General features: G+C 66.1%; 57 protein-coding genes and 1 riboswitch (2 of these 58 running past the window's edge). Of the genes, 27 read left to right on the top strand and 30 right to left on the bottom strand.

Features of this window, described 5'->3' with window-relative positions:
• The 4 genes from PSEMAI1_RS0120070 to PSEMAI1_RS0120055 all read right to left on the bottom strand — a co-directional run.
• Positions 1–1,021, bottom strand: partial view of a tripartite tricarboxylate transporter permease gene (locus PSEMAI1_RS0120070; RefSeq protein WP_024304589.1) — the 5' portion only. 485 nt of this gene lie to the left of the window's left edge; 1,021 of the gene's 1,506 nt are visible here — the first part of the coding sequence; its start codon is at positions 1,019–1,021; its stop codon lies beyond the left edge, outside the window.
• The gene (locus PSEMAI1_RS0120065; protein WP_024304588.1) at positions 1,022–1,531 is read right to left on the bottom strand and encodes a tripartite tricarboxylate transporter TctB family protein; all 510 of its coding nucleotides are present in this window, start codon (positions 1,529–1,531) and stop codon (positions 1,022–1,024) included.
• Positions 1,532–1,533: 2 nt separating this feature from the next.
• Positions 1,534–2,487, bottom strand: coding sequence for a tripartite tricarboxylate transporter substrate binding protein (locus PSEMAI1_RS0120060; RefSeq protein ID WP_024304587.1), 954 nt, complete (start codon positions 2,485–2,487; stop codon positions 1,534–1,536).
• 234 nt (positions 2,488–2,721) lie between these two features.
• Entirely contained in the window at positions 2,722–3,819 is a 1,098-nt protein-coding gene (locus PSEMAI1_RS0120055) for an ABC transporter substrate-binding protein (RefSeq protein ID WP_024304586.1), read from the bottom strand.
• A gap of 79 nt (positions 3,820–3,898) precedes the next feature.
• Here PSEMAI1_RS0120055 and PSEMAI1_RS0120050 point away from each other — a divergent pair, with 79 nt between their 5' ends.
• The gene (locus PSEMAI1_RS0120050; RefSeq protein WP_024304585.1) at positions 3,899–4,573 is read left to right on the top strand and encodes a response regulator; all 675 of its coding nucleotides are present in this window, start codon (positions 3,899–3,901) and stop codon (positions 4,571–4,573) included.
• Complete coding sequence (locus PSEMAI1_RS0120045; protein WP_024304584.1) at positions 4,563–6,005, top strand: sensor histidine kinase; 1,443 nt, start codon at positions 4,563–4,565, stop codon at positions 6,003–6,005. Before PSEMAI1_RS0120050 ends, PSEMAI1_RS0120045 begins: the two co-directional genes overlap by 11 nt.
• 110 nt (positions 6,006–6,115) lie before the next feature.
• Here the strand turns inward: PSEMAI1_RS0120045 and pyrI are convergent, their stop codons facing one another.
• The 3 genes from pyrI to PSEMAI1_RS0120025 all read right to left on the bottom strand — a co-directional run bounded on the left by pyrI (position 6,116) and on the right by PSEMAI1_RS0120025 (position 9,972).
• Entirely contained in the window at positions 6,116–6,574 is a 459-nt protein-coding gene (pyrI, locus tag PSEMAI1_RS0120040; protein WP_024304583.1) for an aspartate carbamoyltransferase regulatory subunit, read from the bottom strand.
• Positions 6,575–6,596: 22 nt separating this feature from the next.
• Positions 6,597–7,517 (bottom strand): aspartate carbamoyltransferase, encoded by a 921-nt coding sequence (gene pyrB / locus PSEMAI1_RS0120035; protein ID WP_024304582.1) that lies wholly within the window; start codon positions 7,515–7,517, stop codon positions 6,597–6,599.
• Between the two features lie 376 nt (positions 7,518–7,893).
• On the bottom strand, positions 7,894–9,972 hold the full coding sequence (locus PSEMAI1_RS0120025; RefSeq protein WP_024304581.1) for a methyl-accepting chemotaxis protein: 2,079 nt from the start codon (positions 9,970–9,972) through the stop codon (positions 7,894–7,896).
• A 241-nt stretch (positions 9,973–10,213) separates the two neighbouring features.
• Here PSEMAI1_RS0120025 and PSEMAI1_RS0120020 point away from each other — a divergent pair, with 241 nt between their 5' ends.
• The gene (locus PSEMAI1_RS0120020) at positions 10,214–11,428 is read left to right on the top strand and encodes an HD-GYP domain-containing protein (protein ID WP_024304580.1); all 1,215 of its coding nucleotides are present in this window, start codon (positions 10,214–10,216) and stop codon (positions 11,426–11,428) included.
• A gap of 15 nt (positions 11,429–11,443) precedes the next feature.
• Here PSEMAI1_RS0120020 and PSEMAI1_RS0120015 read toward each other — a convergent pair whose 3' ends face one another.
• The 10 genes from PSEMAI1_RS0120015 to PSEMAI1_RS0119975 form a co-directional block, all read right to left on the bottom strand.
• Positions 11,444–11,779 carry a nucleotide pyrophosphohydrolase gene (locus tag PSEMAI1_RS0120015; protein WP_024304579.1) on the bottom strand — a complete coding sequence of 112 codons (336 nt, stop codon included), beginning with the start codon at positions 11,777–11,779 and terminating at the stop codon, positions 11,444–11,446.
• 112 nt (positions 11,780–11,891) lie between these two features.
• Positions 11,892–12,503, bottom strand: a complete 612-nt coding sequence (gene gstA / locus PSEMAI1_RS0120010) for a glutathione transferase GstA (RefSeq protein ID WP_024304578.1) — start codon at positions 12,501–12,503, stop codon at positions 11,892–11,894.
• A gap of 107 nt (positions 12,504–12,610) precedes the next feature.
• Positions 12,611–12,973 carry an STAS/SEC14 domain-containing protein gene (locus tag PSEMAI1_RS0120005; RefSeq protein ID WP_024304577.1) on the bottom strand — a complete coding sequence of 121 codons (363 nt, stop codon included), beginning with the start codon at positions 12,971–12,973 and terminating at the stop codon, positions 12,611–12,613.
• A 104-nt stretch (positions 12,974–13,077) separates the two neighbouring features.
• A complete protein-coding gene (locus PSEMAI1_RS0120000) occupies positions 13,078–15,051 on the bottom strand; it encodes a U32 family peptidase (RefSeq protein ID WP_024304576.1) in 1,974 nt (657 codons plus the stop codon).
• Between the two features lie 168 nt (positions 15,052–15,219).
• Positions 15,220–15,534, bottom strand: a complete 315-nt coding sequence (locus PSEMAI1_RS0119995) for a hypothetical protein (protein WP_024304575.1) — start codon at positions 15,532–15,534, stop codon at positions 15,220–15,222.
• A gap of 168 nt (positions 15,535–15,702) precedes the next feature.
• Positions 15,703–15,933, bottom strand: a complete 231-nt coding sequence (locus PSEMAI1_RS0119990; protein WP_024304574.1) for a DUF2789 domain-containing protein — start codon at positions 15,931–15,933, stop codon at positions 15,703–15,705.
• A 111-nt stretch (positions 15,934–16,044) separates the two neighbouring features.
• Positions 16,045–16,476, bottom strand: a complete 432-nt coding sequence (locus PSEMAI1_RS20780; RefSeq protein WP_024304573.1) for a hypothetical protein — start codon at positions 16,474–16,476, stop codon at positions 16,045–16,047.
• A 52-nt stretch (positions 16,477–16,528) separates the two neighbouring features.
• Positions 16,529–17,002 (bottom strand): hypothetical protein, encoded by a 474-nt coding sequence (locus PSEMAI1_RS21935; RefSeq protein ID WP_156943173.1) that lies wholly within the window; start codon positions 17,000–17,002, stop codon positions 16,529–16,531.
• A 176-nt stretch (positions 17,003–17,178) separates the two neighbouring features.
• Complete coding sequence (locus PSEMAI1_RS0119980) at positions 17,179–17,514, bottom strand: hypothetical protein (RefSeq protein ID WP_198019646.1); 336 nt, start codon at positions 17,512–17,514, stop codon at positions 17,179–17,181.
• Between the two features lie 80 nt (positions 17,515–17,594).
• A complete protein-coding gene (locus tag PSEMAI1_RS0119975; RefSeq protein WP_024304571.1) occupies positions 17,595–17,930 on the bottom strand; it encodes a hypothetical protein in 336 nt (111 codons plus the stop codon).
• Positions 17,931–18,075: 145 nt separating this feature from the next.
• On the opposite strand from PSEMAI1_RS0119975, the gene PSEMAI1_RS0119970 reads away from it, so the two are divergent.
• From PSEMAI1_RS0119970 to PSEMAI1_RS0119960, 3 genes are all read left to right on the top strand, one after another.
• Positions 18,076–19,290 carry a winged helix-turn-helix domain-containing protein gene (locus tag PSEMAI1_RS0119970; RefSeq protein ID WP_024304570.1) on the top strand — a complete coding sequence of 405 codons (1,215 nt, stop codon included), beginning with the start codon at positions 18,076–18,078 and terminating at the stop codon, positions 19,288–19,290.
• A gap of 337 nt (positions 19,291–19,627) precedes the next feature.
• Positions 19,628–21,340 (top strand): 2-isopropylmalate synthase, encoded by a 1,713-nt coding sequence (gene leuA, locus PSEMAI1_RS0119965; protein WP_024304569.1) that lies wholly within the window; start codon positions 19,628–19,630, stop codon positions 21,338–21,340.
• Between the two features lie 15 nt (positions 21,341–21,355).
• A complete protein-coding gene (locus tag PSEMAI1_RS0119960) occupies positions 21,356–21,661 on the top strand; it encodes a hypothetical protein (protein ID WP_024304568.1) in 306 nt (101 codons plus the stop codon).
• Positions 21,662–21,736: 75 nt separating this feature from the next.
• On the opposite strand, the gene PSEMAI1_RS0119955 is transcribed toward PSEMAI1_RS0119960, so the two are convergent.
• The 5 genes from PSEMAI1_RS0119955 to thiC form a co-directional block, all read right to left on the bottom strand.
• Positions 21,737–22,477 (bottom strand): sporulation protein, encoded by a 741-nt coding sequence (locus tag PSEMAI1_RS0119955; RefSeq protein WP_024304567.1) that lies wholly within the window; start codon positions 22,475–22,477, stop codon positions 21,737–21,739.
• 279 nt (positions 22,478–22,756) lie between these two features.
• A complete protein-coding gene (locus PSEMAI1_RS0119950; RefSeq protein ID WP_024304566.1) occupies positions 22,757–23,209 on the bottom strand; it encodes a GNAT family N-acetyltransferase in 453 nt (150 codons plus the stop codon).
• Between the two features lie 192 nt (positions 23,210–23,401).
• Entirely contained in the window at positions 23,402–23,857 is a 456-nt protein-coding gene (locus PSEMAI1_RS0119945) for a MarR family transcriptional regulator (RefSeq protein ID WP_024304565.1), read from the bottom strand.
• Between the two features lie 25 nt (positions 23,858–23,882).
• Positions 23,883–24,446, bottom strand: coding sequence for a YIP1 family protein (locus PSEMAI1_RS0119940; protein WP_024304564.1), 564 nt, complete (start codon positions 24,444–24,446; stop codon positions 23,883–23,885).
• A 204-nt stretch (positions 24,447–24,650) separates the two neighbouring features.
• Positions 24,651–26,561 carry a phosphomethylpyrimidine synthase ThiC gene (gene thiC / locus PSEMAI1_RS0119935; RefSeq protein WP_024304563.1) on the bottom strand — a complete coding sequence of 637 codons (1,911 nt, stop codon included), beginning with the start codon at positions 26,559–26,561 and terminating at the stop codon, positions 24,651–24,653.
• A gap of 90 nt (positions 26,562–26,651) precedes the next feature.
• Positions 26,652–26,799: riboswitch (TPP riboswitch) on the bottom strand.
• A 65-nt stretch (positions 26,800–26,864) separates the two neighbouring features.
• Here thiC and PSEMAI1_RS0119930 point away from each other — a divergent pair.
• The 12 genes from PSEMAI1_RS0119930 (at position 26,865) to pqqD (ending at position 37,004) form a co-directional block, all read left to right on the top strand.
• Positions 26,865–27,524, top strand: coding sequence for a protein-L-isoaspartate O-methyltransferase (locus PSEMAI1_RS0119930; protein WP_024304562.1), 660 nt, complete (start codon positions 26,865–26,867; stop codon positions 27,522–27,524).
• On the top strand, positions 27,521–27,850 hold the full coding sequence (locus PSEMAI1_RS0119925) for a rhodanese-like domain-containing protein (RefSeq protein ID WP_369793202.1): 330 nt from the start codon (positions 27,521–27,523) through the stop codon (positions 27,848–27,850). Before PSEMAI1_RS0119930 ends, PSEMAI1_RS0119925 begins: the two co-directional genes overlap by 4 nt.
• Positions 27,851–28,047: 197 nt before the next feature.
• Positions 28,048–28,770, top strand: a complete 723-nt coding sequence (locus PSEMAI1_RS0119920) for a uracil-DNA glycosylase (protein WP_024304560.1) — start codon at positions 28,048–28,050, stop codon at positions 28,768–28,770.
• A 202-nt stretch (positions 28,771–28,972) separates the two neighbouring features.
• Positions 28,973–30,274, top strand: a complete 1,302-nt coding sequence (locus tag PSEMAI1_RS0119915) for a hemolysin family protein (RefSeq protein ID WP_029770860.1) — start codon at positions 28,973–28,975, stop codon at positions 30,272–30,274.
• A gap of 273 nt (positions 30,275–30,547) precedes the next feature.
• On the top strand, positions 30,548–31,765 hold the full coding sequence (locus PSEMAI1_RS0119910) for a cyclopropane-fatty-acyl-phospholipid synthase family protein (RefSeq protein WP_024304558.1): 1,218 nt from the start codon (positions 30,548–30,550) through the stop codon (positions 31,763–31,765).
• A 250-nt stretch (positions 31,766–32,015) separates the two neighbouring features.
• Positions 32,016–32,663, top strand: a complete 648-nt coding sequence (locus PSEMAI1_RS0119905) for a response regulator transcription factor (protein WP_024304557.1) — start codon at positions 32,016–32,018, stop codon at positions 32,661–32,663.
• Between the two features lie 195 nt (positions 32,664–32,858).
• Complete coding sequence (gene pqqE, locus PSEMAI1_RS0119900) at positions 32,859–34,004, top strand: pyrroloquinoline quinone biosynthesis protein PqqE (RefSeq protein ID WP_024304556.1); 1,146 nt, start codon at positions 32,859–32,861, stop codon at positions 34,002–34,004.
• A 105-nt stretch (positions 34,005–34,109) separates the two neighbouring features.
• A complete protein-coding gene (locus PSEMAI1_RS0119890) occupies positions 34,110–34,616 on the top strand; it encodes a urate hydroxylase PuuD (protein ID WP_024304555.1) in 507 nt (168 codons plus the stop codon).
• Positions 34,617–34,620: 4 nt separating this feature from the next.
• Entirely contained in the window at positions 34,621–35,706 is a 1,086-nt protein-coding gene (serC, locus tag PSEMAI1_RS0119885) for a 3-phosphoserine/phosphohydroxythreonine transaminase (protein WP_024304554.1), read from the top strand.
• Positions 35,703–36,467, top strand: coding sequence for a dihydroorotate dehydrogenase (locus PSEMAI1_RS0119880; RefSeq protein WP_024304553.1), 765 nt, complete (start codon positions 35,703–35,705; stop codon positions 36,465–36,467). Before serC ends, PSEMAI1_RS0119880 begins: the two co-directional genes overlap by 4 nt.
• Positions 36,468–36,574: 107 nt before the next feature.
• Complete coding sequence (pqqA, locus tag PSEMAI1_RS22545; protein ID WP_081455968.1) at positions 36,575–36,649, top strand: pyrroloquinoline quinone precursor peptide PqqA; 75 nt, start codon at positions 36,575–36,577, stop codon at positions 36,647–36,649.
• A gap of 70 nt (positions 36,650–36,719) precedes the next feature.
• The gene (gene pqqD, locus PSEMAI1_RS0119875; protein WP_024304552.1) at positions 36,720–37,004 is read left to right on the top strand and encodes a pyrroloquinoline quinone biosynthesis peptide chaperone PqqD; all 285 of its coding nucleotides are present in this window, start codon (positions 36,720–36,722) and stop codon (positions 37,002–37,004) included.
• A 96-nt stretch (positions 37,005–37,100) separates the two neighbouring features.
• Here pqqD and PSEMAI1_RS0119870 read toward each other — a convergent pair whose 3' ends face one another.
• From PSEMAI1_RS0119870 to PSEMAI1_RS0119845, 6 genes are all read right to left on the bottom strand, one after another.
• On the bottom strand, positions 37,101–37,613 hold the full coding sequence (locus tag PSEMAI1_RS0119870) for a hypothetical protein (protein WP_024304551.1): 513 nt from the start codon (positions 37,611–37,613) through the stop codon (positions 37,101–37,103).
• Between the two features lie 226 nt (positions 37,614–37,839).
• Positions 37,840–38,802 carry a polysaccharide deacetylase family protein gene (locus PSEMAI1_RS21025; protein ID WP_024304550.1) on the bottom strand — a complete coding sequence of 321 codons (963 nt, stop codon included), beginning with the start codon at positions 38,800–38,802 and terminating at the stop codon, positions 37,840–37,842.
• A gap of 200 nt (positions 38,803–39,002) precedes the next feature.
• Positions 39,003–39,473, bottom strand: coding sequence for a cupin domain-containing protein (locus PSEMAI1_RS0119860; RefSeq protein WP_024304549.1), 471 nt, complete (start codon positions 39,471–39,473; stop codon positions 39,003–39,005).
• Between the two features lie 129 nt (positions 39,474–39,602).
• Positions 39,603–40,157, bottom strand: coding sequence for a hypothetical protein (locus PSEMAI1_RS0119855; RefSeq protein ID WP_024304548.1), 555 nt, complete (start codon positions 40,155–40,157; stop codon positions 39,603–39,605).
• 390 nt (positions 40,158–40,547) lie between these two features.
• Positions 40,548–41,525: an NAD-dependent epimerase gene (locus PSEMAI1_RS0119850; protein ID WP_024304547.1), complete on the bottom strand. Its 978-nt coding sequence runs from the start codon at positions 41,523–41,525 to the stop codon at positions 40,548–40,550.
• A complete protein-coding gene (locus PSEMAI1_RS0119845; protein WP_232219959.1) occupies positions 41,522–42,268 on the bottom strand; it encodes a glycosyltransferase family 2 protein in 747 nt (248 codons plus the stop codon). Before PSEMAI1_RS0119845 ends, PSEMAI1_RS0119850 begins: the two co-directional genes overlap by 4 nt.
• A 508-nt stretch (positions 42,269–42,776) precedes the next feature.
• On the opposite strand from PSEMAI1_RS0119845, the gene waaC reads away from it, so the two are divergent.
• Together waaC and waaA are read left to right on the top strand one after the other, a co-directional pair.
• A complete protein-coding gene (waaC, locus tag PSEMAI1_RS0119840) occupies positions 42,777–43,739 on the top strand; it encodes a lipopolysaccharide heptosyltransferase I (RefSeq protein WP_024304545.1) in 963 nt (320 codons plus the stop codon).
• A complete protein-coding gene (gene waaA / locus PSEMAI1_RS0119835; protein WP_024304544.1) occupies positions 43,736–44,998 on the top strand; it encodes a lipid IV(A) 3-deoxy-D-manno-octulosonic acid transferase in 1,263 nt (420 codons plus the stop codon). The genes waaC and waaA overlap by 4 nt, the downstream gene beginning before the upstream one ends.
• Positions 44,999–45,132: 134 nt before the next feature.
• On the opposite strand, the gene thiE is transcribed toward waaA, so the two are convergent.
• Positions 45,133–45,750 (bottom strand): thiamine phosphate synthase, encoded by a 618-nt coding sequence (gene thiE, locus PSEMAI1_RS0119830; protein WP_024304543.1) that lies wholly within the window; start codon positions 45,748–45,750, stop codon positions 45,133–45,135.
• Positions 45,737–46,621: a bifunctional hydroxymethylpyrimidine kinase/phosphomethylpyrimidine kinase gene (gene thiD, locus PSEMAI1_RS0119825; RefSeq protein ID WP_024304542.1), complete on the bottom strand. Its 885-nt coding sequence runs from the start codon at positions 46,619–46,621 to the stop codon at positions 45,737–45,739. Before thiD ends, thiE begins: the two co-directional genes overlap by 14 nt.
• Positions 46,622–46,830: 209 nt before the next feature.
• On the opposite strand from thiD, the gene PSEMAI1_RS0119820 reads away from it, so the two are divergent.
• The 7 genes from PSEMAI1_RS0119820 to PSEMAI1_RS0119790 form a co-directional block, all read left to right on the top strand.
• Entirely contained in the window at positions 46,831–46,995 is a 165-nt protein-coding gene (locus PSEMAI1_RS0119820) for a rubredoxin (protein ID WP_024304541.1), read from the top strand.
• Between the two features lie 34 nt (positions 46,996–47,029).
• On the top strand, positions 47,030–47,839 hold the full coding sequence (locus tag PSEMAI1_RS0119815) for a M48 family metallopeptidase (protein ID WP_024304540.1): 810 nt from the start codon (positions 47,030–47,032) through the stop codon (positions 47,837–47,839).
• 13 nt (positions 47,840–47,852) lie between these two features.
• Entirely contained in the window at positions 47,853–48,218 is a 366-nt protein-coding gene (locus PSEMAI1_RS0119810) for an MmcQ/YjbR family DNA-binding protein (RefSeq protein ID WP_024304539.1), read from the top strand.
• 1 nt (position 48,219) lies between these two features.
• Positions 48,220–48,636: a CopD family protein gene (locus tag PSEMAI1_RS0119805; RefSeq protein WP_024304538.1), complete on the top strand. Its 417-nt coding sequence runs from the start codon at positions 48,220–48,222 to the stop codon at positions 48,634–48,636.
• Positions 48,637–48,843: 207 nt separating this feature from the next.
• Positions 48,844–49,314, top strand: a complete 471-nt coding sequence (locus tag PSEMAI1_RS0119800) for a CYTH domain-containing protein (RefSeq protein WP_024304537.1) — start codon at positions 48,844–48,846, stop codon at positions 49,312–49,314.
• Positions 49,315–49,412: 98 nt separating this feature from the next.
• Positions 49,413–50,690 carry a glutamate-1-semialdehyde 2,1-aminomutase gene (gene hemL, locus PSEMAI1_RS0119795; RefSeq protein ID WP_024304536.1) on the top strand — a complete coding sequence of 426 codons (1,278 nt, stop codon included), beginning with the start codon at positions 49,413–49,415 and terminating at the stop codon, positions 50,688–50,690.
• 83 nt (positions 50,691–50,773) lie between these two features.
• Positions 50,774–54,816: the 5' portion of an SNF2-related protein gene (locus tag PSEMAI1_RS0119790; protein ID WP_024304535.1), read on the top strand. 70 nt of this gene lie beyond the right edge of the window; only the first 4,043 of its 4,113 coding nucleotides appear in the window; the start codon lies at positions 50,774–50,776; its stop codon lies beyond the right edge, outside the window.

Genomic DNA, 54,816 nt, shown 5'->3' with positions numbered 1-54,816 from the left:
GGAACGCCGACAGCATGATCGCCGCGGTGGCCGAGGTCGGGATGCCCAGCGTCAACAGCGGCACCAGCGTGCCGGTCACGGCGGCGTTGTTGGCCGCTTCCGGGCCCGCCACGCCTTCGATCGCACCCTTGCCAAACTGCTTCTTGGTCTCGCCGTCGGCCAGCTTGCGCTCGGCCGAGTAGGACAGGAAGGTCGGCATCTCGGTGCCGCCGGCCGGCAGCGTGCCGAACGGGAAGCCGATGGCGGTACCGCGCAGCCACGGTTTCCACGAGCGTTTCCAGTCGTCCTTGGTCATCCAGAAGCGGCCCTTCATGCTTTCCAGCCCGATCTTGATCTTGTTCTCGTAGGTGGCGGTGTACAGCGTCTCGCCGATGGCGAACAGGCCCATCGCCACCACCACGATGTCGATACCGTCGATCAGCGGCAGCAGGCCGAAGGTGAAACGCGACTGGCCGGACTGGCTTTCGATGCCGATCAGACCCAGGCCCAGGCCCAGGAACAGGCTGGTAATGCCCTTGAGCGGCGAGTTGCCGAGCACCGCCGACACCGCGGCGAAGGTCATCAGCATCAGTGCGCAGGTTTCCACCGGGCCCAATTGCAGCGCAAAGTTGGCGATGACCGGCGCCAGCACCGTCAACAGCACGGTGGCGATGCTGCCGGCAACGAACGAACCGATGGCGGCGGTCGAGAGCGCCGGGCCGGCGCGACCGGCCTTGGCCATCTTGTTGCCTTCCAGCGCCGACACGATGGAGCCGGCTTCGCCCGGCGTGTTGAGCAGGATCGAGGTGGTCGAGCCGCCGAACATCGCGCCGTAGTACACCCCGGCCAGCATGATCAGCGCCCCGGTCGGGTCGACGCTTTGCGTCACCGGCAGCAACAGCGCCACGGTGACCGCCGGGCCGACCCCCGGCAGCACGCCGATGGCGGTGCCGAGTGTGCAGCCCAAGAGCGCCCACAGCAGGTTGGTCGGCGTCAGCGCGGTGGCAAAGCCCAGCGAAAACAGGGCGTTCAACGATTCCATTTACAGCACCCCCGCAATCAACGCCGGCAGGTTGAGGCCCAGCGTCTTGAACAGATGGAACAGCCCGAGGGCCAGCACGAAGGACAGACCCAGATCGAGCCACGGACGGCGGGTTTCCAGCCCGCGGCAGACGCCGAAGCACAGCAGCGTGCCCGCCAGCGTGAAGCCGACGATGCCGATCAGCGCCATGTGGCACAGCAGGCTGCCGCTGACGATGGCGAACATGCGCCAGTCGGCCTCGTGGTTCACGGCCTCCTCGGCTTCCAGTTCGTCACTGTCGCTCTCCCCCTCCTCGATGATGGTGTCCGGGCCGTTGCGGTGGCGGCGCTGCATCAGCAGCGCGCCCCCGGCGACGATCAGCCCGGTCACCACCAGCGACGGGAAGAAGCGCGGCCCGATGCCAGCGTAGCCGGCATCGACGGGAATATCGCTGATCTGCCAGGCCATGATCAGGCCGATCAGGATGATGCCGATGGCGAGCCACTGCTCGCCCGAGACGCGCCGGATCATGCTCAGTTACCCAGCTTCAGTTTCTTGACGATGGCGGCGGTGCGCTTCTGCTCGGCGTCGAGGAAGCTCTTGAAGCTGTCGCCGGTCTGCAGCATGTCCAGCCATTCGAACTTCTCGGCCTTGGCCTTCCAGGACGGGGCCTTGACGGCGGTTTCCACCATCTTGATCAGCGCGGCCTTCTGGGCGGCGTTGATGCCCGGCGCGCCGAACACACCGCGCCAGTTGTACACCACCACGTCCACGCCCTGCTCCTTCAGCGTCGGCACCGGGATGTCGGCCTGCTTCTTGTCGGCCGACAGCGCCAGCGCGCGCACCTTGCCGGCCTTGATCAGGTCGGCCAGTTCGCCATAGCCGCTGATGTAGGCGGCGATCTGGTTGCCGAGGATGGCGGCCTTGCCTTCACCGCCGCCGGCGAACGGGATGTAGTTGAGCTTGTCCGGATCGACGCCGACCTTCTCCGACATCAGCGCCGCCATGATGTGGTCGATGCCGCCGGCGGAGCCGCCGCCGATGCTGACCGCGCCCGGATTGGCCTTGTACGCGGCCATCAGGTCCTTCAGCGTCTTGTACGGGGACGAGGCCGACACCACCAGCACGTTGAATTCACCCATCAGGCGCGCCACCGGCGTCACCATGCCGAAATTGACCGGCGACTTGTTGGTTTCCAGCGCGCCGACGGTCACAGCACCGGCCACCAGCAGGGCATTGGGGTTGCCCTTTTCGTTGTTGACGAACTGCGCCATGCCGATGGCGCCGCCGGCGCCGGCCTTGTTCTCGACGACGACGCTCTTCACCTGGCCGGAGGCTTGCAGCGCCTCGCCCAGGGTGCGGGCCACGGTGTCGAAGCCGCCGCCCGGGTTGGCCGGAGCCATGATCTTGAATTGTTCCACTTCGGCCTGGGCGGCGAAGGGAGCCAGAGCCATCAGGCAGGTCACGAGCAAACGCGATAGTTTCATGGTGTTCTCTCCTGGGTAATGCATGTAGTTGGTAACGACAAAAAAACCGGGGTTTCGGCCAATCTGGGCCACGACCCCTCAGTTCAGCCCGATGGCCGGATAGCCGCCATAGGGCAAACCGTTGGCCGGCATATGCCACACCTTGTGATGGCGATGCCGGCGAAAATCTTCTTCTGCGGTGTCCGGGGCATCGGCGCAATGCCGACGTCCGGCCGCCTCCTCCTTATTCGATGTTCAGTCCCGGCTGTCCCGCCCGGCGATGTCGCGCCAGCGTTTCAGGAACAGGCTCTTCTTGGCGGTATCGAGGTACACCAGCAAACCGGTGCCCACCTTGATCGGCCTGAGCGCCGGCGACGCCGGGTCCAGCACCATCTGCCCCAGCCGGCGCGGCAGACCGTTGCGGATCGGCGGCAGCCGCGCGTCGGCCGCCAGCACCGTCTGTCCCTCGCGCGACAGCACGAAATCGGTCCACAACCGTGCCGCGTTGGGGTGCGGCGCGGCGCGGCTGATCAGCGTCAGCCTGGTGACCACCAGCGCGTAGTCCTCCGGCACCCGCCAGCCCAGCCGCTCGTTCCAGCGCGCCGTCTCCGCGGCGTAGGCGCCCAGCACGTTGTAGGCCAGCTGCGCCTCGCCCGACTGCAGGCGCTGGAGCATGGCGCGGCTGGTGCCCTCCAGGTACGGCGCATGGTCGAACAGCACGCGCGCCAGGTCCCAGAACTCCGGGTTGTGGTAGGCATCCTGCGACAGGAACAGGTAGCCGGCGCCGGAGCTTTCCACGTCGTAGGTGGCGATCTTCCAGCTACCCTGCCGCGCCGCCAGCTGCCGCCGCAGCTCGGCATGCGTGCGCGGCGCCTGCTTATCGTCCAGCACGCGCCGGTCCCAGGCGAACACCAGCGGCTCGAAGGTGGTGCCGTAGACCTCGTCGCGCCATTGCGCCCAGTCCGGCAAGGCCGCCCGCTCGACCGAAGGGTAAGGCTGGGCGTAGCCGTCGTTGACCAGCTTCACCTGCAGGTCCATCGCCGAACTCCACGCCACATCCGCCTGTCCCTGGCCCCGATCCGCTTCGCCGCGCAGCCGGTGGAACAGCTCGGCGCTGGTCAGCTCGTGATAGCGCACGTCCAGAAACGGGTAGCGCGATCGGAACCGCGCCAGCAAGGCCTTGACCGATTGCGCATCGGTGGTAGCGTAGATCTCCAGCCGCTTCTCCCGCCGGGCTTCTTCCACCAGCTTGGCATAGGCCGTGGGGTAGCCTGGCGGCAGGTCGACGGCCAGCGCCGGCCGGCACACCGCCATCAACGCCAGGAAAATGCTCAGGACGAACAGGCTACGCATCGCGGCATTACAGGTTAGACTGACATGGACGCATTCTAGGAGCGTCAACCTTTCAAATCGCTTTCAGGCAAAAAATTCCATGCGCTTGTTACTTGTCGAGGACAATCGCGAGCTGGCCGACTGGCTCAGCCGCGCCCTCTCCGCCTCCGGCCACGCCGTCGACGTGGCGCGCGATGGCGTGGAGGCGGACCAGTTGTTGTGCTCCGAGCCCTACGCACTGGTGATACTGGACATCGGCCTGCCGCGGCTGGACGGCTTCGAGGTGCTGCGCCGGCTACGACGGCGCGGCAACCGCGTGCCGGTGCTGGTGCTGACGGCACAGGCCGGGGTGGACGATCGCGTGCACGGGCTGGACCTCGGGGCCGACGACTACCTGGGCAAACCGTTCGAGCTGTCGGAGCTGGAAGCGCGCACGCGCGCCCTGCTGCGCCGCTCGCAGGGGCGCGACTCCGGCCCGCTGATCTGCGGCCCGCTGCAGTTCGACCCGGAAACGCGGCGCTTCGAACTCGGCGGCGCCATGCTGACGCTGACCCCGCGCGAGATGGCGGTGCTGGAAGTGCTGATGTACCGCCAGGGCAAGCCGGTCGGCAAGGAAACGCTGGCCGAGCAGGTGATGCGGCTGGACGAGGACCTGAGCGCCGACGCTATGGAAATCTACGTGCACCGGCTGCGCAAGAAGCTGGCCGGCAGCGGCGTGCGCATCGTCACGCTGCGCGGCCTGGGCTACCTGCTGGACGAGGAACATGCCGAGTAGGGACGGCGGCGAAGCCGCCCCAGCGGCCACCGCCGCGGCAGCGCCGGCACGCGCCGGCAAAGGCGCCAGCCTGCTGCGCCAGCTGCTGGCCTGGATCGTGCTGCCGCTGGTGCCGCTGGTCGGCATCAATGCCTGGCTCTCCAGCCAGCACGCGCGGGAATCGGCCAACCAGGCGTTCGACCGCACGCTGCAGGCGTCGGCGCGCAGCATCGCCGACCGCATCAGCGTGGAAAACGGCGAGCTGGCGGTGGACATCCCGGTGGCGGCGCTGGAGATGTTCGACCCGCACTTCCAGGACCGGGTGTTCTACCGCATCGGCTTCGTCGGCGGCACCACCGTCACCGGCAACGCCGACCTGCCACGGCCGCCGCGCGCCCCCGCCCCGCGTGAAACGCTGTTCTACGACACCCGCTACCAGGGCGAGGCGGTGCGCGCCGCCGCCTACGCCTTTCCGCTCTACTACGCCGGCGCCAACCGCCTGCTGCTGGTGCAGGTGGGGGAAACCACGCTGTCGCGCCAGGCGCTGGCCGGCCAGCTGCAACGCGAGACGGTGCAGCAGCAGATCCTGCTCACCGCCGTGGTGATGCTGTTCGCCAGCATCGGCGTGCGCCGCGTGCTGCGTCCGCTGGACCGGGTCGGCCAGACCCTGACCCAGCGCGCCGGCGATCCGACGCTGCAGCTCGACGAAAAGGCGGTGCAGCGCGAGCTCAAGCCACTGGTACGGGCGCTCAACGGCGCGCTCTCCCAGCTGGAACAGCAGCTGGCGATCCGCCAGCGCTTCATCGCCGACGCCGCCCACCAGTTGCGCACCCCGCTCACCCTGCTGAAAATGCAGGCCGAGATGACGCTGCGCCAGGACGACCCGGCGGCACGCCAGGCCGGCCTCACCGCGCTGGTGGCCGCCACCAACCAGACCATCCGGCTCGCCAACCAGCTGCTGACGCTGTCGCGCGCCGAGCCGGGGGTGGCCCAGCACGAGCCGCAGCGCGCGCTCGATCTGGCGGCGATGGCGCGCGACATCGCCATGGAGTTCGTCACCCCGGCGCTCGCCAAGGCGCTGGACATCGGCTACGAGGGCGCGGACAGCGCCATGATCGTCGGCCAGCCGGTGCTGCTGCGCGAGCTGCTGTCCAACCTGGTCGACAACGCGGTGCGCTACACCCCGGCCGGCGGCATGGTGACGGTGACGGTCAGCCAGGCGGCGCAGCGGGTGGAGCTGTCGGTGAGCGACAGCGGGCCGGGAATTCCCGCCGTGGAGCGGGAGCGGGTGTTCGAACGCTTCTACCGCGGTGAATCGGCTCGCGGCGACGGCTGCGGGCTGGGGCTGGCCATCGTCGAGGAGATCGCCCACCTGCACCGGGCGGACATCGCGCTGGAGGACGTCGCCGGCGGCGGGCTGCGGGTGCGGGTCGGCTTTCCGGTCCGCTCCTGACGGACGGAAAACAAAAAAAGCGCCGCGGATGATCCGCGGCGCTTTCTTGTTTGGTTGTTGCACTGTCGGTTGCAGCGCTTCCTTGTAGTTTCTCCACTCCTGAGTACGACTTAGCGCACTTCGGCTACGATATCCTTACTAAAGACTTTTTCGCAATACTTACATTTCATTTTGGTGTCGTTCTTCACGGTTCTGACGTAAAAAAAGCTCATAACCGGCTCTTTATGCGAAATGCAATTGGAGTTCGGGCAGGAGAAGATCCCTTCGATCGCTTCCGGCAGCTCCAGCTTGTGCTTCTTCACCACCTCGAAGTTGGAGATCACGTTGACCGTGGCCTTGGGTGCGAACAGCGCCAGTTCGTTGGCCTGCTCCTCGGTCAGCGCGATGTTCTCGACCTTGACCACATCCTTGCTGCCCATGTGGCGGCTCGACAGGTTGAGACCGACGGTAACGCGCTCGCCGGTTTCCACCAGCTGGAACAGGCGCAGGATCTTGAGGCCCTGACCGGCCGGGATGTGGTCGATCACGGTGCCCTCCTTGAGGGCTTCTACGTTGCGGGTGTATTGCATCTGACTGTCTCCTTGATCCGACTCACACCATCTCGTTCAGCACCAGCGCCAACAGCGCCTGGCGGGCGAACACGCCGTTCTTCGCCTGCTCGAAGTAGTAGGCATGCGGCGTGGCGTCCACCGCCACCTCGATCTCGTCCACGCGCGGCAGCGGGTGCATCACTTTCATGTTGGGGCGGGCGTGGTTCAGCATCTCGGCCTTGAGGATGTACTGCCCCTGGATCTTCTTGAACTCGGCCTCGTCGAAGCGCTCGCGCTGCACCCGCGTCATGTACAGGATGTCGACCTGCGGGATCACCTCTTCCAGCGATCCGGCCAGGGTGTAGGAGATGCCGCGCTCGTCCAACTCCTCGCAGATGTAGTCCGGCATCGCCAGCACTTCCGGCGCCACGAAGTAGAAATGGCAGTTGAACAGCGACAGCGCCTGCGTCAGCGAGTGCACGGTGCGGCCGTACTTGAGGTCGCCGACGAAGGCCAGCGACAGGTTTTCCAGCCGGCCCTGCGATTCCTTGATGGTGAACAGGTCGAGCAGCGTCTGCGACGGATGCTGGTTGGCGCCGTCGCCGCCGTTGATCACCGGCACCGCCGAGAACTCGCTGGCCAGGCGCGCCGCCCCCTCCTTGGGATGGCGCATCACCACCGCGTCGGTATAGGAGCTGATGATGCGGATGGTGTCGGCCAGCGTCTCGCCCTTCTTGGCCGAGGTGTTGGCGCCGTCGGAGAAGCCGATCACGGTGCCGCCCAGGCGCTGGATCGAGGTCTCGAACGACAGCCGGGTACGGGTGGACGGCTCGAAGAAGCAGCTGGCCACCACCTTGCCCGCGAGCAGGTCGTTCCGCGGCGCGGCCTTGAGGCGACCGGCGGTTTCCACCACCAGCTCGAGTTCCTCGCGCGTGAAATCGGGAATGGAGATGATGTGCTTCCGATACAGTGGATTGGCCATGGTGCGGGTTCCTCGCGGTGTGATTCCAGTTACAGAGCAAACCTGCCGGTTGCGGCTGACGGGCAGCTTTGCTCTGGAAGCGGCAAAACGGGTCTCTCACAGATAAAAAAAAGCTCCTGACGGCTCAGGAGCTGTTTTTCGGCAATGCGGTTCGTTCGCCTTCCCCGGCTTGCGCCAACACGTCTTCCCCGCCCTTCTGGGCGGCTGCGGCATCGCAGAGCAGGAAGCGCAGGCAGGACATCGGGGCCCTCCGAACAAAACCGCCGAATTATATGCCGAAACCGGCCGGCTGATAAGAACCCCTTCGTCGAACGGGTGACCCCGGCCGGGAGCACGGTCGCCGCCGGAGCGGCGCCGTGTCCGTTCCGGTGCCAGCTTAGAGTCGGAAATTGCCCACCAGTTTCTCGAGGCTGGCCGAAAGCTCGTGCAGCCGCTCGACCGCGGTCGAGACCTCCTGCACTACCTGGCGGTTGGACTGCGCCATGGCGCTGATCTGTTCGACGTTGCGCGCGATCTCGGCGCTGGCCGAGGACTGCTCGCGGGTGGCGGCGGCGATGTCGACGATGTTGCCGACCAGTTGCTGGCTGCAGTGGTAGACCTGCTGCATGCTGCCGTCGGCGGCCTCGGCGATGCTCACGCTGCTGACCGCGCGCTCGCGGCTGCCGTCCACCTCGCGCACCGCGTCGCGCGTCTCCTTGCCGATGGCCTCGACGATGCGGCCGATCTCCAGCGTCGCCTCGGCGGTGCGCCCGGCCAGGTTGCGCACCTCGTCCGCCACCACGGCGAAACCGCGCCCCTGTTCGCCGGCGCGCGCCGCCTCGATCGCGGCGTTGAGCGCCAGCAGATTGGTCTGGTCGGCGATGTCGCGGATCACCCGCACGATGCTGCTGACCTCCTCCGAGCGGGTGCCCAGCGCGCCCATGCGCTCGGCCAGCGCGTGCATGTCGCCGGTCATCGAGTGGATCTCGGCCGCCACGCGCTTGACCGTGGCCACGCTCTGGTCGGTGATGGCGCCGGTCTGACGCGCCAGTTCCTCGGCCTGGCCGGCCGAGTCGGCGATGTGCTGCACGCTGGTGCTGACCTGTTCCACCCCGGCGGCGGTGGCGCTGGCGGTGTCCGACTGCGCCGCCGAGGCCTGCTCCACCTGGGCGGCCGAGGCCGTCAGCCGCGCCGCCGCCTCGGCCACCGCGTGGCTCTGCTCGCGCACGCCGACGAACATGCCGTGCAGGCTGTCGATGAACCGGTTGAAGGCGGTGGCGGTGCGGCCAATCTCGTCGCGGTTGGCGATGGCGATGCGCACGGTCAGGTCGCCCTGGCCGGACGCCAGCTGTTCCATGGTGTCGGCCAGCTGGTTGAGCGGACGGGTCAGCGCGCCGACCACCAGCGCCAGGATGACGATGATGGCGACGAGCGCCACCACGCCGATCAGGATCGCGCTGTTGCGCAGCTTGACCGCCGGCTCGGTGATGGCGGTGCTGGGAATGCTGACGCCGAGCGACCAGTACTGGCCGGTATCGCCGATCTTGACCGGAAAGAAGAAGTGGGTGAAACCGTCGGCCTCGAACACGAAGTTCTCGCCCTGGCGGATCTGCAGCAGCTTCTCGCCCAGCGCCTCGTCCTTGCCGACAGGCTGGCCCACCTTGGCCGGATCGGGGTTGGCCACGTACATGCCGCCCTCCGACACCAGCCGCACGTAGCCGGTCTGGTACAGCCGGATGAAGCCGTAGCGCTGCTGCAGCGCGTCGAGCGCCAGGTCGGCGGCGGAGACGCCGAGGAACTTGCCGTCTTGATCCTTGATCATCGTCACCAGCGAGCTCTCCAGCACCTTCTTGCCCTGCACCTCGTAGAAGAACGGTTCGGTGATGGTGTCGCGGCCGCGCTGCTTGGGCACGTAGTAGTAATCGCCCCAGCCCGGTTTCTCATAATCCGGCTGGTAGCTCTGCGGGTTGTCCTTGTACTGCGGGAAGGCCTTCACCCGCTCGCTGTCCAACATCACGTCCATCTTGGCGTGGCCGGACGCGTCACGCGTCACGTAGGGGGTGTAGCGGCCAGTGGGGTCATGACGCGGCCAGTCGAGGCGATAGGCGTCGTCGCGGCCGTCCATGGCGTTGGGCTCCCACAGCATCCACAGCCCGATGTTCTGCGGCGAGTGGTCGAGCATCGTGACGATCATGGCATCGACCACCTTGCGCTCGGGCGGCGCCGTCTTTTTCAGCCCCATCACCGCCTCGGCCAAGTGATGCGGCAGGGCCATGTTCTGCCCCAGTTCGGCCTCGACCTGACGCGCGTAGCCCTGCGCCTGCTCCGACGCCAGCTGGTAACCCTGCTCCAAGGCGCTGTCGTAGCTGATCTTGGCGATCAGCCCCACCATCACGGCAAAGCCCAGCGCCACCGACAAGCCGCCGACCAGGGTGATCTTGCGACTCAGTTTTCCCCACGTTTCCCTTGTTCTCATGATGCGGATTTCCCCCCTGCTTGTTGTGACGAGCCTGTGACCAACTCTAGTGATTGTCGCTTATCTGTTTCGCATCGATTTTTTCAAAAACACGCAAAAAATACGCCTTATTCTCACTATTTCCTATCAAAACTATCGTACTGGAAAAAGCATTTCTGCCCCATGGTTCGGCGACGCCGATCGTATCGTCATGCCATAATCACTGTAGAATGGAAGCGACATCCCATTGTGGTTTTTTGCCATGATCAAGTGCATCGACATCTCCGACCTGAAACCGGGCATGTACATCCATGATCTGAACTGCGACTGGATGAGCCACCCCTTTCTGCGCAACCGATTCGTCATCACCAGCGAGGACGAAATCGACAAGATCCGGGATGCCGGCATTCATCAGCTCTACATCGATACCGACAAGGGGCTGGACGTCGCGCACGCACCGAGCGCCGGCGAAGTCGAACAGCAGATGGAACAGGAACTGCGCGCCCTGGCGGCACGCGAGACCCAGCCACCGCGCAAGGTGGAAGCGGCCGAGGAATTCGGTCAGGCACGCCACATCCATGCCGAGGCACACCAGATCATCCAGCACGTAATGCAGGACGTGCGCCTGGGGCGGCAGGTGGAACTGGAACGGGTGGAGCCGGTGGTGGAAAGGATGACCGCCTCCATCCTGCGCAACAACGATGCTCTGCTGGCGCTGTGCCGCATCAAGAACAAGGACAATTACACCTTCCTGCATTCGGTTAGCGTCGGCGCGTTGATGGTGAGCTTCTGTCATGCCATGAAGCGAGGCCAGAACACCCTCCTCCACGCCGGCATCGGCGGCATGCTGCACGACATCGGCAAGATGCGGATTCCCGACGCCATCCTCAACAAGCCGGCCAAACTGACTGAGACGGAATTTGCCGTGATGAAATGCCACGTGCAGGAAAGCGAAAAGATCCTGCGGCTGACACCGGGCGTCTCGGCCACCGCGATCGAGGTGGCGGCACAGCACCACGAGCGCCACGACGGCAGCGGCTACCCGCGCGGGCTGAAGGGCAGCGAGATTTCGGAACTGGGTCAGATGGCGGCCATCGTCGACGTCTACGACGCCCTCACCTCCGACCGCTGCTACCACCGCGGCATGACGCCGACCGATGCCTTGCGCAAGATCTACGAATGGTCGAAGTTCCACTTCAACCCGGCGCTGGTGCAGGCCTTCCTGCGCTGCACCGGCATCTACCCGGTCGGCACGCTGGTGCGCCTGGAAAGCGGCAAGCTGGCCGTGGTGGTGGAACAGAGCGAAAGCAATATGCTCACCCCCAAGGTCAAGGCCTTCTTCAGCCTCAAGAGCAAAAGCTACATCGTGCCGCAGCTGATCGACCTGGCGCGCGGGCTGGGCCAGGGCGGAGGCGACCGCATCGTGCGCCACGAGTCGCCTGAGCAATGGCGGGTCGACCCGCTGCGCTTTCTATGAGGCACAGCGGCACGCTCAGGGCGTCGGGTACTTCAACGCGTTCTTGACCAGCTTGTCGCGCACCGCCGCGTCGAGGTCGACGCCGGTGACGCTGGCCAGCCGCACCAGGTACATCAGCACGTCGGCCATCTCCTCCTGCAGATGGGTGAAACGTGCCGGGTCCTCGGCCAGACAGGCCGCTTCGTCGTCGGTCAGCCACTGGAAGATTTCCGCGAGTTCGCCGACTTCGCCGGTCAGCGCCAGCACCAGATTGCGCGGGGTGTGGTAGCGCGGCCAGTGGCGCTCGTCGGCGAAGCGTTCCAGGGCGGCGGCAAGGCCGGTGCTGTCGATCAGGGAAACGGGGGCGGTCATGCGATGGCTTTCTCGTTGCGGGGTCAGGGATGGAGAGAATGTTTCACGTGAAACGCCGACAAAACTCTGCCCCGTCGTGACGGGGCAGAGTGGCTGGCGTCTGCCATACAGCTTACTGCAGCAGACCCTCCTCGCGCAGCGCCTGCTGCACCGCCGGACGCGCGGCCATGCGCGCCATGAAGTCCTGCAGCGCCGGCCACTTGTCGAGCGGCAGCTTGTGGTAGTGCGTCCAGTTGAGGATGGTGTACAGGTAGGCGTCCGCCACGCTGAAGTCGCCCATCAGGTAATCCCGCTCCGCGAGCTGCGGAGCGATCCAGTCGAGGCGCCGGCTGATGCGCGCCCAGGCGGCCTCGCGCATGTCGTCCCGCGCCGATGGATCCCACATCGGGCCGAATCCCTTGTGCAATTCGGCGGAGATGAAGTTCAGCCACTCCTGCAGCCGGTAGCGTTCCAGCGTGCCGTTGGGCGGCGCCAGCCGCATTTCGGGCGCCTGGTCGGCGATGAACTGCAGAATGGCGGCGCATTCGGTCAGCACATCGCCGTGGTCGAACTCGAGCGCCGGCACGTAGCCCTTGGGGTTGATCATGGTGTAATCGGCACCGCCTTCGGTGCGATGCGGCGTCTCGCGCAGGTCGACCCCCTCGGTATCGAACGGCAAACCGGCTTCATGCAGTGCGATATGGGGCGCCAGCGAGCAGGCGCCGGGGGCAAGATAGAGCTTCATGATGCATCCTCCACTGATGGTGACGGGACAGCACCGGCAGCTTGGCCCAAAATCTTGCTGGCAACAATCTCCTGCGTATTACGGCGGTCTTGCGGTACAGCCTGTCGTTACAACTCCTCGTGAATCCAGGCCCAGGCGGCCGGGGTTTCCTCACGCGGGAAGTAACGCACCGACGCCAGCGTGAACGGACGCACCAGCTTCACCATCCATTCCTGCCACTTCTCGTCGCCGACCACGGCGATGCGTTCGAAATCGGTATAGTGGCGCGTGCCGAACACCATATCATCCCATGCCGCGTGCAAGTCCCAGCCGTGGAAATCGTCGAACTGGGCATAGAGCCGTACCTTGCGCCCATCCTTGAGCGCCGCCTGCACCAACGGCTCCAGCGTGCGGTAGTCGGCGTCGTGCAGCGTGCCGCGCAGCTTGATGGCCACCACCTTGGGCGAGGGACTCGTCAACGTATCGATCATCGTCGTCTCCTTACACCATGCCCTACTTTCAGTATGGCTCGCCCGGCGGGCGGACGTGGCGCGAATGAGACGGCGGTCGACAGCGAGGCGCCACGGCGGCGCGGTTACGGCCGCTGCTTGTAGAAGGTGATCGGCGCGCTGGTCGGGATTTCCGACGGCGGCGCGGACTTGAGGATGTGCTTTTTCATCTTGCCCATCACGTGCATCTCGCACGGCCGGCACTCGAACTTCAGGGTATAGGTCTCGCTGCCAGACTTGAGCGTCATCGGGTCGGCGCGCACCTGCCCCATCACCCCCTTCACACCCTTGGCCTGCTTGGGACAGAGGTTGAACGAGAAGCGCAGGCAGTGCTTGGTGATCATCAGCGACACCTCGCCCTCTTCCTGGTGCGCCTCGTAGGCGGCATCGATCACCTCGACGCCGTGCCGGGTGTAGAACTGCCAGGCCAGCGAGTTGTAGACATTGGCGAGGTAGCTCAAGGTCTTTTCCGGGTACGGCACCGGCGGCTCCACCGGCACCTTGCGCGGCGGACGCGGCCAGGCGGCCAGGCGCGCGGCCTCCAGCTTCTCCACCGCCTCGCGGCGCAGGCCGTTGATCACCGAGGCCGGCACGAACCACGGCTGGGACAGCGATAGCTGAACGTCGTGCGCCTCGAACATGGTGTTGCCGAGCTTGGCGATGGCGTCGCGCAGGCCGGCCTCGGCCCGGGCCGCATCCTTGGCCGGCTCCAGCGCGATGGCGGCGCTGGCCGTGGCGCTGCAGCCGTCGGCATCGGTCAGGGTCAGGGTCAGGCCGTCGCTGCCGTCGCTCAAGGTGGCCCACACGCCCACGCGGCGCTCGGCCGATTTCTTCAACAGCGCCAGCTCCCAGGCGTGGTCGCGGTTGCGGCTGATGTCGGTGCCGGGCTTGAGACCGGCGAGCACGCTCGGGTCGTTGGGCTCGCAGCGCCACAACAGCAAGCCGCCTTCGGCCTTGCCGATTTGCTTGACGGTGTTGAGCTGCATGCCCACCACCTCGCGCTTCTTCATGAAGTTGATGCCGTCGCCGTTGCTCATGGTCTCGGACGTGGCGATCTCCAGCCAGGTCTCGCCCACCTTGTGCACGGTGCCCAGCGCCACGCCGACGAACTTGGGCGAATCGAAGGCGCCGATGTCCTGCTTGCGCCCGGTGGCGAAATAATCGGTCGCGCCGCGGTGGAAGGTCTTGTCCGGGTCCGGCGCGAAGAAGATCTCGCTGCTGCCGCTGGAGGCCGGCGCCAGTTCCGGGCGGCGCTCGATGATCTCGTCCAGCAGCAGGCGGTAATGCGCGGTGATGTTCTTGACGTAGCTGACGTCCTTGTAGCGGCCCTCGATCTTCAGCGAGCGCACCCCGGCATCCAGCAGCGCCTCCAGGTTGGCGCTCTGGTTGTTGTCCTTCATCGACAGCAGGTGCTTGTCGAAAGCCACCACGCCGCCGTTGGCATCGGTCAGCGTGTACGGCAGTCTACAGGCCTGCGAGCAGTCGCCACGGTTGGCGCTGCGCCCGGTATCGGCGTGGCTGATGTAGCACTGGCCGGAGAACGCCACACACAGCGCGCCGTGGATGAAGTATTCGATGGTGGCACTGTCCCCCACGCGCTCGGCGATTTTCTTGATCTGCGGAATGGTCAGCTCGCGCGCCAGCACGATCTGGCTGAAACCGGCGTCGGACAGGAAGCGCGCCTTGTCGGCGTCGCGGATGTCGCACTGGGTCGAGGCGTGCAGCTGGATCGGCGGCAGGTCCATCTGCAGGATGCCCATGTCCTGGACGATCAGCGCATCCACGCCGGCATCGTACAGCTGCCAGATCAGCTTGCGCGCCGCCTCCAGCTCGGCATCGTGCAGGATGGTGTTGAGCGTGGCGAAGATGCGCGCGTGGTAGCGGTGCGCGAACTCGACCAGCCCGGCGATATCCTCGACGCTGTTGCAGGCGTTGTGGCGCGCGCCGAAGCTCGGTCCGCCGATGTACACCGCATCCGCCCCGTGCAGGATCGCCTCGCGCCCGATCTCGGCGTTCTTGGCGGGGGACAACAGTTCGACTTGATGCGGCAACAGACTCATGCGACGGCTTCCTTGCTGGGGGTGGTGGCGCGCGCGGGCACGCGACAGGGGCGGAAGTATAGCGGAATCAGGGATTTAGGTGTAGGGCGGAAGCCTGTGACTGAGTCGTCGGGCATCGCGAGGGAGCGCCCCGCGGCGCAACCCCCGGCTCGCGCCGGGGTGTCCGCCCTAGCCGATGACGCGGAAGATTTCCCAGCGCTGCGTGCCCGACACCACGTGCGGTTCCAGCGCCCGGCTCCACACCGCGTGCGCCTCGATCGTGGCGAGCTTACTCCACGCCGCGTCGAGCTCGGCCAGGTCGGCGATCTCGATCTCGGACTGGATGGTGGACTCCTTGGCGCCGATCGAGCCGTTCAACAGCCGCACCCGGTCGGCGGTCCAGCCGACCTGCGAGCCGATGTCGCGCAGCCAGCGCTGCATCTCCGCCACCACCTCGGGTTTGTGGCCGAACTTGGCCTCGATGCTCCAGCGGGCAATCATCATGATGTGCCTCCTTTGTCTATGACCTGTTCACGGCCGTTCTTCCACGGTACCGACATGCAAATGGCCAGACGCCGGGCGGAAGGAACAGGCCTTGGGGTTCCAGGGCCAAGCCGGCAACGCCGCAGAGGGCCGGTTGCCGGATCAGCCCGGCCTTGCCGGGATGCGCGGCTACTGGCTCAACAACGTCGCCAGCTCGTCCACCGCCTCGGCCCACTCGGCGTCGCTCTCCAGCGCCTGGCGCAGAAAATCCGCCTGCGCCGGGCTCCAGAACGGCGCGTCGGCCACCTCCACGCCGTGCTCCAGCCGGTGCTTGGCCAAGAATTCGTCGATCGCCGCCGCATCGCCGCCCAGCCCGAGTTGCTGGAACAGCTGCGGCAGTTCGTGCTTGCCGGTATCCATGTCGTTCTCCCTGTCGTGGAGTGGAATGAGGACTCACACAGACAGCTTAGTCGCTGTGGCGGCGGGGGGAAGGTGGAGATAAGAGGTAAGGAAGAAAAATGGGATTCCACGTTACCGACTGGCAAGCGGTTCAAACTCGATCTGGACAGCGCCCACTTGGCGTTCGGCCAGAAACACACGGGCATTGCGATGGTAGGACACCACCAAGGTACGCGGTGAACGCCACCGGACCCTGGCCTCGGGGCCTCCACCTTGCCCTACAGGAACGGCACCGTGGTTGCTATCCGCGATGAAAACGTTACCGGCACCGTTGCCCCGAAAGGACCATGAACGGAAGACCGAAACTTGCGTGCTGAAACCCGTTAAAGCGCCGCAGTCACGCTGAAAGACTACCGCCCGGTAGTCGCGTTCCGGGGAAGGCAATTCGGCAATCACTTCGTTGGTGCACATCGAATGGGACACATAGTAGCCGCCAACAATGGCCATTCCGAAGAATACCCCTGCCGCCACGATAATCCATTTGGTGATTTTGATCTTGTTCATTACAGTTTTTATATCTATACGCCATCTTAATTGAGTGCGCAAACCTCAGTCTTCAATAAGCTGTTTTTGGATAGACTCCGATCTCCAGCCTGGATGCAATCGGAATTTCCTTATTTACTCTCACCTTGACTGGATAACAGCCTTTTTTCATATATATATTTTTTGAATTACCATATACAGCTTGCGCAGAAAAGCCACTCCTCCTAAGATCATTCATTTTAATATAGACATGTTGGGCTCCTCCTATCTCTACATCTAGTTCCCCTTCGAAAGCGACCCTGCCCAACAGATCCTCTATCCGTCCCCTTTCTAATTTATTTCCATAGGGAAATGACATAAATACGATATAGTTGAAGTCTTTTTTTGCACAATACACCCCCTCCCTTGTTCCACGAAATCTTTCTGGTATATCTATTACCAAATGGTTAGCTTTTGTACACGCCGTTATGACAAAAAAAGTTGCTGTCCAAAGGATTAATCTACTCCATGGCCGCATAATTCTTAAAATTCGATAACAAGCTTCCATGTATTCTCACCCATCCATTTAAATTTTGGTTTTGCTGAATCTCATAGAACTAGAAATTCTCGCCAGAATTCACCCAATCCGAACCTCTTTTCAGCCAGAAATAGCAGCGAGCCCCGCAGGTTTGGCTTCTTCTCGTTCAGCTCAACCTACAGCGAGAGCAATCCTGCACAACTAAATCAGCGCTTGGTCAGCCACTTCCTTATCCCCAAAACCAGCAGCCACACCGCCAAGGCAGCAGGAAACTGCCAATTGGATTCAGCGATTGGTGTACCAAAAACTGATGACACAAAGCTTTCTATCACGCAGCCAAAGCGATGGGACTGCTCGCACGCATTCACGGGATGAAAGAAGTCACCCACTGCCATCAAGGCAAAGATCATCGAACCACCAAAAGCCGACCACAAATAGCGCTCTCTGGTCGCAGGAATGTTCGCCATTTCCTTTTTCAGTTGTTCTCGCCACATAGGATTTCCGACCGAAATAAAATGCCCAGCAACACGGACCCGAGGCATGCTGCTCCTCAACATGCAGGGTGAAACTACATGCTCGTAGCCTGGACGTCTCTTCAGTTCCACCCAAGCTACCGCAACGATCAGCTGATCAAACCCAGCCTGGCCAAGCGCGCGGTGATAGCGCCGCGCGAGCGCTGATGGAGGGCCGCGATCTCGACGATCGATTTCCCCTCGGCAAATGCCGCTTTCACGCGGCTTTCTTCTTCCTCGCTCCAGGGCTGCCCCGCATGGCTATCCGATGATGCCTCCTTACGCTGGCGCTTTTCCGCCTCGACTAGGGCCTCCCCGGCCACGAACAAAGCCCGGATGACGTCGGGCTGGTTGAAGGGGCTCTGGTTGGACAAGACTTCGCCGCTCGCCGGATTGATGCCATGCGCCAGGGATTGCAGGATGTTTCTGGCTTCTTGCCGGGTCATCAGGACACCTCACTTCATGCTGAACTCAGATTCGTACCAGGCAAGATGATACCCTGATAATGACATATGGCTATCCTGTAGCGTCCTGCGCTAGCCGCGCCCCCCTTTGCTATAGTCATCCCTTCACCCACCCCATGCCACCGCCATGACCACCGTCCATCTCTCGCCCAGCGCCGCCCGCCACCTCCATCTGGCCGCCCAGGGCCTGCTGACGCCGCCCAGGCGCCGAGCCGGCAAGGCCGACGTGCTGGCGGCGATCCGGCGCATGGCCTTGTTGCAAATCGACACCATCCACGTGCTGGCGCGCAGTCCCTACCTGGTGCTGTTCAGCCGGCTCGGCCACTACGACCCGGCGTGGCTCGATGCGCTGCTGGCCGAGGGCGCGCTGTTCGAATACTGGGCGCACGAGGCCTGCTTCGTGCCGTCTGAGGACTACCGCCTGCTGCGCCACCGCATGCTCGACCCGGCGGGCATGGGCTGGAAGTACTCGGTAGCGTGGATGGACAAGCACCGCGCCGAAATCGAGCAGTTGATCGAACACATCCGCATGCACGGCCCGGTGCGCTCGGCCGACTTCGAGCGCCGTGGCGGCAAGGGCGACGGCTGGTGGGACTGGAAGCCGGAAAAGCGCCACCTCGAAGTGCTGTTCACCGCCGGGCGGCTGATGGTGGCAAAGCGCCAACGCTTCCAGCGCATCTACGACCTGGCCGAACGAGTGCGCCCGGACTGGAACGACGCACACGACCTGCCACCGCCGGAGACGGCGCAGCACGAACTGATCCGGCAGAGCTGCCGCGCACTGGGCGTGGTCAAGGCGGGCTGGGTGGCGGACTACTACCGGCTCAAGCGCGGCCGCTACGACGCCGCGCTGCACACACTGGCCGACGCCGGCGAACTGCTGCCGGTGCGCATCGAGGGCTGGAAGCACGACGCCTTCGTACACGCCAGCCTGTCCGACGAACTCGCGCTGGCGGCGGACGAGCGGCTCAAGGCCAGCGCCACGACATTGCTGTCGCCGTTCGACCCGGTGGTGTGGGACCGCCGCCGCGCCGCCGAACTGTTCGGCTTCGACTACCGGCTGGAGTGCTACACGCCGGCGCCGAAGCACCAGTACGGCTACTTCGTGCTGCCCATCCTGCAGCGCGGCCGGCTGGTGGGCCGGCTCGACGCCAAGGCACACCGTGCCCAGGGCGTGTTCGAGGTCAAGGCGCTCTATCTGGAGCCAGGCGTGCGCGTGACGCAGCGGCTGACGGCCGATCTGCGCACCGCCCTCGCCAGGCTGGCCGACTGGCACGGCACGCCGCAGGTGAAGGTCCAGCGGGCACCGGACGGGCTGGCGGAGGCGCTGAGCCAGGCCTGAGGGGCGGTAATTTCGCCATTCTTCACCGCCCCTGCCCGCCGTTGCCGACCGGCCCACGGGCATCAAAGGCACATCGACTACGTCGGCCGCAAGGGCAGTCACTAGCCACTGTCGACGCGGCGGGCGATACCTTCCCGCGCACTTTCCCAAGCCTGGCCGAAGCCCCGCTTCGGCCAGGCTTTTGCCATTTCTGACACCCACAATTCTACAAATGGTCCGATTGACACAGTTTCCACCAGCTAATTCCTGCCTTGTTTTGACAAATTATTCGACAATATGGCTAATTAATTAAAACGACAATCGTCATGTTTTACATATTGTCTAAAAAGGAATGAACATGCTTGCCGACCCCAGTCAAAAATACCCACCGTTTAGTCCGATCGCTCTGCCCGACCGCCAATGGCCAGGACGTATCCTGCGCAGTGCACCGCAATGGATGAGCACCGACCTGCGCGACGGAAACCAGGCCCTGATCGAGCCGCTGGACGGCGAGGCCAAGCTGCGTTTCTTCCAGTTGCTGGTGGAAATCGGCTTCAAGGAAATCGAGGTGGCGTTTCCAGCAGCGTCGCAAACCGACTTCGACTTCGTGCGCCGGCTGATCGATGAGGACCACATCCCCGACGATGTCACCATCGAGGTCATCACCCAGGCGCGCGAGGACCTGATCCGCCGCACCTTCGACGCGCTGCGCGGAGCGCGCCGCTCCATCGTCCATCTCTACAATGCCACCGCTCCGCAATGGCGCGAGACGGTGTTCGCCAGTGATCGCGCCGGGGCCAAGGCGCTAGCGCTCGCCGGCACGCGGCTGATCCGTGAGCTCGCCGATGCCGACCCGGCCACCGACTGGGTGTTCCAGTACTCGCCGGAGACCTTCTCCGCCACCGAGCCCGAGTTCGCATTGGAGGTGTGCAACGCCGTGATCGCCGCCTGGGAGCCGATGCCGGAGCGCAAGATGATCGTCAACCTGCCGGCCACGGTGGAGCTGAGCACGCCCAACCATTACGCCGACCAGATCGAATGGATGCACCGCCACCTGGCCCGGCGCGACAGCATCATCCTCAGCGTGCACCCGCACAACGACCGCGGCACCGCTGTGGCGGCAGCGGAACTGGCACTCTTGGCCGGGGCGGAACGGGTGGAGGGCTGCTTGTTCGGCAACGGCGAGCGCACCGGCAACGTCGACCTGGTGACGCTGGCGCTCAACCTGTACTCGCAGGGCGTGGCGCCGGGGCTGGATTTCTCCGACATCGACGCGGTACGACGCCAGGTGGAGGAATTCAACCGCCTGCCAGTGCACCCGCGCCACCCCTACGCCGGCGAGCTGGTATACACGGCGTTTTCCGGTTCGCACCAGGACGCCATCAAGAAAGGGCTGGATGCGCGCCGTCCTGGCGCATCGTGGCAGGTGCCCTATTTGCCGCTCGACCCGGCCGACGTCGGCCGCAGCTACGACGCCGTGATCCGCGTCAACAGCCAGTCGGGCAAGGGCGGCATCAGCTACCTGCTGCAGTCGGAGCACGGCCTGCGGCTGCCGCGCCGCATGCAGATCGAATTCAGCCGGCTGATCCAGCAGCACACCGATGCCAGCGGGCAGGAAGTGACGGCGGACGAACTCTACGCGCTGTTCCACCGCCACTATCTCGAGGCCCGCGTCCCCTACCGCTGCCACGGCTTCGAACAGCAGTACCAGGACGACGGCACCACCACGCTGAGCCTGCAGCTACGCGGCGAGAGCCACCGCGTGCACGGCCAGGGCGGCGGCACCCTGGAAGCCTTGCTCGACGCACTGAGCCTCGAAGCCCGCATCGGCGACTATCACGAACACACCCTCGGCAGCGGCGCCGACGCGCGCGCGGCGTGCTACGTCGAACTACAACTGCCGGGCCTGCCGGCCTGCTACGGCGCCGGCATCGACCGCAACATCACCGCCGCCGCCATCGACGCCCTGCTCTCGGCCCTCAACCGCAGTCTGGCAGAACAACCCGATACACCCCAGGCCCGCTGCCAGGAACTTCCATCCCGCTGTCTGCCTCTGACCAGCTCCCGATAACACAGAGAAACGCCCATGCCCAAGTCCTGCCTCCTCCTCGTCACCGTCCTGTCGCTGGGGCTCGCCGCCTGCAGCGACGAACAGACCGCCAAGCTGCAGCAATCGGCCTCGGCGGCGATCGGTGCGGTGCATGCCACGGTGGAAGAAGCGAGCGCGCCGGTCGGCCAGCTGAAGCAGCAGGCCAGCGCGGCGCTGGGAGTGGCGGCCAAGGTGGGGCAGGCCGCCGCGATCCTCGACCCCGAGCTGAAGGAACAGATGGACGAACTCAAGCAGCAGGCGTCGACGGTGAAGGAAGCCGTCAAGGCGCTGCAGGACAAGTAAGTTCGCTATTCAAGCAAAACGGCAGCCCGGTGGCTGCCGTTTTGCTTGCCGGCGCGCAGGCCGGGCGGAAGCGTCTTACAAGGCCAGGCGCGTGCGCAGCTCGGCCACCCAGTCTTGCGCGGCGAAACCGGGGCCCATCGTCAACGCCTGGTAGAAATCGCCGCCGAAGCGCGCATCCACCTCGATCAGCACGTGCACGCTGTCGCCGGCCGGCAGGAAGGTCAGCTCGATTTCCTGCAGGCGGGGATGGCCGCCGAACGGGCGCAATTCCATTTCCTGGTAGCAGCCCAGCGTGCTCGTCACGTTGCCGACGCGGGCCGTGCCGACCTCGACGTCGGTACTGTACAGCCCCCAGCCCAGCTGTTCGAAGGCCTGCAGCAGCGTGGCCACTTGCGGCGTGGGGTGGACTTCCAGCAGGTCGCGGTCGCTGGCATCCGGCGCGATGTCGATGGCGAGGTCGGTGTGGATCCACACCGGCAGCGGACGGCCATGGTGCGCCAGGGCGTTGATCGGCGTCTCGGCCGGCAACTGCAGGCGGAACGGCAGCTGGCGCTCCTCGCCGGCACGGATGGTGAAGCGTTCGGCCACGCGCACCGCGCCCAGCGGCTGGGCGACGCGGTCTTCGTGCTCGCCGGATTCGTATTCGGCTTCGGTCATCAGCAACAGGTCGATTTTCTCGATGTCCTGATCGGCCTTGCCACCCTTCACCACCACGCGGCCGCTCAGCAGATCGCCGGGGCGCAGCCGTGGGTTATCCAGTTGAGTATCTACCTGGGCTCCGCCCACGCCGAGCGAAGCCAGCAATTTCTTGAACATTGTCTCTTTCCGTTATTGAGTAAACCGGCGCTCGGGATGGGCCGGCCAGAAGCAGACCGTCGAACCCTACCGCAGTTCCGTCACCACCGGCCGGCAGGAGGAACGCACGGCTCGCCGAGTCAGCCGCGCATCGTACGGCGAGAATGCGCGCCCGACCAGTAGCCAGCTCGCCGTGCACAGCGACGACGCGGGAATAGCGACGAAATCGGCCCGGCCGAAGCAGCGACGCGGAGAAGCGCAGATGCGCACGCACGGAGACGGCCAGGCTTCCCTGCCCGCTCAGCCGAACAGACGGCGGTACTGCACGAAGCCGGACCGCTCGGCGATGCGGTCGTAGAGCTGCATCGCATCGCGGTTGCTCTCGTGCGTCAGCCAATGCACGCGCGAGCAGCCGTCCGCCGCGGCCTGGCGGTAGACGTGTTCGATCAGCCGGCGCCCGACGCCACGGCCGCGCAGACCCTCGGCCACGTACAGATCCTGCAGGTAGCAGTAGTTACCGACCGTCCAGCACGAACGGTGGTAGATGGTGTGCACCAGCCCGACGGCTTCCCCACCCTGCCACGCCAGGTAGCCGGCCATCGGCTCGTGCGGGTCGAGCAGCCGCTGCCAGGTGACGGCGCTGGTGGCGTCGGGAATGGTGGTGCGGTAGAACGCCTGGTAACCCCGCCACAAGGGCAGCCAGGCATCATGGTCGGCGGCGCTCACGGCGCGGATCTGGATGTCGTCGCTCACGGCAGGCTCCTGGTCTGGATAATCGGCCCAGCATGCCGCAGGGCTTGTCCTGCCGATAGAACCACTCGCTGCCGATAATCAGGAACCACTGGGAAAAGAGCAATGGTGCAGGGTTGGGAAAGCAAAACGAGAGCCGGACAGGCGCTCGATACGTGGCCGTTCGCCGCGCCGGCAAGGGGAAGCAGCCGCTATTCACTCCGCTTCAGCAGCGTCGTCAAGGCCTTGCTGCGCCTGCAACAGCAAATCCAGCGACAGGTGACCGCCCACCTGCTTGAGCAGGATCAGTTCGTCGCGATGTGCCATGGCCAGCTTCTCGACCAGTTCCTCGCCTTTGGACAACAGGCTCACCTCCACGCAGCGGCGGTCTTCCCGGCCCGGCCGGCGCTGCACCAGCCCTTGCCCCTCGCAGCGCGACACCAGCCCGACCACGCTGTGATGATGCGACTGCAGCCGTTCGGCCAGCTCGGCCACGGTAGCCCAGTCCCGTCCCGGGTAGCCCCTCAGCTGCAGCAACAGCAGGTATTGCTGCGGCGTGATGCCATGCTGCTGCGCCTGTTCCTCGCTGAAGCGGAGAAACTGGCGCAAGCGGTAGCGGAAATCGGCCAGGCGCTCGAAATCGCGTTTGGCTAATGAGGAAGGTAATGGCATGACGGATAGCGGGCTTACTCGCGCCCTACAGCAGCGGCAGCACCAACAGCCCGATCACCATCGCCCACACCAGCGCCCCGACTGAAAACACCGTGTAAGTGACCGACAGCGTCCGGACCCAGTGATCGTGCTCGAACAAGGCATCGAGCCCATGGAGAATCAGCCCGGCCGAGGCGAACAGGCCGGCTACACCCGCCAACATGTTGAACAGCGGACTCGGCACCATCAGCGTCAAGGCGGAAAGCCAGATCGGCAGCGGCGCGATCGCCGCCAGGCGGTAGCAGTCGCGGTACGCCAGCGGCCGGGTGCTGCGCACCGCATGCTGGATCACGTAGGCCATCAAGGACACGCACAGCCAGCTCACCAGCAGGAACAGCAGGGCGATGTACAGCCAGTGGCGGAACGGCACGGCCGGGGCGTAGACGTCGGCATGGAAGTACGCAGCGTAGAGGATCATCGCGCTGCCCAGCAGCGATGCCGGCAGCACCACCTTGGCAAAGCTGGCGCCGAGGGAGGGATGGCTCCTGGCCAGTTCGTCCCAGCCATCCTGCGAAGACACCATCATGCGGACGGGGGTAAGCAGACTCATGGCAATGCTCCTCGGTTTGCGGCGGTGGTCTTTTCAATATATCGCACTACGATATATTTGCAAGCACCGATTACCCTTGCATATTAGCCGCTACCAAGGCTCCTCCCGTCGGCCGATGCCTTGGATTTCCTCATCGCCGGCAAACCGATAAAAAACGGACCGCCTCGGCGGTCCGCTTCCATTCGGTAATAAACCGGCCCCGACTCAGATCTTGTCGTACAGCTTGGCACCGCCCTTGACGAACTCGATCGACTTCACCTCCATGCCCTTCTCCAGCGCCTCCTGCTCGGAGATGCCCTGCTGCTCGGCGAACTCGCGCACGTCCTGGGTGATCTTCATCGAGCAGAAATGCGGGCCGCACATCGAGCAGAAGTGCGCCACCTTGGCGCTGTCCTTCGGCAGCGTCTCGTCATGGAAGCTGCGCGCGCGGTCCGGGTCGAGGCCGAGGTTAAACTGGTCTTCCCAGCGGAACTCGAAGCGTGCCTTGGACAGGGCGTTGTCGCGGATCTGCGCGCCCGGATGGCCCTTGGCGAGGTCGGCAGCGTGCGCCGCCAGCTTGTAGGTGATGATGCCTTCCTTCACGTCGTCCTTGTTCGGCAGGCCGAGGTGCTCCTTCGGCGTGACGTAGCACAGCATCGCCGTGCCGTACCAGCCGATCTGCGCGGCGCCGATGGCCGAGGTGATGTGGTCGTAGCCCGGCGCGATGTCGGTGGTCAAGGGCCCCAGGGTGTAGAACGGCGCCTCGTGGCACCATTCCAGCTCCTTGTCCATGTTTTCCTTGATCAGCTGCATCGGCACGTGGCCCGGGCCTTCGATCATCACCTGCACGTCGTGCTGCCAGGCGATCTGGGTCAGCTCGCCCAGCGTCTTCAGTTCACCCAGCTGCGCCGCGTCGTTGGCGTCCCACACGCTGCCCGGACGCAGACCGTCGCCGAGCGAGAACGCCACGTCGTACGCCTTCATGATCTCGCAGATCTCCTCGAAGTGGGTGTAGAGGAAATTCTCCTTGTGATGCGCCAGGCACCACTTGGCCATGATCGAACCGCCACGCGACACGATGCCGGTCATGCGGTTGGCGGTCATCGGCACGTAGCGCAGCAGCACGCCGGCGTGGATGGTGAAGTAGTCCACCCCCTGTTCGGCCTGCTCGATCAGCGTGTCCTTGAAGATCTCCCAGGTCAGGTCCTCGGCCTTGCCGTTCACCTTCTCCAGCGCCTGGTAGATCGGGACGGTACCGATCGGCACCGGGCTGTTGCGCAGAATCCACTCGCGCGTCTCGTGGATGTTCTTGCCGGTCGACAGGTCCATGATGGTGTCCGCGCCCCAGCGGATGCCCCAGGTCATCTTGTCCACTTCTTCGCTGATCGACGACGTGACGGCCGAGTTGCCGATGTTGCCGTTGATCTTCACCAGGAAGTTGCGGCCGATGATCATCGGCTCGGATTCCGGGTGGTTGATGTTGTTCGGGATGATGGCGCGGCCGGCTGCCACTTCCTGGCGCACGAACTCCGGGGTGATCTCCTCGACCAGCCCGGCGCCGAAGCTCTGGCCCGGATGCTGGCGCGTCATCAGTTCGACGAGGCGCGCGTTCTTGCCGCCGGCGCTCTTCAGGCTCTCGATGTAGGCCTGGCGGTTCAGGTTCTCGCGGATGGCGATGTATTCCATCTCCGGCGTGATGATGCCCTGCCTGGCGTAGTGCATCTGCGTCACGTTACAGCCCGGCTTCGCCTTACGCGGCTGGCGCGTCAGGTTGAAGCGCAGGTCGGCCAGTTTCGGGTCGGCCTCGCGGGCACGGCCGTACTCGGACGACAGGCCGGCGAGCTGCTCGGTGTCGCCGCGCTCCTCGATCCAGGCGGCGCGGATGGCCGGCAGGCCGGAGCGGATGTCGATCTTGGCATCCGGGTCGGTGTAGATGCCGCTGCAGTCGTAGACGTAGATCGGCGGGTTTTTCTCGCCGCCGAACTGGGTCGGGGTGTCGGCCTGGCTGATCTCGCGCATCGGCACGCGGATGTCGGGACGCGAACCTTGTACGTAGATCTTGCGGGAATTGGGCAGCGGCTGGATGGCGGCTTCGTCCACCACCATCTCGGTGTTCAGATTGGTTGGCGCGTTCATCGTTCGGTCTCCGTGGTTGCGTCGATGAAACAGCGCAGGGAGCGGAGCGCCGAGCGGTGAAGCCCAAAGGCGGAGGCCGGCGGAGCCGGACCTCGATTCAAGACGCTTCCCTACGCCGGTATTATCCGGGTCAGGTTCCAAGGGTGTTTCTCACCAGCGCCCCGTGTTTCGGTAAAAAACCAACCGCGCATGCCGGATCGGTTCACAAAAAACGGGGGCAGGACCCCTAGCGATGCTGTGAAGGTACGGTAAATATGGGATAATCGCAAGTTATTGTCGATAAAGCCCTTCCGGAGTGAACTGATGGATTTTGAGAATGCCCGCTTCAACCTGGTCGAACAGCAAATTCGTCCGTGGGATGTGCTTGACCCCAAAGTGCTCGATCTGCTGTTTCACGTGAAACGTGAGGATTTCGTGCCGGCCGACAAGCGCACGCTGGCCTTCGTCGACACCGAGCTGCCGCTGGTGAACGGCCACAAGATGCTGCAGCCGAAAGTGGAAGCCCGCCTGGTGCAGGATCTCGGCCTGAAGCCGGAAGACAAGGTGCTGGAAATCGGCACCGGCAGCGGCCACGTCACCGCGCTCTTGGCCGGCCTGTCGCGCCATGTCTACAGCGTCGACATCGACCCGGCCATGAAGGAGATGGCCGCCAAGAACCTGAAGAAAGCCGGCATCACCAACGTCACCCTGGTCGAAGGCAACGGTATCGAGGGCTACGCCGCCCAGGCACCGTTCGACGCCATCCTGGTCGGCGGTTCGCTGCCGGTGGTGCCGGAAACGCTGAAGCAACAACTGGCCATCGGCGGCCGCCTGATCGTGGTGGTCGGCGACGAGCCGGTGATGACCGCCAAGCTGATCGAGCGCGAAAGCGAAACCGTCTTCCGCGAGACCGGCCTGTTCGAAACCTGTATCAGCCGCCTGGCCAAGTCCGAGGCGGTCGAGCCGGAACGGTTCAGCTTCTGATGGTCAAGGAAATCAGCGCCGGAGAACTGGCGCAGTGGCTGGCCGACGCCAGCGCCGCGCAGCCGGTGCTGCTGGACGTGCGCGAGGAGTGGGAAGTGAATCTGTGCCGGATTCCCGGTTCGCTGCACATCCCGATGAACCTGATCCCGCTGCGCATGAGCGAGTTGCCGGACGACAAGCCCATCGTCACCGTCTGCCACCACGGCGTACGCAGTTTCCAGGTCGGTCTCTACCTGGCCAATGCCGGCTTCGAGCCGGTGATCAGCCTGAGAGGCGGCGTCGAGGCCTGGGCCTGCGACGTCGATCCGACCATGGCGCATTACTGAGGCGTCGCAACGCCGTGTAAATAGGGAGGCTGCGGATTCAATAACTGATCAGGAGCGGCCCGGCTTTGCCGGGTCCGGTAGAATCTGAACAGGGTACTTTGTCTGCAGCCCGAAGGCCTTTCCTGCCGCAAAGCGGGAACGGCCTTTTTGTTGACCGGTCACACCGCCGGTATTCCTGCCACAACAAGAAATCCATCATGCCGCAACTCGACTATCTCGCCCCCGCCCTCGCCCGCGTCCATCCTGCCTGGGAGGCGGTGCTGAAGGAGCCCGCGTGCTTCAAGGCGCTGAGCCAGATCGACCGCACCCTCGCCAACGACAGCGCCGCCGGCAAGACGATCTACCCGCCGCGCGAGCAGATCTTCCACGCGCTGAGCTATGCCGCGCCGGCCGACGTGCGCGTCGTCATCCTCGGCCAGGACCCCTACCACGGCGCCGGCGAGGCGATGGGGCTGTCCTTTTCGGTGCCGCCGGGCGTGCGCATCCCGCCCAGCCTGCGCAACATCTACAAGGAGCTCGCCGCCGACCTCGGCTCCGGCCTTCCCGCCTCGGGCGACCTGAGCCACTGGGCGCGGCAGGGCGTGCTGCTGCTCAACAGCGTGCTGACGGTGGAGGCGGACAAGGCCGGCAGCCACGCCAGGCTGGGCTGGCAGACGGTCAGCGATGCGCTGATCGACACCGTCAACGCCCAGAACCCCGGCTGCGTGTTCCTGCTGTGGGGCAACTGGGCGCAGGGCAAGGCGGAACGCATCGACACGCACCGCCACAAGGTGCTGTGCGCCGCCCACCCCTCGCCGTTGTCGGCCAGCCGCGGCTTTCACGGCTGCCGTCACTTCTCGCAGGCCAACGCCTGGCTCGCCGCGGCCGGTCGTGGTGTGGTCGAGTGGGCACCCGCCGCCGAACAATCGTTGCTGTTTTGACCCCTAGAGCCACGACCTGACCTTAGAATGACTAAGGTCTGCGCCGTCCGCCTGGCATCTGGCCATTTACTGGGCCAGCGCAGTCGAAAAAAGACCTTGAACAAACTCTAATGCAGCAGCCCGCTTCCCAGCGGGCCTGCCTTGCCCTAAGCTTGCAGTTCCGCAACTCTTTTTTCCCGACGTGGACATATTCATATTACTGTTGCTGATCCTGCTCAACGGCGTGTTCGCCATGTCCGAGCTGGCGCTGGTGTCGTCGCGCAAGGTGCGCCTGCAACAATGGGCCGACGACGGCAACAAGGGTGCGCAGGCCGCGCTCAAGCTGGCCGACGAGCCCACCCGCTTCCTCTCCACCATCCAGATCGGCATCACCTCGATCGGCATCATGTCCGGTGTGTTCGGTGAAGAAGCCATCGCCCAGCGTCTGGCCGCCTGGCTCAATCAGTATCCGCTGGTGGCGCCGTACAGCACCCCGCTGTCGGTCGGCGTGATGGTGCTGACCATCACCACGATGTCGCTGATCTTCGGCGAACTGGTGCCCAAGCGGCTGGCCATGCACAACCCGGAAGTGCTGGCGACGTTGGTGTCGCGCCCGATGACGCTGCTGGCGCGCGCCACCGCCCCGCTGGTGCGCGTGCTGAGCCTGTCCACCGACGCCGTGCTGCGCCTGATGGGCTCGAACCAGAGCAAGGAGCCGTCGATCACCGAAGAGGAGATCCGCGTGCTGATGGAACAGGGTGCCGACGAAGGCGTGTTCGACCGCGCCGAGCAGGAGCTGGTGGAAAACATCTTCCGGCTGGACGACCGCAAGGTGGCGTCGATCATGACGCCGCGCAAGGACATCGTCTCGCTCGACATCGAGGACGACCACGCCAGCAACTGCCAGCTGCTGCAATCCCACCCCTACTCGCGCTACCCGGTATGCAAGGGCGGCATGGACCAGCTGATCGGCATCGTCGACTCCAAGCACCTGCTCGACCGCCTGCTCTCCGGCGGCGCCGTCGACTTCACCGCCGGCATGCACCCGCCGCTCTACGTCCCGGCCACGGTGTCGCTGATGCAGCTGTTGGAACAGTTCAAGCGCGCGCGCATCCACATGGCGCTGGTGGTGGACGAATACGGCGAGCTGGAAGGCATGGTAACGCTGCACGACGTGCTGGAATCGATCGTCGGCGGCCTGCCCGCCGGCCCGCAGGAAGACGAGCAGCTGATCATCCAGCGCGACGAGCATAGCTGGCTGGTGGACGGCATGGTGGGGCCGGACGAATTGCGCGAGCACTTCGCCATCGACAGCCTGTTGCCGGGCGAGGATACCGGCAACATCCATACCCTGGGCGGCGTGGTGATGTTCCAGCTGGGCCGGGTACCGGTGCCAGCCGACCGCTTCGAATGGAACGGCTTCGCCTTCGAGGTGGTGGACATGGACAAGACCCGCGTCGACAAGGTCATGGTCAGCCGGCTGGAAACGCCGCCGCCCGCGAACGAGGAGATGCCGGCGCCCTGAACCCGGCAACCACCCGCTCCCCCAGGCCGCCTTCGGGCGGCTTTTTGCTGCCCGTCCGCCGTCCCCCAATGGCAGGCCCCACAAAAGCGCACTACGCTGAACAATGAGCGGTCCCGCTGCGGAAAGGAACCGGATGCCCGCAATATCATTCCAAAAAGCATCGGAAACGAAAAAAGCACGGGCTCTTTGCCGTAGCCGTTTCGTGCACGGTCCCACGCAGCGCCGCCGGCGAAGTCACCGCTTCCCAAGGCAAATTGGAATGAGGACACCAGCATGCTCGAACACACCCTGACCGCCCCCGTCGAAGCGTGGGTCAAGTCACAGCGCCACCGCCTGAACCTGCCGGTCGCCGTCGCGCTGCCGTCCGGCCAGACGCTGGCGCTAGGCGAGTTCGAAGAGCCCAGGCTGACCATCCGCGTGCATTCCTGGAAATCGCTGCCGCTGTTGCTGTCGCCGTCGGTGGACCATCTGGCGGCGGCCTACGTCGAGGGCGAGATCGATCTGGAAGGCACGCTGGAAGACATCGTCGAGCTGGGCTACGCCTTCGCCCTGGCCGACAAGCCGGAGCCGGCCGCCAGCTTCCAGCCCGGCCACGTGCACCACACGCGCGAGCTCGACCGCGAGGCGATCCGCTTCCATTACAACGTGTCCAACCGCTTCTACTCGCTGTGGCTCGACCGCGACATGGTCTATTCCTGCGCCTACTTCGCGCGCGGCGACGAAACGCTGGAGGCGGCGCAACGCGCCAAGATCCGCCACATCCTGACCAAGATCCGGCTCGAACCCGGCCACACCCTGCTCGACGTCGGCTGCGGCTGGGGTGCGCTGGTACGGATCGCGGCCCGCGAGTTCGGCGCGCGCTGCGTCGGCATCACGCTGTCCGAGGCGCAGTACGACTACGCCCTGCACCGCGTGCGCGAGGAAGGGCTGGACGGCCAGGTGGAGATCCGGCTGCAGGACTACCGCGACGTCGACGGCCGCTTCGACCGCATCACCAGCGTCGGCATGTTCGAGCACGTTGGTCTCGCCAACCTGGTCGACTACTTCACCGCGCTGGCCAACCTGCTCGCCGACGGCGGCCTGATACTCAATCACGGCATCACCACCAGCGCGCCCGCCAGCGACGGCACCGCCGGTGGCGGCGGCGAGTTCATCGAGAAATACGTGTTCCCGCACGGCGAGCTGCCGCACATCTCGCTGGTGCTGCGCACGCTGCAGGAAGGCGGGCTGGAACCGATCGACGCGGAGAACCTGCGCCGCCACTACGCCGCCACGCTCAGCGCCTGGGCCAGCCGCTTCGAGGCGGCGCGCGAGGCGATCCGCCAGGAGGTGGACGACAAGATCTGGCGCATCTGGCGGCTCTACCTCGCCGGCTGCGCTTACGCCTTCCGCACCGACAAGGTGTCGATCTTCCAGGTGCTGTGCCAGAAGGCCGGCCAGGATGCGTCCACCCTGGCGTGGTCGCGCGCCTACATGTACCGCGGGGCGTGAGACCGGCGACCACCCGCCCCGCGGTACCGCCTAGCCCGAAAGCACTAGCCGGCTAGTGCCTCTTGCCCTGGCGGGTCGCCCATCCGGCGAATGTTTTCCCTGTCGTACTCCCCCTACCATGCAAGGCGTAGGAAACCGTCCCCGCAGCGGGATGTCGCGATCCGGTTTCCAGGACATGCCGACCGGCCGCCGCCGGTTTGTCGCCGGAGCGCCGAGCCGGCCTTGAGATGCGCCTATTGGGGAGTCCACGATGAGTCAACCGCTGGCAGGCTTGAGCATCCTGCTCATCGACGATCACGCGCTGGTGCGCATGGGCCTGCGCGCGCTGCTGGAAAGCGTCGGCGCCCGGGTGCTGGCCGAAGCCGACAACGGCGAGGAGGCCTTGCGGCTGTACGACGAACTGCAGCCCGACGTGCTGATACTGGACCTGTACATGCCCGGCATGGGCGGTTTCGCCGCCCTCGAGCGGCTGCGCGCCCGCCATCCCGCGGCACGCGTGCTGATCCTCTCGGCGCATCACGAAGTAGTGATGCCGGTGCGCGCGCTGCGCCTCGGCGCCCTGGGCTATCTGTGCAAGCGCAGCGCCCCGGAGGAATTCATCAAGGCGGTGCGCCAGATCGGCCGCAACCAGCGCTATCTCGACCCGCAGCTCGCGCAGCAAGTGGCCCTGGTCCAGCTGGGGGGCGCCGCCGACCCTTCCGAGGCGCTCACCGACAAGGAATTCGCCATCTTCCTGCAGCTGGCCCAGGGACAGTCCGTCAACGAGGTGGCGCAGGAACTGCACCTGAGTCCGAGCACCGTCGGCACCCACCTCTACCACATCAAGCAGAAGCTCAACGTCCAGAATGCCGCGGAACTGGCCCTGATCGCGGTGCGTTGCGGCCTGATCGAGGTCTGATCCGGCCTGATCGCCGCGTTCCGCCCCTGCCTGCCGCCCCCACCCCACCCTAGCGAAAATCTTGAGGCCCCGCGCCGGAATTCCGCGACGCCGCTTTCCCGGCCGCGCCGAGGCGCGCGCGCTGGCCGCTGCCGACAATGGCCTTGAAGAGCCGGACGCCCCACCCCGGCCTCACCAAGGAAAGAGGAGCGCGCCATGCCGAAAGAATCGACCGGACTCAGCCTGGACGGCCAGGGCATGCCCCTGTGGCTGTCGCTGGAACTGACCTACCGCTGCCCGCTGAAATGCTCCTGGTGCAACAACCCGCTGGATTTCGACAAGTACGCCGCACACGAACTGAGCACCGCGGAATGGAAGCGCGTGCTCGGCGAAGCGCGCGAGCTGGGCGCGCTGCAGCTCGGCTTCACCGGCGGCGAGCCGTTGCAGCGCCCCGACCTGGAAGAACTGGTGGCCTACGCCGACGAGCTGGGCTTCTACACCAACCTGATCACCTCAGGCGTCGGGCTGAACGAGGCGCGCATGCAGGCCCTGAAGCAGGCCGGCCTGAAGCAGGTGCAGCTCTCGCTGCAATCGACCCGCGCCGCGCTGACCGACCAGCTGGTCGGCACCCGCGCCCACGCCCGCAAGCTGGAAGCGGCGCGGCTGATCAAGGCGCACGGCTTCCCGATGGTGCTGAACATGCCGGTGTTCCGGCAGAACATCGAGCTGATCGACGAGATGGTGGAATGGGCCGCCGGCCTCGGCGTCGAGTACATCGAATTCGCCAACATCCAGTACTACAACTGGGCGCTGCTCAACCGCGACGAGCTGATGCCGACGCGCGAGCAGATCCGCCACGCCGAGACGGTGATCCAGCGCTGGCGCGAGCGGCTCGACGGCGCCATGACGATCTATTTCGTCATCCCCGATTACTTCGAGGACCGCCCCAAGGCCTGCATGAACGGCTGGGGTGCCATCCATCTCACCATCGCCCCCGACGGCGTGGCGATGCCATGCCAGGAAGCGCGGGTGATTCCCGGGCTGGAATTCCACTCGGTGCGCGATCGGCCTTTGGCCTGGATCTGGCACGACTCGCCGCTTTTCCGCAAGTACCGCGGCCTCGACTGGCTGCCGGAACCGTGCCGCTCCTGTGCCGAGAAGGAAAAGGACTTCGGCGGCTGCCGCTGCCAGGCCTTCCTGCTCACCGGCGACGCCGGCAATACCGACCCGGCCTGCAGCCGCTCGCCGCACCACCCGCGGGTGCTAGCCGCGGTGGAACAGGCCATCCAGCCGCAGCGCCTGCGCAAGCCGCTGATCAAGCGTTCCGGCCACGCCCTCTGCACCGACTTCATGGAGGAGTGAATGCGCCATCCCTACGACAGCGCCGGCGGCACCCTGCTGCTGGGCGCCCTGCTCACGCTGCTGCTGTTCTGGCTCGTGCGCCTGCTGGCGGGCTGAGGAGAGACCATGGACACCGTGACGCTCGATCTGCTGGCGCGCTGGGTGCATTTTCTCGCCGGCATCGTCTGGGTCGGCCACAACTACTCCAGCGTGGTTCAGCGGCCAAACTGGCGCCCGCTCAGCACCGAGGACCTGATCGACGACCAGAGCCCGCGCTTCCAGGCCCTGCTCAACCGCGAGCACGGCACCTTCCGCTGGGCGGCGGTGCTGACCTGGTGCGCCGGCCTGTTCATGCTGTGGCAGCGCGACATCCTGGGCGCGGCACTGGCCTTGCACGGTGCTCAGGCGCCGATCGGCGTCGGCCTGTATATCGGCACACTGATGATGCTCAACGTGTGGTTCGTGCTCTGGCCGCACCAGAAAAAGGTGCTGGGACTGGTGCCGGCCAGCGTGGAAGAGCGGCTGCGCTGCTCGCGCATCACCCATCTGTCGTCGCGCACCAACACCATGCTGTCGCTGCCGCTGCTGTTCTTCATGGCGGCGGGGACGCACGGCGGCTTCCTGTTCGGCTGAGACCATGGCACCGCTCTACAACTTCGCCTCCGGCCCGGCGCGCCTGCCGGATGCCGTGCTGGAGAAGGCGCGCGAAACCCTGTTCGCACGCGGTGCCGACGGCGCCAGCGCGCTGGAGCGCCCGTTCACCAGCGCGGCCTTCCGCGCCACGCTGGAGCGCGCCCGGCAGCGCCTGGCGGCGCTGCTCGGCCTGCCCGAGGGCTACCGCGTGCTGTTCCTCGCCGGCGGCGCGATGCAGCAGTTCTCGATGGTGCCGCTCAACCTGCTCGGCGACTCGCGCCGCGCCGCCTACGCCGACTCGGGCTACTGGGCCGGGCGCGCCATCGCCGAGGCGCGCCGCTACGCCGAGGTGGCGGTGGTGGCGCGCTACGAGGGTGCCACGCCGCTCGCCGCGCCGCCGCTGGACGACTGGCGCCTGCCGGCCGATTGCGCCTATTGCCACATCACCCCCAACGAAACCGGTGAAGGCATCGCCTACCCCGGCCTGCCCGACACCGGCGCCGTGCCGCTGGTGGCCGACGCCACCTCCTGCTTCCTGAGCGGCCCGCTCGACGTGTCGCGCTTCGGGCTGATCTACGCCGGCGCGCAGAAGAACATCGGCCCGGCCGGCCTGACCGTGGTGATCGTGCGCGAGGACCTGCTCGAACGGGAGGCGCGCCACGCTCCCGCCCCCTATCGCTACCGCCAGCAGGTGGACGAGAACAATACCGTGAACACCCCGGTGGGCTGGGCCATCGAGCTGGCGGCGCTGGTGTTCGACTGGATAACGGAATCGGGCGGCCTGGCGGCGATGGCCGCCGCCAACCGCGCCAAGGCCGCGCAGCTCTACCGGGCGATCGACACCAGCGGCGGCTTCTACCGGGCCCCGGTGGTGCCTGCGCACCGCTCCCCGAGCAACGTGCGTTTCCAACTCGCGGACGAACGGCTGACCGAGCCTTTCCTGCAACAAGCCGAGGCTGCCGGCCTGACCCATCTGCGCGGCCACTGCCACGTCGGTGGACTGCGCGCCAGCCTCTACAATGCCATGCCGGCGGCCGGGGTGAGCGCTCTGGTGGAGTTCATGACGGACTTCGCCCGGAGACAGGGATGAGCGCCACGCCGCCGTTCCGCTGGGGCCGCCAGCCGGGGCTGGCGGGCGGGCTCGACAAGCGCGGCGAGCAGGCGGCGGCGCTGCTCGGCGCCGGGTTCGCCGCGGTCGAGTTCGGCACCGTCACGCCCCGCCCCGCGCCAGGCCAGCATGCCGGGGTGGCCGCCCTCGCCGCCGCGCTGGCCCGCCTCGCGCCGCGCGGTCCCGGCGGCAGCGCCATCGGCATCGGCCTGGGCATGACACCCCACACCCCTCCCCGGGCGCTGGCCGCCGACTGGCTGGAGGGCCTGCGGCTGGCCGCGCCGGCGGCGGACTACCTGAGCTTCAATCTCAGCGCCCGGGCCTACCGCCCGCTGCTGGCGCCGGAACACGGCACGCTGCTGCGGCGCGCGCTGGCGGCGGTGAGCCTCGAACGCGAGCGGCTGGCCAAACTCTTGGGCCGCCGCCTGCCGCTCGCCCTCAAGCTGCCGCTGGAATCGGGCGCACCCGCCCTCGCCGCCGCGGCCGCGGCGGCAGGCTTCGACGCCTTGATCCTGGTCTTGCCGGAGACGGGGCAGGGCCATGCGGCACTGAGTCGCCTGGCCCGTTCCCTGCCGGGCGGCCCGGCGCTGATCGCGGTGGGCGGCATCCGCCACGCCGCCGACGTGGAAGCCGCGCTCGACGCGGGAGCGCACGGGGTGCAGGTGCATCGGGTATTCGCCGAGCTCGGCCCGGCCTGCCTGGCGCAGTTGGGCGGCGCTTCATCGGAGCGGCCCGTCTCATGATTTTCACGAGCCGTTTTTGGCCGGTAGCCGCTGGTTGCTGGCGGGGCCGGCTCGAATAATCGTCACAGGAGCGGCATGGGGCCGTTCCGCAACCGAAGGAGACTGTCATGACCTGGGAAACGCCCGCCTACTGCGAAATCCGCCTCGGCTTCGAAGTGACCGCCTACGTCTACGTACGCTGAGCGCAAGGGCGGAAGCGGCAAGATCGGCCACGCCGCTCCCGCCCATCCACGCCGATCAGGAGGCCCCGCCATGAAACCATCCTTCTCGCCCGAGCACGCCTGCCCCCGGCTCGCGCCGCATTTCGTCTTCCGCTGGGAAGCCAGCCAGCAGGCCTACATCCTGCTCTACCCCGAAGGCCTGATCAAACTGAACCCGTCCGCCGGCGAAATTCTCAAGCGCTGCGACGGACTGCGCAGCGTGAGCGATATCGTCGCCGATCTCCAGGAGGCCTTCCCCGGCAACGAGCAAGAGATCGCCCACGGCACCCGCGCCTTCGTCGAGACCGCCTACGCCAAGGGCTGGCTGCGTCTCTGAGCCGCGCCATGCCGTCCAGGACAGGTCGGCCTGGCAAGAGTACCGCCGCAACGGCCCCGCTCCGACGGGGGAACGCCGGCTCCGATCCGGACCGGATTACTTGGCAGGTGGCGACGGGAACAGCGCGTAGGGCGGCTTGGGCTCCTGCTCCGGCGGCACGAAGGCCGGAGCCGGCTCGCCGGCCGGGCCGAGATAGCGCACGAAGTGGTACAGCGCCTTCAGGTCGTCCTCCTGCATCTCGTTGAGCGTGAACCACGGCATCGGCGGTCGGCTCTTCAGCCCGCGCGCCATCTCCAGCCACTGCGCCTCGCTCAGCGACGCCATCAACAGCCGCAGGTTGGGCGCGTAGGTGATGCCCCACGGTCCGCGCCAGCCGAAGTGGTCGCCGGTCAGCCAGTCTTTTTCCGCCACCTTGCCGGCCGACATCAGGTAGCCCGGCGTGTGGCAGTCGTTACAGCCGGCGATGCGCGACAGGTAACGCCCGCGCTGGATCTGCGCCATGTCGGCCTTGCCGCTGCCCTGCCCGGTCTCGGCCTGCGCGCTACCGGCACAGATCATCCCGAGCGCCACCATCCATCCCGCCGCCACTGCCCTGCGTATGCATTCCATCGTCGTTCACCTCCGCTGAAAGAAGCCGTTTGGAATGATTTAACTAATGCAGTATGGACAAGATCGGACAAAAAGACAGAAGCATGAACAGGGCCGTGCACGCCGGCTTACGGGCGGGCCAGGAGGAAGCCGGAGCATACCCGGGGCCTTCCATCCGGCAAGGAACGACGTCGGCCATCACTCTCGATCCGGCGGCTTTTTCAGGAAAACAGCGGGCAACGGCCGGCTAGGGGTTCAGGCAGTCGTTCGCGTGGCGGTTGACCGCTTCCTGCAAGGCCTTGAGCCGCTGGTAGTCGGTGGTCTCGATACCCTGCTCCTTCATCAGCCGGTGGATTTCCGGCCCCTCCCACACCTGGAAATCACTCAACCGCAGCCTCAGGTCGCCGATCTGGCGCCGCGCTTCCGGACTGTCCTCGGCCGGATGGACGGCGAAGTGGTGCAGGCCGGGCGGCAGGTTGCGCACCGCGAAGTCGTAGCCGTCGTAGCGCACTTCGAGGTTTTGCGGCCGGCTCTCCGGGTTGTACTGCATGACGAAGCTGTCGGCCACCACGTTGCCGCGCTGCTGCTCGCTGCGGCTCAGCGGCAGCTGCTGCGCCACCGGGTGCCACAGCAGCTGCAGCACCACTGGAATGCCGGTGAGCCGGGGCAGCGACAGGTAGAGGTTGATGAAGTCGTTGCGGATGCGCCAGAACACCATGTGGGTGTCGAGGTGGGTGATGGTCAGGCCGGCGTCGCGCGCCTTCTGGATCTGCGCCAGCAGCTCGCGGCGCACCTCGCCGATGTCGGCGTGTGCGGCCAGTTCCTCGATGCTGCCCCACAGCCGCCCTTGCGGGTTGTACAGCGAGGGCACCTGCTCGCGCGGCAGCACCGCGCCCCAGCTGTCGTCGTCCTGCCATTCGTCGGTCAGCGTCAGGTGCAGCCCGACCGCCTTGTGGCGCTGCCGCGCCGCAGCCGCCGCTTCGGTGAAATGCGGGGCCGGCGCCATCAGCGACAGCTCCTGGATCTTGCCCTCGTCGAGCAGGCGGAACGCCGCCCGGTCGAGGTCGGGGTGCATGCCGACGTCGTCGGCGTTGACGATGGCGAGCCTGGCGTCGTCCGGGTAGCCGAGGCAGCGCGTCAGCGGCGTGGCGCCGGCGTTCAGGGCAAACGCCGCCAGCGCGGCGGCGAGGAAGGGAAGTTTGGGCAGCATGGACAGGCTCTCGGCAACGAACGGCCGCTACTGTAGCGGCTCGCGGCCGTTACGGCGAGTGTTGGCGTTGACGGTGCCGGGCCTGCCGCCAGTGCGTCCCCCTGCTCCTCGAGCCTATCCCCATGTCTGCTCGGACATGCCCGGGCTTGGCGCCGTCGGCGATCTTCCAGCCCGGGATCAGCCCGGCTGGCCGCTTGCGGTCATGGCTTGCTGGGCTTATCGGCCGGGTTGACGTAGGTGATTCCCCACGGTCCCATGACGTTCAACTGGATGACCGTTTCTTCCTTGGTCCAGACGAAATGCTTGGTCTTGGGCGGCATGACGACGACGCTGCCCGGCCCCAAGGCCTTCGTCATCTGCGGATCCAGCTTGTCGCCGACACCGTAGTTGAACGTTCCGGACAGCACGGTCACCCGTTCCACTTCGGGGTGCCAGTGGGCGGGAACCTTGTAGTCGGCCGGCAGCTTGAGCCGCGCCGTAATGGGGCCTTTCTGGTCCATCTTTCCTTCAATGACCGTCACCTTGGCTCCGGGCGGCAAGCTCGCAACCTCAGCCCATTTGAGCTCGTCCGGCGTGACGACGAGGACGCCGCTCATCTCGGCGGCCGGGGCGGCCGGAGCGAAGACCGTGCCGGCCACCAGCAGGGGAACGGCAAAAAGCATGTTTTTCATGGCTTACTCCAAATAATGATCGAAGCGGGGGCCGGCACACGGTTCCAGGCTGGTATGAGGGGACCAAGAGGCGGATGGCAAGAGCGGTGCGAGGCCGCTTGCTCTGCCGTGTGCCGACGCGCGATGGGCTCACAGGGCGATGGCGGCCTCGACCTGGGCCGGGGCGGCCGGAGGCGGCGGCGGGGTCAGCGGGGCCAGTTGCGCCGGCGGGTTAGGCGGCATCGGCGCCGGCGCGGCAGCCGGGGCCGGCGGGGTCTGGGCCGGGACCGGATCGGGAGCCGGTTCCGTCACCTTCTTCATCAGCGTGTCGACGATGCTGCGTTCCTTCTCGGCCCGCGCCTGGAAGCTCTGCAGCGGCTTGATGTCCCACTTCAGCAGGCCCCAGGCCGGCAGGTCGCGCAACAGGCGGTCGGCTTCGTCGTTGGAAGCGGCCTCGAGAATGAAGGCGAAGGAGCGATCGCCCACCGGCATGCCGCCGCCGACGATCTTCTTGGCCGCTTCCAGTTTCATCAGCGCGTCGAAGGTCGGCAGCAGCTCTTCCTCCAGCGCCTCGACGGTTTCCTGCGGGGTGGTGTATTCGGGCCCGCCCGAACCGATCACCAGGTACTGCGCTGCACCGGCGGCCGGCCCCAACGTGGCCAGCACGACGGCCAGCAAGACACGAGGTACTACCTTGTTGTTCATTCATTTCCTCCCACTGCCTGCTTGCACGCGGAGTCGGCCGGGGTCGCCAGGCAGTACGACGCAGGCCGAGGCCAGGACGCCAGACAGCGGCAATGGCGGGGAGCCCGGCCGGACGGCACGGGTTCGAGGGAGCATGGCGGAGCTGGTTAGCGGGTGGCGCGACGGCATGCACACCCGGTCCCTACCATGCAGTATGGCTAACAAATCCCAAATGAACAGCTTTAAAACAGGGCCTTTCCCGGCCCGTAAACGGCCGCTGCGCGGTTTTGCTGGTTTTGGATTGCCGAATAGCTTGCTAGGACAAAAACGCCGTGGCGGGCCCTTATCGCCCTGCCACGGCGTATCGGCCGGCAGATCCTATATCGGCCGTGATCCTGCAAGCATCCCGGCTCAAGCGCCGTGGTAGGCGCGGTACCAGTCGACGAAGCGCTGCATGCCGGCGGCCAGCGGCGTGTCGGGCGAGAAACCGACCGCGGTGCGCAGCTTGGCGGTGTCGGCGTAGGTCACCGGCACGTCGCCGTCCTGCATCGGGTAGTAGTCCTTCACCGCCTCGCGTCCGCAGGCGGCCTCGGTGGCGCGGATGAACTCCATCAGCTCGACCGGGTTGTGGTTGCCGATGTTGAACAGCTGGTACGGCGGCCGCCCGGCGGCGCCCTGCGGCACATGCTCCATCACGCGCAGCACCCCTTCGACGATGTCGTCGATGTAGGTGAAGTCGCGCTGCATCTTGCCGTGGTTGAACACCTTGATGGTCTCGCCCTTGAGGATGGCCTCGGTGAACAGCCACGGCGCCATGTCGGGGCGGCCCCACGGACCGTACACGGTGAAGAAGCGCAGGCCGGTGACGGGCAGCGCGTAGAGGTGGGCGTAGCTGTGCGCCATCACCTCGTTGGCCTTCTTGGTGGCAGCGTAGAAGCTCACCGGCGCGTCGACGCGGTCGTCCTCCGAGAACGGCACCTTGGCGTTCTGGCCGTAGACGCTGCTGGAGCTGGCGTACACCAGATGCTTGACCGGGTAGCGGCGGCAGGCTTCCAGCACGTTGGTGAAACCCACCAGGTTGCTCTGGGCGTAGGCGTGGGGGTTCTGGATGCTGTAGCGCACCCCGGCCTGGGCGGCGAGGTGGATCACGTAGTCGACGCGCTCGGCGGCGAACAGCGCCTGAAGCGCCTCCCAGTCGGCGATGTCGAGCTTATGGAAGGCGAAGCCCGGACGGCCCTGCAGCGTGGCGAGGCGGGCGTGCTTGAGCTCGACGGCGTAGTAGTCGTTGAGGTTATCCACCGCCACCACCTCGACCCCGCCCTTGTCCAGCAGTTTTTCGCACACGGCGCGACCGATGAAACCGGCAGCGCCGGTGACCAGTACTTTCATTGTTTGTTCTCCAGACGGTGAAGCTCGATCAGCTTCGCGTATTTGATGTAACTGTTGAAGCAGCCGATGCTGATGTGCACCAGCCCCGGCACGCCGTCGCGGAAGCCCTGGCGCAGCAGGTAGAACTTGAGGAATCGCAGCAGCGGACTGAACACCAGCTTGGGCCAGCCCACCTTCTTGCCGCGTGCGAACAGCGCTTGCGCCTGCAGATCGGTGTAACGGTTCTGCTTGCTGAGGTAGAGCGCGATGTCCTCGCCCGACTCGTGCATCAGGTCGCCCCTGAGGTTTTCCACAGGCCCGTCGACGATGACGTATTCGTGCACCGCGTGATCGGACCAGCGCGCACGACGCCGGTCGAACAGGCGCAGGCTGAGATCCGGATAGCCCTCGCCATGACGCAGGAAACGCCCCATGAATTTGTTGCTGCGCGGAAAACGGTAGGCCGCCGGCTGTGGATTGTTCGGCAAGGCTTTGATTTCCATGGCCAATTCTGGCGAAAGCCATTCGTCGGCATCGAGGCAGAGTACCCAGTCGTGGCGGGCTTGCCGTACCGCGAACTGTTTCTGGGGGCCGAATCCCAGCCAGTCCTGGTGGATAACTTTGGCGTTATAGCTTTTAGCAATGGACACGGTATCGTCCGTGCTGCCCGAATCCACCACCACGATTTCGTCGGCAAACCGACAGCTCTCCAGGCAGCTTGCGAGCTGTTGCGCTGCATTTTTGGTGATCAGAACGATGCTCAATGCTGAGCTCATGGTGTTTTGTTAGCCCTTTAAATATAAAAACGGAAGAAACTGGTAGAAGCGCTAGTCCAGCTGTGGACAAGTCGTTTTCCTGATTATTTATCAATACCTTGGCCTACTTGAAAAGCTGTTGCCAAACATCGTTTCAAGGCTTGCATCGCTTGTGGATAAATTGCAGACCCGCCGATTGACATCTCTTACCCACAGCTTGTCAGCAGCTTGTGCGTGCCGGCTGTGAGCAGCGCATTTTGCCCGGCATCGGTCTTTTCATTGACGCCCTTTTATAAAATGAAACTACAGAAGAAGCGTCGCATCATTTGTGGATAAACGGGAAAACGACCTGTTCGCTCAGCTACTTGCCTTGTTGATGAACGTGGGATTGTTTCAGCCGGCAACGTTCGGACAGATTGTGGATAAATCGGCCGCGACTTGTCCACAGCCGTTTATCCACAGTTCTTGGCGGTGGATTTTACTTGGTTAACCACAGGGGCGCTCGTACAATGCCGGCATGATGAACGTGCTGATCGTGCGCACCTCGTCGATGGGCGACCTTATCCACACCTGGCCCGCCGTGACCGACCTGATCGCGCATTACCCCAACCTGCGCCTGGCCTGGCTGGCCGAAGAAGGCTTCGCCGACATCGCCGCCCTGCATCCGGGCGTGCGGGCGGTGATTCCGATCGCCTGGCGGCGCTGGCGCAAGTCGCTGCTGTCGCCGGCCACCTGGGCCGAGATGCGCGTGTTCCGCGAGCAGCTGCGGGCGCGGCCATGGGATCTGGTGCTGGACGCCCAAGGCTTGGTCAAGAGCGCGCTGCCGGCCAAGCTGGCGCGCGCCCCGCTCGCCGGCTACGGCTGGTCCAGCATCCGCGAGCCGCTGGCCAGCCTGTTCTACGACAAGAAACACCGCGTCAGCCGCCAGCTCTCGGCGATTGAGCGCAACCGCCGGCTGTTCGGCCTGACCTTCGGCTACGAGCCGGAAGGCGTGCCGGATTTCGGCGTCCACGCCGGTCCCCGGCCGGCCTGGCTGCTGCCCGGCGACTACGCCGTGCTGCTGCACGCCACCAGCCGGGCTTCCAAGGAATGGCCGGAGGAGCGCTGGGTGCAGCTGGCCGACACGCTGGCGCGGCAGGATGGTCTGGTGGCGGTGCTGCCGTGGGGCAACGAACAGGAAAAGGCCCGTGCCGAGCGGCTGGCCGGCAAGATGCACGCCGCCGTGGTGGCGCCCAAGCTGACGCTGAAACAGGCCGCCGGCCTGATCGGCCATGCCGCGGCGGTGGTCGGCGTCGATACCGGGCTGACCCACATGGCCAACGCGTTGAACGTGCCGCTGGTGGCGCTCTACACCGATACCGATCCGGCCCGGACCGGCGTGGTGGAAGGCGCGCGTGCGCTGAACCTGGGCAATGCCGGGCAATGCCCGGCGGTGGACGAGGTGCTGGCGGCGCTGGCGCGGGTGCGGAGCGCGGCGTGATCTGGCGTGCCTTGTACAGTGGGTTGTGGACGCTGGCCACGCCCTTGATCCGGCGTTACCTGAAGAAGCGCGCACGGCAGGCGCCGGCCTACCTCGAACACTGGGACGAGCGTTTCGGCCGAGCGGTGACGCCGGCCGCGACCGGCGCGATCTGGGTGCATGCGGTGTCGGTCGGCGAGACGCGCGCCGCCTTGCCGCTGGTGGCGGCCCTGCGCCGGCGCTGGCCGGACGCGCCGCTGCTCGTCACCCAGATGACGCCGACCGGGCGCGCCACCGCGCGTTCGCTCTATCCCGACGCCGAAGTGCGTTACCTGCCCTACGATTACCCCGGTGCCGTGCGCGCCTTCTTGCGGAGCTACCGTCCGCGTTTCGGCGTGCTGATGGAGACCGAGCTGTGGCCCAACCTGATCCACGCCGCGCACGAGCAGGACGTGCCCTTGTTCCTGGCCAACGCGCGCTTGTCGGAAAAATCGCTCAAGGGCTATCGCAAGGTGGCCAGGCTGATGGCGCCGGCCTTGCGCCGGTTCCGTGCCATTGCTGCCCAAACAGCTGATGATGCTGGCCGTTTGCAGCAATTGGGCGCCGTTGACGTCGCCGTCTGCGGCAACACCAAGTACGACTTCGCCCCGCCCGAGGCGGCGCTGGCGCTGGGCGAGACGTTTCGCCAGCGCATTGGCGCGCGCCCGGTGCTGGTGTGCGCCAGCACGCGCGATGGCGAGGAGGCGCTGATCCTCGATGTCTGGCGCGCGGCCGGCGAGCGCGTCGGCGCCACCTTGCTGGTGATCGTGCCGCGTCATCCGGAACGTTTCGACCGCGTGGCGGAGCTGGCCGAGGCGACCGGTTTTACCGTGCAGCGCCGCAGCGACGGCGCCGCGCTGCGCGACACGACGCAGGTCTGGATCGGCGACAGCATGGGCGAGCTGTTCGGCTACTACGCCGCCGCTGACCTCGCCTTCGTCGGCGGCAGCCTGCTGCCTCTGGGCGGGCAGAACCTGATCGAACCGGCCAGCGTCGGCGTGCCGGTGCTGTTCGGGCCGTCGATGTTCAACTTCGCCGACGCCAGCACCAAGGCGCTCGAGGCCGGTGCCGCGCGGCAAGTGGCCGATGCCGGCGCGCTGGTCGACACGGCGCTAGCCTTGCTGGCCGACCCGGCCCTGCGCCAGGCCATGAGCCAGGCGGCGCGAGCATTCACCATGACCCACCGCGGCGCCAGCGAGCGCATCGTCGAGCTGATCGCGCTCGGCCTGGAGCGCCGCTGACTTCCCGTTTCCGCTCTGTTTTCCGCTTTCCGGGACGGCCGAGTGCGGCATAAAAAAAACGGCGGGAGTCGCTCTCCCGCCGTTTGGCGTTTGTGGCCGTCGGTTTCACGTGAAACCAGCGGCGCCGATCCGGTTCAGCGCCGGAACGTGGCTGCTAGCCGTTCGGCGACCTGGGCCGGATCGGCGGCGTCGAACAGCGCGCCGATCACCGCCAGCATGTCGGCGCCGGCGGCGACCACCTCGCCGGCGTTGGCCGGGGTGATGCCGCCGATGGCGACGGTCGGTACGCCGAACCGCTTGGCCTGGCCGAACAATTCCAGCGGCGCGCGCACCGCGTTCGGTTTGGTGCCGGACGGAAACACCGCGCCGAAGGCGACGTAGCTGGCCCCCGCCGCCACCGCCGCCTCGGCCAGGGCGAGGTCGTCGTAGCACGAGGCACCGATCACCGCGTCCGGCCCCAGCCGCGCGCGTGCCGCGGCAATGGCGGCGTCGTCACGGCCGAGGTGCACGCCGTCGGCACCGACCGACAGCGCCAGCTCCACGTCGTCGTTGACGATGAAGGTGACGCCGTGGCTCTGGCACAGGCTGGCCAGCAGGCTGGCCTGCCACAGCCGGCGTACCGGGTCCTGGCTCTTGTTGCGGTACTGCAGCAGGCGCACGCCGTGCGGCAGCACGTCGCCGACCAGCTCGATCAGCCGCTCGCTGTCGTCGGTGTCCGGGGTGATGGCGTACAGCCCCTCACGCGTGGCCAATTTCGTCTCCCTCTTCGGTCTGCTGCGCGCCGTCGCCGTTCTCGCTTTCCTCTTCCGCCACTTCACGTGCCCAGAACAGCCGGTCCGGGATGTACTGGCCCATGCCGGGACGGAAGGCGTTGAGCAGCGTCTGGTAGGTGTATTCCTGGGCGTCGGTGATGGCGTCCTCCACCGGCGCGCCGGCAGCCAGCATGCCGGCGATAGCCGAGGCCAGCGTGCAGCCGGAGCCGTGGTAGCGCTCGGGCAGCCGCTCCCAGTGGTGCTGGCGCACCTTGAGGTCCTGGTTGTAGTGGGCGTTGATCACCTCGCGCGTGTTCTCGTGGGTGCCGGTGATCAGCACGTGCTCGCAGCCCAGCGCCAACAGTCGCTTGGCGCAGTCGTCGAGCGTCAGGCTGTCTTCCTCGTCCGGGTCGTTGGCGGCCAGGCGGCGCGCCTCGATGCTGTTCGGGGTGAGCACGCTGACTTGCGGCAGCAGCATGTCGCGCAGTGCGGAGATCAGATCGTCGTCGGTGAGGTCGTCGCCGCCGTCGCTGGCCAGCACCGGGTCGTACACCAGCGGGATGTCGGGGTAGTCGGCCATCAGTTGGGCGATCACCGCCACGTTCTCGACGCTGCCGATCATGCCGATTTTGAACGCGGCGACCGGGATGTCCTCTAACAGGCAGCGCGCCTGGTCGTTGACCCAGTCGGCCTCCATGACGAGGAAGTCGTTGACACCGGCGGTGTCCTGCACGGTAATCGCGGTAATCACCGACAAGGGGTGGCAACCGAGGCTCGCCAGCGTCAGAATGTCGGCCTGGATGCCGGCGCCCCCGGAGGGGTCGGAACCGGCCAGCGTCAATACGGCAGGCAGAGGGGAAGGAGTGGTCAAAGCTTGGCCTCTTTGTCGGTCAGGATTTAGAACCTGTTCACGATCTTGCTGCGCGTCCCTGATCGGGGATCATGCACTGCTCGAAATCCTCATGTACTGTATGTACATTCCGGTTTCTGCGCTGCTCTTCACCCCGCTGAGGGACGCTCGCGACAGATCGTGAACAGGTTCTTAGAATTATCATTTTAACCGAGCAGGGGCCGAAGGCGATGCGCAGTTGGATGTGTCTCATTTGTGGTTTCATTTACGAGGAAGAGGCGGGCCGCCCCGAAGACGGCATCCCCCCGGGCACCCGCTGGGAAGACGTGCCGGTCAACTGGACCTGCCCGGACTGCGACGCCCGCAAGGAAGATTTCGAGATGGTCGAGTTCTGAACCCGGCCCCGTGAGCACGAGGAAGAAAAACGTGATGTCGTGGAAATTGTCGCTGTTGGCCGTTACCCTGGCCGCCGCCGCCGGCTGCGCCCAGGTCTCCACCACCCAGTCCGGGGCGGTGGGTGTGGAGCGCAAGCAGACCATGCTGCTGTCGTCGCAGGAGGTGGAACAGGCCTCCGCCAAGTCCTACGCGCAGGAACTGAACAAGGTGCGCAGCGCCGGCAAGCTCAACAGCAACCCCGCCCTGACCGCACGCGTGCGCAACGTCGCCAACCGCCTGATCGCGCAGACCCCGGTGTTCCGCCCCGACGCGCGTACCTGGCGCTGGGAAGTCAACGTCGCCGACTCGCCCGAGCTCAACGCCTACGCCATGGCGGGCGGCAAGGTCATGGTCTATTCCGGTCTGATCACCAAGCTCGCGCTCACCGACGACGAACTGGCCGCCGTGATCGGCCACGAGATGGCGCACGCGCTGCGCGAGCATTCGCGCGAGCAGATGAGCCAGGCTTACGCCCAGCAGATGGGGTTGTCGGTGGTCGGCGCCCTGGCCGGCCTGGGACAGGGCGCGATGGACCTGGCCTCGCTGGCCGGCGATCTGGCGCTGACCAAGCCCAAGAGCCGCACCATGGAGAGCGAGGCCGACGTCATCGGGCTGGAGCTGATGGCGCGTGCCGGCTACAACCCCAACGCCGCGGTCAGCGTGTGGAAGAAGATGCTGGCCACGGGCGACGGCAACGGCCCGGAATTCCTTTCCACCCACCCCTCCGGCAGCAGCCGCATCCAGGAGCTGTCGGCGCGCATTCCGCGCGTGATGCCGCTCTACGAGGCGGCGCGCAAGCGCTGAGGCGACGTTTCACGTGAAACCGGAACCCGCCGCCGACCTCGTCGCTCACCTCGCCGAACTGGAGCAATACGCGCTGGCCCTGCCCGGCGCCAGCTTCGACCTGAAGTGGCAGCAGTGCCGTGTGGTGAGCCTGGAAAACAAGATGTTCGCGCTGTTCCTGCCGGACAGCGTGGCCTACAAGGTGGCGGCCGAGGATTTCCTGGCGCTGACCGGCCTGCCCGGGGTGCGCCCAGCACCCTACTTGGCGCGGGCGCGCTGGATCCAGGTGAGCTCGCTGCAAGGCCTGGCTTTGCCCGACATCAAGGCCGGCATCGCCGAATCGCGTAAGCTGGTGCTGGCGCGTCTGCCGAAAACCCTTCGACTGTATTACGGGGCCTGAATTGGCGTATCTCTATCTCAAGGCGTTCCACATCTTCTTCGTGGTGGCGTGGTTCGCCGGACTGTTCTACCTGCCGCGCATCTTCGTCAACCTGGCCATGGCCGAGCACCCGGCCGAGTACGAGCGGCTGCTGATGATGATGAACAAGCTCTACCGCTTCATGACCCCGCTCGGCGTGCTGGCGCTGGCGCTGGGCCTGTGGCTGATGTTCGGTTACGGCCACAGCGGTGGCTGGCTGCACGCCAAGCTGGCGCTGGTGGCCGGCCTGGTGGCCTACCACGGCGTCTGCGGGCGCTTCTGCAAAGCCTTTGCCGCGCACCGCAACACGCGCAGCCACACCTGGTTTCGCGTGTTCAACGAGCTGCCGGTGCTGGTGTTGCTGGCGGTGGTGATATTAGTGGTGGTCAAACCCTTCTGAGAGTCCATCCCATTAGGCGGCTGCACCTTCGCATCTTGAGCGCTCGTAGGATGGGTGAAGGCATCCGCTGCCGGAATCCATCAACTTCGGTCGATGGGTTTCGCTTTGCTCCACCCATCCTACGTTTCGGACGGCACTCAACCTGCCTTGGCTCGCTCGCCTACTGGGATAGACTCTGGTCCCCAGATGGTTAATCAAGGAAACGACATGGGAATGGAAATCGAGCGGCGCTTTCGCGTCGCCAACGACGGCTGGCGCGGGCTGGCCGAGGGCGTGCGTTACCGCCAGGGTTATTTGTCGGTGGAGAAGGAGCGCACGGTGCGCGTGCGCGTGGTCGGCGAGCAGGCTTGGCTCACGCTGAAGGGCCACGTCACCGACGTCTCACGCCACGAGTTCGAGTACGCCATCCCGCTCGCCGACGCCCAGACCATGCTCGACCGCATGTGCCCGATGGTGGTCGACAAGCTGCGCCACCGCATCGAACACGGCGGTTTCGTCTGGGAAGTGGACGAGTTCTTCGGCGAGAACGCCGGCCTGGTGATGGCCGAGATCGAACTGCCGGCCGAGGACACGCCGTTCGACAAGCCGGCCTGGCTCGGCGAGGAAGTCACCCACGACGGGCGCTACACCAACGCCTACCTGTCGAAGAATCCGTATACCCGCTGGCCGCAGGAATGAGCGTCGGTTGCCGTGCGAGGCTTGGGTTCGCCCGCCCGCTGCACTAGACTCTGACGTTTCGGCCAAGCTCTGAACATTGCTCTCATCAGGAAACCATCATGTCCCGCAATCTCGAACTGTTTGAACGTGGCAAGCAAGTGATCCCCGGCGGCGTCAACTCGCCGGTACGCGCCTTTGGCCAGGTCGGTGGCACGCCGCGCTTCGTCAAGCGCGCCGCAGGCGCCTATTTCTGGGATGCCGACGACAAGCAGTACCTCGACTACGTCGGCTCCTGGGGCCCGGCCATCCTCGGCCATGCCCATCCCGAGGTGGTCAAGGCGGTGCAGGACGCCGCCGTCGGCGGGCTGTCGTTCGGCGCGCCGACCGAGGGCGAGGTCGAGATTGCCGAGGAAATCTGCAAGCTCTTGCCGTCCGTCGAGCAGCTTCGTCTCGTCAGCTCCGGCACCGAGGCGACGATGAGCGCCATCCGCCTCGCGCGTGGTTTCACCGGGCGCGACCTGATCGTCAAGTTCGAGGGCTGCTACCACGGTCATTCCGACAGCCTGCTGGTGAAGGCCGGCTCCGGCCTGCTGACCTTCGGCAACCCGTCCTCCGGCGGCGTGCCGGCCGACTGCACCAAGCACACCCTGGTGCTGCAGTACAACGACGTGCAGCAGCTCGCCGACACCTTCAAGGAAGTCGGCGACCAGATCGCCTGCGTGATCCTGGAGCCGATCGCCGGCAACATGAACCTGATCAAGCCGTCGGCCGAGTTCGTCCAGGCCTTGCGCGCGCTGACCGAACAGCACGGCGCACTGCTGATCTACGACGAGGTGATGACCGGCTTCCGCGTGGCGCTGAACTGCGCCCAGGGCCTGCACAGCATCACGCCGGACCTGACCACGCTGGGCAAGGTGGTGGGCGGCGGCATGCCGCTGGCGGCATTCGGCGGCCGTGCCGACATCATGGCCAAGATCGCGCCGCTGGGTAACGTCTATCAGGCCGGCACGCTGTCCGGCAATCCACTGGCGGTGGCGGCCGGGCTGACCACGCTCAAGCTGATCCAGCAGCCGGGCTTCCACGACACGCTCTCCGCGCGCAGCGCCAAGCTGGCTGCGGGTCTCGCCGAGGCCGCGCGCGAGGCCGGCGTGGCGATGAGTACCGACAGCGTGGGCGGCATGTTCGGCTTCTACTTCAGCGATACCGTGCCGACCAGCTACGCCGAGGCGACTCGCTGCGACATCGCCCGCTTCAAGGCGTTCTTCCACGCCATGCTCGACGAAGGCATCTACCTGGCGCCGTCCGCCTACGAGGCCGGCTTCGTGTCGATCGCCCATACCGACGCGCTGATCGACGAGACCATCGCCGCGGCGCGCCGCGCGCTGGCGAAGATCTAAGTTCCGCTGAAACCGGCCAGGCTGCAGAACTCTACCTGGGGCTGCGGCCTGGCCGGCCGTCCTGCTGCCCTTACCCACCAATCATGACCGACCTGTTTTCCGATCCCATCGAGCCCGCCCTCACTCCCGCCCACCAGGCGCTGCTGTCCGTGCTGGCGCTGCTGCCCGGCGGCGAGACCAAGGCCAACCTGTTGACGCTGCTGCATCGCGCCGAGGTGCACGACGACCACGGCAAGGCGCTCGACAGCGTCCGGCTCGGTACGCTGCTGGCCGAGCTGGAGAACCGGCAGTGGATCGTGCGCACCCCCGGCCTGCCCTTCCGCCTGGCGCCGGCGGCGCGCACCGCCGCGCTGTTGCCCCTGCTGCAGGACCGGCGCGAGCTGGCGCGCTGGAGCAAGCTGCTGCCCGAGCATCTCGGCAGCCGTCAGGCGAGCTGGGGAGCGGCCGACCTGGCGCAGTGCCAGTTGCAACTGTGGCTTGCCGTGCTCGGTGGCCAGGCCCGACCGGCGCAGCGCTGGCTCGCGCAACTGCATGAGTTGCAACAGCGTGCCGGGCAGACGCCGCCCTCGCCGGCCAAGCGGCTGTTCGCCGACGCCGCCGGGCGCGCGCTGTTCGACGGGCTGGCTGACGACGTGCAGGTGATGCTGCTGCTCGACTACCTGCCGGAAGCCTGTTGGCGTTTCGACGGCTTCCGCCACGGTTACGACTACGCGCTGTCGCGCTGGGACAGCGGCTACAGCGACTGGGAAGAACTGGCCGAATGGCTGCTGCGCCAAGCGCTGTGGCGCGGCGACGGCGAGCGGGTGGCGCAGTTCGGCCGCATCGGCAACAGCCTCGGCGGTGCGCTCAGCGCCCTGCTGCTGCAGGGCAGCTACGGCGCGGCGCTGGCCCATCTCGACGCCTGGCGCGAACAGCGCAAGGCAGAAACCCGGCAACGCAAGCTCGACTTGCCGGCCGAACTGCACGCGCTCTACTGCCTGGCCTTGCTGGGCGCGGCCGATCCGGCCCGCCAGGCCGAGCTGAAGCAGGCGATCCAGCACGGCATCAAGCACAACCTCGGCCAGAGCTACGCCCTGCTGCAGCACCTGGTAGCGCTGCAGGAAGGCGTGGCGGTGCCGGCTTACCTTGGTCTGCCCGAGCAGATCCACCTGGCCGGGCTGGACGGCCTGATGCTGGCGCTGGCGCTCTATTGGCTCGATGCCCGGCAGGCCACCACCAGGGGCTGGCAAGCCACGCTGCACGCCTTCCGCGAGCGCATGCATCAGGAAGGCTACCAGCGCGTGGTCGAAGAGCTGGAGGTGCTGCTGGAGCGGCAATTCGGCGAGCCCCGCAGCACGCCGGACTGGCACAGCCGGCACGGCGCGCGGCCATTATTGGATGTCTACCAGCGTCGCGAAGCCTGGCAGCATGCGCTCACCGCGCTGTTCTCGCTCGCCCCCGGCAAGGCAGGCGAAGCACGACCGGCGTCGGAAAACCCGACCCGGCTCGCCTGGTTCGTCAGTGCGGCACGCCACGGCGTGCTGCTCGAACCGCGCGAACAGAAGCTCGGCGCCAAGGGCCAATGGAGCAAGGGCCGCGCCGTGGCGCTCAAGCGGCTGCAGGACGAGGCCGACAGCTACGATTACCTGCTGGAACAGGACCGCAACGTCATCCGCCACATCCAGCGCAGCTATGACGGCTACTACGGCGGCTCCAGCTACGAACTCGACGGCGAAAAGGCGCTGCCGGCGTTGGTCGGCCATCCGGCGCTGTTCTGGGCCGACGCCCCCGACGTGCGCATCGACATCGTCGCCGGCCAGGTGGCGCTGCAGTTGAAGGAAAGCGGTGCCCACATCCAGCTCAAGCTGACCCCGGCCCGCGTCGGCCCCGACAGCGAAGTGGTGTGGGAAAAGGACACCCCGACGCGGCTGGTGGTCTACCCGGTCAGCAAGGAAATCCGCCAGATCGCCGCCATCGTCGGCAAGGAACTGACCGTGCCGCTGGCGGCCAAGGCGCAACTGATGGAGGCCATCACCCGCATCGCGCCGCTGGTGCCGATCCACTCCGATCTCCCCGAGCTGGCGGCCCACGTCGCCACCGTGCCGGCCGACACCCGGCTCTACGCCCACCTGCTGCCGCTGGAGCAGGGCCTGCGCCTGCAACTGCTGGTGCGACCGCTGCCCGGTGGCGCCTGGTGCAAGCCCGGCCAGGGTATGGAAAACCTGATGGGCGAGGTGGAGGGCAAGGCCCTGCAGACGCGCCGCGATCTGCGGCAGGAAAAGCAGGCGCTGCAAGCCCTGCTCGATGCCTGCCCGGCGCTGGCTCAAGCCGACGGCGACGGCCAGGAATGGCAGCTGGCCGAGCCGCAGGCGGCATTGGAAGTGCTGTCCGAATTGCAGGCGATGGACCCGGCCATGCTGGAGTGCGTCTGGCCGGAAGGTGAACGCATGCGCATCAAGGCACGCCGTGGCCTGGCCCAGATGAAGTTCGGCCTGAAACGGCAGGGCGACTGGTTCGTGCTCTCCGGCGATGTCGAACTCGACGACGGCCGTGTGCTGCAACTGCGCCAGCTGCTGGAACTGCTGCAGGCCGGCCCCGGACGCTTCCTCAAGCTCGGCGAGCAGGACTGGCTGGCGCTCACCGATGCCATGCGCCGTCGGCTCGACGAACTGGCGCTGCTGGCCGATCACGTCGGCAAGGACGGCGCCATCCGCCTCTCCGCCCTGACCGCCCCGCTCTTGGCCGAGCTGGAACAGGAGGCCGGCCAGTTCGAGGCCGACGCCGCCTGGTGCGAACAGCTCGCCACGCTGGAGAGCCTGCGCGACTACCAGCCCAAGCCGCCCTCCACGCTGCTGGCCGAACTGCGCGACTACCAGCTGGAAGGCTACGCCTGGCTGTCCCGGCTCGCGCGCTGGGGCGTGGGCGCTTGTCTTGCCGACGACATGGGGCTCGGCAAGACGGTGCAGACGCTGGCCTTGCTGCTCGAGCGCGCCCCGGCCGGGCCGCAGCTGGTGGTGGCACCGACCTCGGTGGCGCTCAACTGGCTGGCCGAAGCCGCCCGCTTCGCCCCGACGCTCCGAGTCCGCTTTTACCAGCAGCAGCGCGCGCTGGCCGACCTGGCCCCGTTCGACCTGGTGGTGACGAGCTACGGCCTGCTGCAGCAGGATGCCGACGCCTTCGCCGCGGTGCCGTGGACCAGCGTGGTGCTGGACGAGGCGCAGGCGATCAAGAACGCGGGTACCAAGCGCGCCCAGGCGGCGCTGGGCCTTACGGCCGGCTTCAAGCTCGCCGCCAGCGGCACCCCGGTGGAAAACCACCTGGGCGAGCTGTGGAGCCTATTCCGTTTCCTCAACCCCGGCCTGTTGGGCAGCCAGGAACGCTTCAACCAGCGCTTCGCCATCCCGGTCGAGCGCGGCGACAAGAACGCCAGGAAGGCGCTCAAGGCGCTGATCCAACCCTTCCTCCTGCGCCGTACCAAGAGCCAGGTGCTGGACGAACTGCCGCCGCGCACCGAGATCACCCTCAAGGTGCCGCTGTCCGGCGAGGAAATGCATCTCTACGAGGCGCTGCGCCAGCAGGCGGTGGACAAGCTCGACGCGCTGGGCCAGGACGACAGCAAACCGCTCAAGGTCTTGGCCGAAATCACCCGGCTGCGCCGCTTCTGCTGCCACCCGCGCCTGGTGCTGGAGGACAGTCCGCTCGCCGGCAGCAAGCTCGCCGCCTTCGCCGAGATCGCCGAGGAGCTGCTGGACAACCGCCACAAGGCGCTGGTGTTCAGCCAGTTCGTCGATCATCTCGCCATCGTGCGCGGCTGGCTCGACGAGCGCGGCATCGCCTACCAATACCTCGACGGCGCCACCCCGCCGAAGGAGCGCAAGGCACGCGTCGACGCTTTCCAGGCCGGCGAGGGAGAGCTGTTCCTGATCAGCCTCAAGGCCGGCGGTACCGGCCTCAACCTCACCGCCGCCGACTACGTCATCCACCTCGACCCGTGGTGGAACCCGGCGGTGGAAGACCAGGCCTCGGACCGCGCCCACCGCATGGGCCAGCAGCGCCCCGTCACCGTCTACCGGCTGGTGGCCGAGCACACCATCGAGGAACAGATCGTGGCGCTGCACGCCGCCAAGCGCGACCTGGCCGACAGCCT

The sequence above is a fragment of the Pseudogulbenkiania sp. MAI-1 genome (genome assembly GCF_000527175.1).
Classification (GTDB): domain Bacteria; phylum Pseudomonadota; class Gammaproteobacteria; order Burkholderiales; family Chromobacteriaceae; genus Pseudogulbenkiania.
The sequence above is the reverse complement of the archived record's forward strand: the minus strand, read 5'-3'. Positions and strand labels throughout refer to the sequence as shown.

Bases quoted from the DNA above. Each gene is read 5' to 3' on its own strand.
- PSEMAI1_RS0120065 (WP_024304588.1), bottom strand. From the start codon at position 1,531: ATGATCCGGCGCGTCTCGGGCGAGCAGTGGCTCGCCATCGGCATCATC.
- PSEMAI1_RS0120060 (WP_024304587.1), bottom strand. From the start codon at position 2,487: ATGAAACTATCGCGTTTGCTCGTGACCTGCCTGATGGCTCTGGCTCCC.
- PSEMAI1_RS0120055 (WP_024304586.1), bottom strand. From the start codon at position 3,819: ATGCGTAGCCTGTTCGTCCTGAGCATTTTCCTGGCGTTGATGGCGGTG.
- PSEMAI1_RS0120050 (WP_024304585.1), top strand. From the start codon at position 3,899: ATGCGCTTGTTACTTGTCGAGGACAATCGCGAGCTGGCCGACTGGCTC.
- PSEMAI1_RS0120045 (WP_024304584.1), top strand. From the start codon at position 4,563: ATGCCGAGTAGGGACGGCGGCGAAGCCGCCCCAGCGGCCACCGCCGCG.
- pyrI (WP_024304583.1), bottom strand. From the start codon at position 6,574: ATGCAATACACCCGCAACGTAGAAGCCCTCAAGGAGGGCACCGTGATC.
- pyrB (WP_024304582.1), bottom strand. From the start codon at position 7,517: ATGGCCAATCCACTGTATCGGAAGCACATCATCTCCATTCCCGATTTC.
- PSEMAI1_RS0120025 (WP_024304581.1), bottom strand. From the start codon at position 9,972: ATGAGAACAAGGGAAACGTGGGGAAAACTGAGTCGCAAGATCACCCTG.
- PSEMAI1_RS0120020 (WP_024304580.1), top strand. From the start codon at position 10,214: ATGATCAAGTGCATCGACATCTCCGACCTGAAACCGGGCATGTACATC.
- PSEMAI1_RS0120015 (WP_024304579.1), bottom strand. From the start codon at position 11,779: ATGACCGCCCCCGTTTCCCTGATCGACAGCACCGGCCTTGCCGCCGCC.
- gstA (WP_024304578.1), bottom strand. From the start codon at position 12,503: ATGAAGCTCTATCTTGCCCCCGGCGCCTGCTCGCTGGCGCCCCATATC.
- PSEMAI1_RS0120005 (WP_024304577.1), bottom strand. From the start codon at position 12,973: ATGATCGATACGTTGACGAGTCCCTCGCCCAAGGTGGTGGCCATCAAG.
- PSEMAI1_RS0120000 (WP_024304576.1), bottom strand. From the start codon at position 15,051: ATGAGTCTGTTGCCGCATCAAGTCGAACTGTTGTCCCCCGCCAAGAAC.
- PSEMAI1_RS0119995 (WP_024304575.1), bottom strand. From the start codon at position 15,534: ATGATGATTGCCCGCTGGAGCATCGAGGCCAAGTTCGGCCACAAACCC.
- PSEMAI1_RS0119990 (WP_024304574.1), bottom strand. From the start codon at position 15,933: ATGGATACCGGCAAGCACGAACTGCCGCAGCTGTTCCAGCAACTCGGG.
- PSEMAI1_RS20780 (WP_024304573.1), bottom strand. From the start codon at position 16,476: ATGAACAAGATCAAAATCACCAAATGGATTATCGTGGCGGCAGGGGTA.
- PSEMAI1_RS21935 (WP_156943173.1), bottom strand. From the start codon at position 17,002: ATGGAAGCTTGTTATCGAATTTTAAGAATTATGCGGCCATGGAGTAGA.
- PSEMAI1_RS0119980 (WP_198019646.1), bottom strand. From the start codon at position 17,514: ATGCCTCGGGTCCGTGTTGCTGGGCATTTTATTTCGGTCGGAAATCCT.
- PSEMAI1_RS0119975 (WP_024304571.1), bottom strand. From the start codon at position 17,930: ATGACCCGGCAAGAAGCCAGAAACATCCTGCAATCCCTGGCGCATGGC.
- PSEMAI1_RS0119970 (WP_024304570.1), top strand. From the start codon at position 18,076: ATGACCACCGTCCATCTCTCGCCCAGCGCCGCCCGCCACCTCCATCTG.
- leuA (WP_024304569.1), top strand. From the start codon at position 19,628: ATGCTTGCCGACCCCAGTCAAAAATACCCACCGTTTAGTCCGATCGCT.
- PSEMAI1_RS0119960 (WP_024304568.1), top strand. From the start codon at position 21,356: ATGCCCAAGTCCTGCCTCCTCCTCGTCACCGTCCTGTCGCTGGGGCTC.
- PSEMAI1_RS0119955 (WP_024304567.1), bottom strand. From the start codon at position 22,477: ATGTTCAAGAAATTGCTGGCTTCGCTCGGCGTGGGCGGAGCCCAGGTA.
- PSEMAI1_RS0119945 (WP_024304565.1), bottom strand. From the start codon at position 23,857: ATGCCATTACCTTCCTCATTAGCCAAACGCGATTTCGAGCGCCTGGCC.
- PSEMAI1_RS0119940 (WP_024304564.1), bottom strand. From the start codon at position 24,446: ATGAGTCTGCTTACCCCCGTCCGCATGATGGTGTCTTCGCAGGATGGC.
- thiC (WP_024304563.1), bottom strand. From the start codon at position 26,561: ATGAACGCGCCAACCAATCTGAACACCGAGATGGTGGTGGACGAAGCC.
- PSEMAI1_RS0119930 (WP_024304562.1), top strand. From the start codon at position 26,865: ATGGATTTTGAGAATGCCCGCTTCAACCTGGTCGAACAGCAAATTCGT.
- PSEMAI1_RS0119920 (WP_024304560.1), top strand. From the start codon at position 28,048: ATGCCGCAACTCGACTATCTCGCCCCCGCCCTCGCCCGCGTCCATCCT.
- PSEMAI1_RS0119910 (WP_024304558.1), top strand. From the start codon at position 30,548: ATGCTCGAACACACCCTGACCGCCCCCGTCGAAGCGTGGGTCAAGTCA.
- PSEMAI1_RS0119905 (WP_024304557.1), top strand. From the start codon at position 32,016: ATGAGTCAACCGCTGGCAGGCTTGAGCATCCTGCTCATCGACGATCAC.
- pqqE (WP_024304556.1), top strand. From the start codon at position 32,859: ATGCCGAAAGAATCGACCGGACTCAGCCTGGACGGCCAGGGCATGCCC.
- PSEMAI1_RS0119890 (WP_024304555.1), top strand. From the start codon at position 34,110: ATGGACACCGTGACGCTCGATCTGCTGGCGCGCTGGGTGCATTTTCTC.
- serC (WP_024304554.1), top strand. From the start codon at position 34,621: ATGGCACCGCTCTACAACTTCGCCTCCGGCCCGGCGCGCCTGCCGGAT.
- PSEMAI1_RS0119880 (WP_024304553.1), top strand. From the start codon at position 35,703: ATGAGCGCCACGCCGCCGTTCCGCTGGGGCCGCCAGCCGGGGCTGGCG.
- pqqD (WP_024304552.1), top strand. From the start codon at position 36,720: ATGAAACCATCCTTCTCGCCCGAGCACGCCTGCCCCCGGCTCGCGCCG.
- PSEMAI1_RS0119870 (WP_024304551.1), bottom strand. From the start codon at position 37,613: ATGGAATGCATACGCAGGGCAGTGGCGGCGGGATGGATGGTGGCGCTC.
- PSEMAI1_RS21025 (WP_024304550.1), bottom strand. From the start codon at position 38,802: ATGCTGCCCAAACTTCCCTTCCTCGCCGCCGCGCTGGCGGCGTTTGCC.
- PSEMAI1_RS0119860 (WP_024304549.1), bottom strand. From the start codon at position 39,473: ATGAAAAACATGCTTTTTGCCGTTCCCCTGCTGGTGGCCGGCACGGTC.
- PSEMAI1_RS0119855 (WP_024304548.1), bottom strand. From the start codon at position 40,157: ATGAACAACAAGGTAGTACCTCGTGTCTTGCTGGCCGTCGTGCTGGCC.
- PSEMAI1_RS0119850 (WP_024304547.1), bottom strand. From the start codon at position 41,525: ATGAAAGTACTGGTCACCGGCGCTGCCGGTTTCATCGGTCGCGCCGTG.
- waaC (WP_024304545.1), top strand. From the start codon at position 42,777: ATGATGAACGTGCTGATCGTGCGCACCTCGTCGATGGGCGACCTTATC.
- PSEMAI1_RS0119820 (WP_024304541.1), top strand. From the start codon at position 46,831: ATGCGCAGTTGGATGTGTCTCATTTGTGGTTTCATTTACGAGGAAGAG.
- PSEMAI1_RS0119815 (WP_024304540.1), top strand. From the start codon at position 47,030: ATGTCGTGGAAATTGTCGCTGTTGGCCGTTACCCTGGCCGCCGCCGCC.
- PSEMAI1_RS0119800 (WP_024304537.1), top strand. From the start codon at position 48,844: ATGGGAATGGAAATCGAGCGGCGCTTTCGCGTCGCCAACGACGGCTGG.
- hemL (WP_024304536.1), top strand. From the start codon at position 49,413: ATGTCCCGCAATCTCGAACTGTTTGAACGTGGCAAGCAAGTGATCCCC.